We start from the raw sequence: 57,671 nt of genomic DNA, 5'->3' as shown, positions 1-57,671 counted from the left end.
GAATCAATTATAATCCTGGAAATCTTGCGATAAAAGCCAATTTAGGTTCGAGTTTCAGAATGCCGATTGCCAAAGAACTGGCTTCAAACGGCGTAAATTATCATTATTTCAGATTCGAAAAAGGAAATCCGAATTTGGATGCAGAACGTTCGTATCAATTGGATTTGGGAATAGAATGGAATCAGCAAAACTGGTCTTTTCAGCTGACGCCGTTTGTGAACTATTTTCCAAATTTCATTTATCTGAATCCAACCTCAGCTCATGATATTTATTATGGAGCAGGAAATCAGGTTTTTGAATACGAGCAAAGTAAAGTCTTTCGCTATGGTGCGGAATTCCAGACGCGCTATTATTTCCTAAAATCTTTAAGTGCAGAAATTAGTGCCGAATATCTTTATTCAGAACAAAAATCAGGAAGCAAAAAAGGCTATACGCTTCCATTCTCGCCTCCGCCTTCTGTTTTGTTGGGATTGAATTATGAACCGCAAATTAGCTTTTTAAAAGAACCTTATTTCTCTGTTGATTATCGTTTTACGGCACAGCAAAACAATATTGTTCCGCCTGAGAAAAAAACGGCTGAAAGTCATGTTTTTAATGTGGCTTTTGGCTCAAAAGTAAAATCAGGAAACCAAGACATCTCCATCAATATTCAGATCCAGAATTTATTCAATACAAAATATTTAAATCACACCAGCTTTTACCGTCTTATCGAGCTTCCGGAAGCGGGAAGAAACATCATTGTTTCTATGAAAATTCCGTTTTCCTTTTCGCGATAAGCAAACCATTCAAAACTCAATTATTTACAAATTTTAAATCCTTTATTACAATGAAAAACAAGTTTTACAAACTACTATTTTTATTCGCTGTATCGCTTTTTGCGGTTTCGTGCAGCAACGACGATGACAACCACGACGATCACGATCATGACCATGACACTTCAGAAGAACATACTTTTGTTCGAGTTTTACTTTCTGACGAAAAAACTACGGAACTAACGCTTTTTGATCCGCATGAAGATAAAATCAGTTCTTTTACGGCAAAGTTTGCTAAAGCTTCTTTGTACACAACAGAATCTGGACGTTATGCAGGAATTGTTCACAGAGACAATAATTTCGTAGAAACTTTTGACAGCGGATTGGAATTACACGGCGATCATATTGATGTTGATGATGTTCCTAAATTTGGAATTTTAGCAACAAGCGCTTTAAAACCAACGCATTTTAAAAGTAAAATTGGTGAAATTCTAACTTTTAACGACGGAGACGGAACGCTTTCTGTTGGTAAAGAAGCTGATGTAAACAAAGCTGGTGTAACATTCAAAACGATAAATTCAGGTTTATTGGCACATCACGGTGCAATGGCGACTTTTACAAACGGAACTTATGCCATTACGGTAAAAGATAATTCGGTGACAGGAACGCTTCCTGAAAAAGTAAAAATCATCGACAACACCGGAAAAACCCTTTTTGATGCTAAAATTCAAACAAAAGGAATTCACGGAAATGCTTCAGACGGCGTGTATGCTGTTTTTGGTTCGTCAAGCGGCATTTTGGTTGTAGAAAGCAACGGAAATCAAAAATTGATCAATCATCCAGCAGATTTTGGAACGGCTTGGTTCGGAACTATTTTAGAAACGGCTTCTGCTGGAAAATTCATTGGGTATACAGCCGCAAAAGGCGCATTTTTAATTGATGTTGTGGCTAATACTGTAAAACCAATTATTCAGAACACAACCATTATGCAATGTAAAACAAGTTACGATCGTAAAAAACTGGCTGTTTTATTGCATTCTGGAGAATTTAAACTGTATGATATCAGCAGTTTGCAAGCGGTAAAAGAAACTAAAGCAACTGCAGAAACAGCTACAGATGCTATATTAAAACCTCAAATGGCAGTTACAGATCGTTTTGCTTACATTACTTCGCCAACCACTGGAGAATTAGTGCAAGTAAACCTTACTACATTGGAAATCAAAAAGACTAAGGTTTCTAGTACACCTTATATGATTACGGTTTTGGGTTATGAAAACAGCGAAACTCACAGCCACTAATTAATTTTCGAACAACTATTGCAATTATTTTAACACATAGAAACATAGCTTATCTTTGAGTATAGAGACGTTTCACTTATTTAAAACCACATAGCTATGTGTAAAAACTAGTTTTCTCTAAACTCTTTTATGAGCATAAAATCTATGTTTCTATGTGTTTAAAAAATTCAACACATAAAAAAGGTCCAACTTTCGTCGGACCTTTTTTATATTAATCGCAATCTAAGATTACAATAAAGCGTCTAAACTATCTGCGTAGGCCTGTTTCGGAGCTACTCCTACTTGTTTTCCTACTACTTCACCATTTTGAAACACCAAAACGGTTGGTATGTTACGCACACCATATTTTGCAGCAAATTCTTGGTTAGCATCTACATCTACTTTACCAACAACTACTTTACCAGCGTACTCTTCGCTTAATTGGTCAATGATTGGACCAACCATTCTACAAGGACCACACCATGCTGCCCAAAAATCCACCATTACTGGTTTATCTGATTTTAAAACTACTTCATCAAAAGTAGCATCTGTTATTGCTAATGCCATAATATATTAAGATTAAAATTAGGTCTGAAATATTAACTTTCAAACTACAGTACAAATTTAAAAATTTAAAATAAATCAAACACCATTACTAAATTAGTTTTCATTATAAATGTATTGTCAATAATTATAAACTGTATAACGCTAAATTTACAATTTATTTACCTGAAAATCAAACCAATAAACTTTTTAGCATTTTTTTAGTATCTTTAGTATATCCAAAAACGCGATTAACATGAAAGAAACTTTATCCAAAACAAAATCCTTTCTGCAATCTGATTCTTTTAAAAAATATGCCAAACGCTTTGGATATTTTATTCTTGGACTAATCGCGATTCTTCTACTTGCCTGCGGAGGTTTGTCGATATATTTCAACCGAAATAAAGCCGAAATTATTGCCAAAGTCAATACCAAAATCAACGAGAATATAAATGGCAAATTTCATATTGGCGATTTTCATTATAAGTTTCTAACGGGTTTCCCGAACTTCACATTGGCGCTGAATGATGTCGAAATAAAAGACAATCAATGGCAAAGCCACAAACATACTTTGTTGAGAGCAAAAGAAATCGAAGCACGTTTGAACATTTTGAGTTTATTGAAACACGAAATCAATATTCATAAAATCTTGATCAACGACGCTGATATTTATATCTACAAAGCTGAAAATGGTTATTCTAATGCCAATATTTTTAAACCCAAAAAGAAAAAGCCTCAAACCGATAAAGAAAAGCCCGAAACTACAATTGATGAAGTAAACCTCAACAAAGTGCATGTAATTATTGACAATCATTTAGGTCATAAATTGTTTGATTTTGATGTGGCGAGTTTAGAATCTAAAGTAAATTATGGCGACGACAGCTGGCAGACCAATTTGTTTTTGAAAACTAAAATTAACAGTCTAGCTTTTAATACCATTCATGGAAGTTTTGCTAAAGAAAAAGTTCTCGAAGGCAATTTTGATATTTCGTATGCTGAAGCCAATCAGAAAATAGATATTAAAACCAAAGGACTTAAAATTGGTTCTGATGTTTTTGATATTGTCGCTTTTTTTAATATCGGAAAAAACAATTCGCTATTTGGAATCAATATCGGAACGGATATTTTATGGCGAAATGCTTCCAATTTATTATCGGCAAACATTAGTTCGAAACTTAACCAATTTGATATCAAAAAACCGATTAAGGTAAACTGCGACATCAAAGGCGATTTGAATGTTGAAGGCGATCCGAAAATTGTAGTGCAGGCAGATGTTCGCGATAACGAATTAACGATTCCTGACGGTTTGTTTACCAATTGCAGTTTTAAAGGAATTTTTACGAATACTTTTAGACCCGAAAAGGAATCCAGCGATCCAAACTCCGCTATTATTCTCACCCATTTTAAAGCCGAATACGAAAGCATTCCGTTAAAAATTGCGCAAGCTGTAATTAATAATCTCGAAAAACCCATTGCGACAGGAGTTGTAAATTCCGATTTTGATATTTCGAAATTGAACGGAATGATGAATGAAAAAATGCTTCATTTTGAAAGCGGTCACGCACAAGCCAATTTGAAATTTCAGTTTGATATTGTCGATTTGTATATCAATAAACCCAAATTTACAGGCGATGTTGATATAACTGATGCCACATTCGATTATCTTCCGAAAAAGATTCATGCCGAAAAAACTGCGGTGCAATTGTCCTTTACGCAAGAAGCGCTTTATATTAAAAAAATTGCCTACAAACACAAAAAGAACATTATCCGCATTGACGGAAAAATTGATAATTTCTTGAATCTCTATTACGACGCACCCGAAAAAATGGTCGTAAACTGGAACATTTACTGTCCAAATATTGACGTAAAACAGTTTATAGGCGTTTTAGAAAATTCGCCCAAACAAAAAGTCGCAGTAAAAAAACCAGTTAAACAAAATGTCAATTTTACGAATCAATTAAGATCGGTTATCGAAAAATGTACCGCTGTGATTAATCTTAAAGCCGATAAAATCACATATGGAGCGCTGACGGCAACCCATACACAAGCAACGCTGCAAATGCTAAATTCTAAGATTCTGCTTAAAAACGGAACATTAAATACTTCTGGCGGAAGCATAAACTTTAGCGGTTCTGTTGAGCCAAGCGGCAATCGTTATGTTTTTACCTCAAACGCACAGGTAAACCGAGTTGATATTGCGAGTTTTTTAAGGTCTTTCAATAACTTCGGAATCAAATCTTTCAGTCCGAAAAACATCCGAGGGCGATTAACTAGCAATGCCAATGTTGCTGGTTTAATGAGCAGCACAGGTGATTTGATTATGAATTCTATGAAAGGAAAACTCGATTTTAATGTCAACCAAGGCGCCTTAATCAATTTTGAACCGATTATGAAAGTCGGCAAATTTGCTTTTCCGTTTCGTGATGTCGAGAATATTACTTTCAGCGATTTATCAGGCTCGCTCAATCTTCGCGGAGAGCAAATCGATGTCAATAAACTCACCATAAGTTCCAGCGTTCTTAACATGGATGCAGAAGGTGTTTATTCTTTCGGCAGAGGCACCAATCTCGCGCTTACCGTTCCGCTAAGAAATTCTAAAAACGACGCCAAACTCGCCACCAAAGAAGAACGAAAAGCCGTTCGCGAAAAGGGCATTGTCCTGCATTTGATTGCTTATGATAATGAGGGAAAAATGAAGGTTAAGTGGGGGAAGAAGGATAAGGGGTAGAAAAAGTTTCATGTTTTTTGTCATTCCAACGAATCTTCATTGATTATTCTTTACAATAAATCTCAAATCTCATGGTTAATATCCAGTTGAAAACTAAATATTTTTGAGGCCAATTGTGCGCGCAAAACTTGAAAACCAAAAAAACACTAAATCAAATATTTAGCTAATATTTTTAATTACCCAAGAATCATAAATTTATCAATTATAACTTAATATTTGCATATATGATAAATATTATATAATATTGCAAATCTATAAATTCATGAAAATGACAGATTGGAATACAAAAGTTAAAAGATTACTTAAATCCGAATTAATAAAAAGAGGTATTTCTAATTATGATTTATCTTTAATGTTAGCGGAAATTGGTATAAAAGAAACCAAAGCGAGTATCGATAGTAAAATTAGTCGAGGTAGTTTTAGTGCATCTTTTTTTCTCCAATGCCTTTCTGTTATTGGTTGCAATAAAATAGAGATTGAAGAATATGAAGCAAGTTTAATGAGCGTAGCTGAGCCTAATGTTGAATATAATAAATTGATTAATGGAAAATAGAACTGTAAAATTTATTGACTTATTTGCTGGGCTTGGGGGAATCCGAATAGGCTTTGAGAATGCTTTTAGAAATCTAGGGTATCAAACCGAATGTGTTATGACTTCAGAGATAAAACCTCATGCAATTGCTACTTTAAAAAAGAATTTCAATCATGATTTCTTTGTTGGTGATATATTTGAAGTTAAAAACGATTCCATTCCTGATTTTGATTTTTTATTAGGAGGTTTTCCCTGCCAGCCTTTTAGCGCTGGTGGTAAAAGACAAGGTTTTGTTGATACTAGAGGAACTTTGTTTTTTGAAATTGAAAGAATCTTAAAGGAAAAAAAACCTTATGGATTTATTTTAGAAAATGTAGAAGGATTGGTCAAACATGACTTAGAAAATAAGGGGGATGTTATTGGGAGAACCTTATCAACTATCATTGATAAATTGGAAAATGATTTAGATTATGATGTAACTTGGAAAGTTTTTGATTCACTTGAATTTGGTTTAGCTCAATCAAGGAAAAGAATTTTTATTGTTGGTTCAAGAAAAGGAAAAATAGACTTGGAAGGTAACGAGCCTAGATATAGTAAATTGAACGATATTTTGGAAAATGGATTAAAGCCTATTCAGTCACAGTTTGTAGATAAAATACTCTCTAAATTCGACTTAAAAGATTTATATGGAAAATCGATTAAAGACAAACGAGGGGGAGATAATAATATACACAGTTGGGATATCGGCATTAAAGGAGAAGTTACAGATAAACAATCTTTACTACTTAATAAATTATTTAAAGAGAGAAGGAAGAAACATTGGGCTTTAGAAATCGGCATTGATTGGATGGATGGAATGGCTTTAACTCTACAGCAGATAAATACTTTTATAGACTATCCAGAAAATGAATTGGAAGAAATGTTAGAAGATTTAACCAAAAAAGGATATCTTAAATTTGAATATCCTAAGAAATTAGTAAAAGAAGAATCTGAAAATGGCATTAAGTCATATAGAATCTATGATATGACCAAGCCTAAAGGTTACAATATCGTTACAGGTAAACTAAGTTTTGAAATTAATAAAATTTTAGACCCTAATGATATTGCTCCAACCTTAGTTGCTACTGATGTTTCCCGCCTAGCTGTTCCTGACGGGAATGGTTTAAGAAGACTAACTATTCGGGAAGGATTACGATTGTTTGGCTATCCTGAATGGTACGAAATTCCAACAAAAGAATATGACGCATTTGATTTATTAGGAAATACAGTTGCTGTTCCAGTTGTCGAATTTGTCGCATCACAACTTGCAAATAACTACCTCATAAATGAACCTGTTTATTTTACATCTAATAAAATGCCTGTATGTTCTTGATAGTTTTTAATTACATTTTGAAGCCAATGCCCATTAGTGTGTCTTGTTTGTGGGTATTGGTATCTTGTTTCGTTTAAGGCTGCTAAAAATTCTTCCTTAGATGCAAATGGTTTAAAAGTTGATTTTGTAGAATACCAAATTGTAGGTCTAATGTTGTAAATCACACTTTTTTTCTCTTGTACTTTTAGCGGATAGGTTCCACTCGAACCCGCTAATTCCCATATTTTTTTAAGCCAAACATTTTTGATAGTAATTGTACTTCCATGCATTTCGTAAGCAAAAATTAAATAATCAGAATCAATCCTGTAAGCATTCACTAATAGAGAATTACAATAAGAATCAAAATTAGCCAAATCAAATCCAGGTCCTCTTTTTAAATCAAAAGTTTTTACTTCTAATAAATCTGTTTTTTGGTTATGTTTATCCAGATAAAAATCTGGAAAAACTTGTGAATTATTGTTTTCTTCAAATTCAACTTTTTCTTTCATCATCCAAGCCTTCAGCCATTCTTGGAGCAAATTACCAACTGTGTCTTTGGTTTCGACAGAAATTGTCAAATCTCTCAACTTAAAGTTTATTATTGCTGTTTCTCCAATTATTTTATACTCATCAACAAGTTTCACGTAGAGTTCTGGTGCTGTTAGCTTCATTAAATTTTTGTTTTAGTTAGTGAAGCCAAATATAAAAATTTATTCTTATTCAAATTTTTGAAAGTAATATCTTAAATTAAACAATTTATATCTAATTTCAAAAGTTTTATTTTTTTAAAGAAGTAAATACAAAAAATCTCAATACCGTTATTGACAAATTCAGATACATTAAGTGAAAGACAAAAATAAAAAAGCCACTTTCTCAAGTGGCTTTTTCTCATTTCTTACTCAATCCCCAAATAAGGATCAAGAATTTCTGCTAATTCATTTAGCCAAAAGAAACCATCTTCAATATTTACGGTTTCAGTTTTCATAAATCCGTCTTCTCGTATGGCATTTAACGCAATTAGGAAATTTACTTGCCTAATGGTTTTTGCCATACTTTTGGAATCAATTGAATTGTTGAAGAATTCGGTTAACCTCAATTCGGTTTCTTTGGAAAGGATGTTGGTACTCATAATTTTGAAGTTTAGGGAAAATAAAACCCGCACGGGTTAGCTGTCCTACGCCTTCAAATACGCGTTGCAGTTGTTTCCAATACCGCCAGCATGCCGTACGGGCAAAAATTTTTTTTGTATTCATAATTTGAAGTTTAGGATTTCAAATATATGAAAAAGAAAAACAAATTGTAAGTTTTTTCTTTATTTATAAATTAAAATACTATAAGTATATTTTCTGCCAATCGAAATTACAAAATTGAAAAAATAAATCTTCAGATAATTCATAATATTTCCTTAACTCACTTGCCTTTTTCCGCCAAAATGGATAAGTTTGAGAATGAATCATTAAATTTTATTTGTTATGAAAGTACAAATCAACACCGACAAAAACATTGAAGGAAGTGCAAGATTAGAAAGCTATTTTTCTGGAGAAATAGAGAAAAGCTTAGATCGTTTTCAAGATAAAATTACTCGTGTAGAAGTTCACTTTGGAGACGAAAACGGGGAAAAGTTTAGCTTGCATGACAAAAAATGTGTGATTGAAGTTCGTCCTGTAAAACTACAGCCAATTACGGTTACAGAACATGCCGAAACACTCGAAAAAGCTTTCAGCGGTGCATTGGCCAAAGTGAAAAAATCGTTGACTACGACTTTCGAAAAAATAAAAGCACATTAATATTTTAAACCATATAAGTGATATAAGTTCATTTTAAGTTTACTGGAAAACTTTATATCACAAAAAAAGCGAAGCACTTTTAGTACTTCGCTTTTTTTGTGTGAAAATCTCAAATTCTATTATATCACTTAAAGAGTGACAAAGGTGCAAAGTGACAAAGTGACAAAGGAAAAAACTTAGAACCTTTGCTACTTTGAACCTTTGTCACTTTTCTATTATTTTGGCAACGGTGCGCCTACTGCAATATCGCAACGGTGACCTGGTTTTCCATGTGGCGGATTCATTCCTTCTGCAACTGTCGCCTCATTTCCTTCTGTGCTTAACAACGCTGGAACTGGGTTTGATGCTGGCGGAGAAACCGTAAAATTTTGAGTAACTGTTCCGCTTTGAGCCGTATTTGTGGTTGTCGGAGTTGTTGTCGCTTTAGGCGAGTTTAGAGGCGCGCCAACAGGAATATCGCATCTATGTCCTGGTTGTCCGTGTGGCGGATTCATTCCTTTTGCCACTTTAACTGGCGCGGCAGTTGTAGTCGTAACCATTTTCTGCTGAGTTGGATTCACCTGTACGGTTTGTCCCTGAGTTGCCTGCACTTGCTGTGTCGGCGCAGAATTTAAAGGCGCTCCAACTGCAATATCGCAACGGTGGCCCGGCTGTCCGTGAGCAGGATTAATTCCTTTTGTATCGCTTAAAACTGTATTTGGGTTTGCAGCAGGGTTTTGCACCACTGGCGCAGCAGGTTTAGTTGTATCTTTTGCAAGTCCTAATCTTACTAATTCGGAAGCTGCTGTACTTTCTTGCGGTTCTAATTCCTTTTTACAGGAAACGAACAATAGAGAAGTTACAGCGAGTGAACTTATAAGTAATTTTGCCTTCATGACTGGGGTATTTGTATTGATGAATCAAATATAGTGGTTTTTTGAGAGATTAAATGACATGAATATTGTTAATGATAATTTAATGAGGTACAAAGGTACATAGTCATTAGGCATCCTAAAATAAACTTTGCGCTTTGGTGCCTTTGTGGCAATAATTGGGTTTTCTTTAGTTTTCTTATATCACTTATATGGTTCAAAAAAAATTATACCTTTAAAGTCAAATAACATATCTCATGAAAAAAATACTTTTACTTCTTTTATTCGCTGCAACTTTTGCAAATGCACAAACCGACAAAAACAAAATCAATCAAATCTTAGACGCGTGGCATAAAGCTGCGGGCGAGGTAAAATATGATGCTTACTTTAATGTATTGGCAGACGACGCCATTTACATCGGAACTGATGCAACTGAAAATTGGACTAAAAAAGAATTTGCTATCTGGGCAAAACCATTTTTCGATAAAGGAACAACTTGGAATTTTAAAGCCTTAGAACGTCATATCTTTTTTGATAAAAGCGGAAAAATTGCTTGGTTTGATGAATTGCTAGATACACAAATGAAAATTTGTCGCGGTTCTGGAGTTTTAGTTAAAGTGGGGAACGAATGGAAAATTCAGCATTATGTTTTATCCATGACGATTCCGAATGACGAAGTTGATGCTGTAACTAAGATAAAAGCGCCAATTGAAGACGCTTTGATTGCAAAACTTCAGAAAAAATAAAACATTTTACGGTTTTCTTATTATAAACGTAACTTTTTGAGCATATTAGAAGCGCTGTTAGCAGATTAATTTTAATTAATTCGGCAAAAACAGCGCTTTTTTGTAACTTTAGAATAAGATACTGTCAAAAAAACGAGCCGTATTTTACAAAATTGATCAAAATAAAACCCATACCTCTATTTTAACAGCCTTTAAAACAAGAATCTTTATTTTTTTCTAACTTTGACCCCAAAAAAAATAGGGTTAAACAAAGTATTTTAAAAATGAAAATAGAAAAACGCTGGATTATCTCCTTTATCATGATAAGCGTCGTATGTACGATAGGGGCATTTTGGCCAACAGTTACAGAAAATAATTATGTTTTATCAGAATTCGGAACTATAGATCATATCGTTCCTGCTGATGTTGCTTGGATGCTTACTTCGAGCTGTTTAGTTTTAATCATGACGCCAGGATTGTCTTTCTTTTATGGCGGAATGGTTGGCAAGAAAAACGTTATTTCGACCATGCTTCAAAGTTTTATCTGCTTAGGCGTCGTTACTCTTTTATGGGTTGTAGTGGCATTTAGTTTGGCTTTTGGAGAACCGGTTGGTTTTGGTTCTGGAGATCATTTTTATAGCTTTTTCGGAAATCCGACGACTTTTGCTTTTATGGATTATGTTGGCGTTCTGCCTCATAAACAATTGGCCAATACGATTCCGTTTATGCTTTTTGCTTTGTTTCAGATGAAATTTGCCATCATTTGTCCTGCCATTATTACGGGTTCGTTTGCTGAACGTGTTCGTTTTATTTCTTATTTAGTTTTCATTAGTTTATTCACGATATTCATTTATGCTCCTTTATGCCACGCGGTTTGGTACCCAACAGGTGTTTTAGGAAGCTATTTTGGCGTTAAAGATTTTGCAGGAGGAACTGTGGTGCACATGAGTTCTGGATTTGCAGCTTTGGCAGGAGTTCTAGTTTTAGGAAAAAGAAAAAACAGCCAGCATATTCCAACCAATATTCCGTTTGTATTATTAGGAACGGGAATGCTTTGGTTCGGCTGGTTCGGATTCAATGCTGGGTCTGCGCTTGCTGCCAACGGAACTGCTGCAATGGCTTTCGCTACAACCACAACTTCATCTGCCGCAGCCATGTTAACTTGGATTTTCTTTGATAGAATGAACGGAAGAAAAGTTTCTGCTCTTGGAGCTTGTATTGGAGCTGTTGTTGGTCTTGTTGCCATTACACCTGCTGCTGGATTTGTTTCGGTACCAGAAAGTATGTTCTTCGGTTTTATTACGGCTTTGGTTTCTAATACAGCTGTAAACTGTAAATATTCTAAAAAATTCGACGATACGCTTGATGTTTTTGCTTGTCACGGTGTTGGCGGAATTATGGGAATGATTCTAACTGCCATTTTCGCTCACGGCGAAGACGCAAGTTTACTTCACGGCGGATGGAATGTTTTCGGACACCACATGATGGCGTTGGTTTTAGTTTCGATCTTTACTTTCTTCGGAGCTTATTTCTTGTTCAAAGTAACCAATTTCATTATTCCGCTGAGGGTTTCAGAAGAATCAGAACATATCGGATTGGATTTATCGCAACACGATGAATCTCTTGATCCAAAAGCACAGCCTATTACTGAGCCACATTACGGTTAATATTATTTTTTCCGCCACGAATTCACAAATTATTTTTAAAATAAAATTCGTGAATTCGTGGCGGAAAACTTTTTAAACCTAATTACGCTATTTTCATTCGTTTATATTCCTTAATTTTGCCGAAAATTTTTGTAAAAGTGGGAAGTAAAAATAAACTAAAAAGATTCAGAGAAAACGAAACATTTCAAAACGTTTTTCAACCAACCAGAGAAGAAGTTGTGGGCGATTTAATGCCTTTAAAAGGAAAATGGAATTCTGATTTCTTTAAAAATGATAATCCATTAGTTTTAGAATTAGGATGTGGAAAGGGAGAATATTCTGTTGGATTAGCAGAAAGATATCCTGACAAAAATTTTATCGGAATTGACATTAAAGGTGCTCGTTTCTGGCGTGGTGCTAAAACTGCTGTAGAAAACGGTCTTCATAATGTAGCTTTCGTTCGTACGCAAATCGAATTGATCAATCATATTTTTGCTGAAGGCGAAGTTGACGAAATCTGGATTACTTTCCCAGATCCGCAAATCAAATACAAAAGAACCAAACATAGAATGACGAATTCTGAGTTTTTGAAATTGTACAAAAAAATCTTGAAAAAAGACGGTGTCGTAAACCTAAAAACCGATAGCGAATTTATGCACGGTTATACACTTGGATTGCTTCATGGCGAAGGTCACGAGGTTTTGTATGCCAACCATAACGTATATAAAAACGAAGGAAGCCCTGAAGTTGTGACTTCTATCCAGACTTTTTACGAAAAACAATATTTAGAAATTAATAAGGCAATTACGTATATTCGTTTCAAAATTAAAGACTAACTTTAATTTTGAAACCTTTATCTAACCCATTTTAATAGCTAAATGACCTACCTTACTCCTTTACTTTCGGGCTTTATTGCCGCTGCCATTGGAACTATTCCGCCAGGATTGCTCAATATGACGGCTGCCAAAATAAAAATGAAAGAAGGAAAAAAGAATGCTTTGTCGTTTGTAATTGGTGCGGTTTTAATTATTTTTTTTCAGGCTTACATTGCGGTATTGTTTGCTCGTGTGATAGACAATCGCCCAGATGTTGTAATATTATTGCGTGAAGCTGGTTTTATCATTTTTTCGATCTTAACCATTTATTTTTTCTTTTTTGCAAAAGATCCAATAGCAAAGAAAAAAACGAAACTAAAGAAAACCAGCAAAAAAAGCAGTTTCTTTCTCGGAATGCTGCTTTCGGGATTAAACTTCTTTCCTATTCCGTATTATGTTGTAATAAGTGTAACGCTTGCTTCATATCATCTTTTCGTATTCGAAAATACAATTATTCTAACCTTTGTATTGGGCTCGGTTCTTGGAGCTTTTGCAATTTTATATAGTTATATTGCTTTCTTTGGAAAAATAGAAAAGAAAACCGATTATTTCATGCGAAACATGAATACCATTATCGGAACTATCACAGGATTGGTTGCACTTGCAACACTTTTTAATATCTTGAATTACTATTTCGGATAAATAAAACTAACGATTAAGAGATTAAGAAAAATTAAGTTTTTATTTTTATTAACTTCATATCGGAATGGTAAAAATATTTTAAAATGGCTGAAGAAAATTTTTTCGAAAGAGTGTATGTAATCGTCAGACAAATCCCATTTGGAAAAGTTACTTCTTATGGCGCTATTGCAAAAGCTTTAGGTGCTGCCCGCTCGGCAAGAATGGTGGGCTGGGCAATGAATGCATGCCATAATATGGATGATGTTCCTGCGCACCGAGTTGTAAACCAAAAAGGACTACTAACAGGAAAGCATCATTTTGACGGAACCAATTTAATGCAGCAGCTTTTAGAAAACGAAGGAATCAAGGTAGTCAACAATCAGATTGTAGATTTTGAAAAGCATTTCTGGAAACCGGAAGTCGAATCGTAAAAATCATTTATACCATATAAGTGATATAAGTTCATTTTAGAAGAAAGAATTTATATTTTTATTTTTCTCTCGCAGATTTTGCAGATCTAGCCGATTCTCTTTTTAAAATTCAAAATCTGCCGAATCTGCAAAATCTGCTGGAACAAAAAAAATCTTTGCGTCTTAGCGCCTTTGTGGCTAAACCACTTTAGATTAAACAAATCACAAAACTTGTTTTATCTTCATCCGTTTGATAGCTTAGATAACCTCCATGTGCTTCTATAATATTTTTAGAAAGCGTTAATCCAATTCCCGCCCCATCTTTTCTAGTCGTAAAAAACGGAAGAAAAACTTTATCTCGAATCTCAGCATCAACCCCTTTTCCATTATCGGCAATCACAATAAAAAAGCGATTGTTTTCAGTATAGCTGGAAATTAGCAGTTTCTTTTCTGTTTTTTCTTTTAATGCATGAATACTATTGGTAATCAAATTGATAATCACTTGTTCCATTTGATTTTTATCAATCATAATAGAACGTGAACTGTGTATTTCATTTATCAATTCGATTCCTTCGTCTTTCAAGATGGGACTCATAATTCGTAAACAATCTTCAAATAAAGCATTAATTGGCGTCATTTGCTTGTTTGGCGTTGGCAGCATTGCCAGCTTACGATAATTCTCCACGAAAAACTGCAAATGATCACTTCTATTGATAATGGTTGAAATACTGCTTTTGATGTCTTCAAAATCATCTTCTTCTAATTCTTCCTGATCTACAATATGAAGCAAATTCTGCGAAAGCGCACGAATCGGCGTTAAAGAATTCATTAATTCATGCGAAATAATCTTCATTAAATTAATCCATGCTTCTTTTTCTTTTTTCTCGATCACTCGCTGAATGCTATCTAGCAAAATGATAAAATACTCTTTATTATACGTTTGAGTATGCGAAGTCTGAAGCATAAAAGTCTGAAGGTCTTGATCTTCAATTTTGATAGAAATAGCAGTCTTAAGTTCTGTAAAACCAACCTTTTCAATCTCACTGCACAAACTCGGAATATAGTTTTTAAGATATTGCCAATGGCTTACTTTTGGCACTTTGAAGAGATTTGAAAAACAGTCATTCATTATAAAAACAGACCAAGAATCGTTTTCTTTCTCTAAAATTAAGGCTGCAGTATCTATACTGTTCAAAATCGAACGGTAGATTAATTCTTTGGAAGTCTGTTCTTGTCTCTGTGTCTTTAATGTATCATACAATTGGTAGAGACTGTTGAAATTATCTCTTTTATGCTCTTCCGGAAAATGGGCAGAAAAGTCATCATGCAAAATTGAGTGTATGGTTTTATCATAAAACAGCAACTGATTTTTGACGAAAAAATACATTTCGAAAAGGAAAATCAAAACGAAAACTCCAGCCAAAATACCATTGAATCGAAATCCTTTATAAAACAATAAAGCACTGCAAAGAAAGAGTGCCATGACAAACACTACTCTTACGAACAACGCGTTATAAAATTTCCAGTTTTTCATTTAGTTTTTTTGTTTGCCACTCCCGATAGCTATCGGGATAAAAAGATTAAAGTTTTTTTTTATCTGCTAAATTTGCAAAATCTGCGTGAAACTAAAATTTAAGATAAAGTAAAAATCTTGACTCTTGCTTCTTTTTCTCTAATTCTTCAAATCGTATTTTTCTATTCTTCTGTATAATGCAGCGCGCGACAAACCAAGTTCTTCAGCCGTTTTACTGATGTTCCCGTTGTGTTTGAACAATGCTTTTTCAATGGCGCCTTTTTCCATTTCCGATAATGGATTTTCATCATTTTCTTGAATTTCCTCAAAATCCAAAATATCTAAATCCATTACCGAAATGGTATTGTTTTCAGCCAAAATCAAAGCGCGTTCGATTTTGTTTTCCATTTCGCGGACATTTCCTTTCCACGGATATTTTTCCAGATATGGTGCCGCATTTTCCTCAAAATGCCAGTTTTCCTGATTGTATTTTTCAGCAATCTGTTCCAGAATAAAGTTTGCCATTGGTACAATGTCATCTTTTCTTTCGCGAAGAGACGGAAGATTTATTTCCATTGTATTTATTCTGTACAATAAATCTTCACGGAACGTTTTATTCTTTACCTCAGTTTTTATATCACTGTTTGTAGCTGCGATTACACGAACATTCAACGGTCTTGGCTTGCTTTCGCCTAAACGTGTTACGGTTTTAGTTTGCAAAACATGAAGCAGTTTAGCTTGAAGATGCAGCGGAATATTCCCGATTTCGTCTAAAAAAATAGTTCCGTTTGAAGCATTCTCGAAACGGCCTGGAGTATCGATTTTAGCATCTGTAAAAGCACCTTTTGCGTAACCGAAAAGTTCGCTTTCAAACAAATTATCACTTAACGAACCCAAATCTACATGCACAAAAGGCTGGTTTCTTCTTTCAGAATGCTGATGAATATATTCTGCAAAAACATACTTTCCTGTTCCGTTTTCGCCCAAAATCAAAACGTTTGCATCTGTTCGGGCTACTTTTTCAGCAATAGAATACGCTTGCTTTATTTTTACCGAAGTTCCGACAAAGTATTTCTTTTCAGTTTTTTCTACCTTTTCAGCTGTTTTTTTACTGTTTTTTCTGCTTTCAGTAACCGCTTTATCAATAACTTCTAGCAGTTTTTCGTTGTTCCAAGGTTTTAGAACATAGTCAAAAGCGCCAATTTTAATGCCTTCTACAGCAGTTTCTATTTTGCCAAAAGCGGTCATTAAAATCACAATAGTTTGTGGAGAAAGCTCTTTAATTTCTTTCAGCCAATGAATTCCTTCGCGCCCGTCTTCAAAACCAATTCGGTAATTCATATCCAGCAAAACCACATTTATGTCATTTTCGCTTAAAATTGAAATGATTTTTTTGGGACTATTGGTTGTAAAGGTTTCGAAATGCTTTTTAAGAATCATTTTTGCAGAAAAAAGAATTTCTTCCTGATCATCGACAACTAATATTTGGGCTAGTTTTTTTCTCATGTGGTCTTTTTTCTGTCCGCTTACGAACGGTCAACTGTTCATTATCGGACACTGCTTTTTTGAAGCGCTTTTTAAAGTTTCTTTAAAATCAACACTTTACAAATAATAAATTTTATGGCACAGTATTTACCTATTGATTATCAGTAAAATATTTAAAAAATGGACACGATAATTCCTCGTAAAAATAAAAAATTTAGATATCTCGCAATAGCAATTGCTGTTTTTTTAGTTTTGCTTACCATCTCGGTTTTCGCTTTTAACACCAAAAGAACTTTAAATGTAAAAGCAGACGAATTGGTAATTCAAAAAGCGGAAAAAGCTTTTTTTGAAGATTTTGTCGTTTTTCAGGCAAAAGTAGAACCTTTGAATGTGATGCTGGTAAACGTTACCGAAGGCGGTTCTGTAAAAGAGATTTTTGTAGAAAATGGCGCAATGGTCACCAAAGGGCAATCTCTGGCTCGTTTGTATAATCCGAACACAGAATTGAATTATCTGACTCAGGAAACTGCTATTATTGAACAAATCAACAATTTGAATACGGGGAAATTAAACATCCGAAATCAGGAATTAAACTTAAATAAAGATTTAGTTTTAATTGAACATGATTACAACGATGCCAAAAGATTGTACGACATGAATGCAAAGCTGTACGAGAAGGATGTAATTTCTAAAAATGACTGGAACACCTTTAAAGAAAGCCTTCGTTTTCAAGAAGAACGCAAAAAAACAATTCAGCAGAGCATTCAAAAAGAAAAACAAAGCAATCAGGTTCAGATTTCTCAAATAAACCGTTCGATCCAGACTATGGAAAAGAGTTTGGATATTCTTAGAAATAACAAAAAGAACTTTTTGATTACAGCGCCAGAAACGGGTCGACTGACTTCTTTTGAACCTGTTTTAGGAAAAACTTTTCAGGCAGGCGCAAGCATCGGAAAAATAGACTCTAATAAAGGATACAAATTGACTGCAGAAGTTGACGAATTTTATTTGGAAAAACTTAGAGAAGGATTAAAAGGACAAGTAGAATTTAAAGGCAAAAATCTTGAAGTTATCGTAACTAAAGTGATTCCCGAAGTTAAAGGCGGAAGGTTTACCGTAGAATTGGCTTTTGCATCGAAAGAAAATATTGTGCTTCAGGACGGACTTAGCTTTGGCGTAAAATTGATTTTATCTGAAAAGAACAAAACTTTAGTTATTCCGAGAGGCGCTTTTAATCAGGAAGCAGCCGGAAAATGGATTTTTGTAGTAACCGGAAACAAAGCAGTAAGAAGAAATATCAAATTAGGACGCGAAAATCCTTCTTCTTATGAAGTTTTAGAAGGCTTAAAAGAGGGCGAATCTGTAGTTACTTCTTCTTATACCGATTATAAAGATATTGAAGAGCTTTCTCTTGAGTCGCAGTCACAGTAGGCAGTCACAGTTTTACAATTCACAATTCACAATTATAAAGACATCAATCATCAATCAAAAAACGTATTTAATAACATTTCAAAACCTTAAAAAATTATGATCACAATTCAGAATTTAACCAAAGTTTTTAGAACAGAAGAAATAGAAACTGCTGCTTTGAGCGGTATCAATTTAGAAATAAAAAAAGGCGATTTTTTAACTATCATGGGACCTTCTGGCTGCGGAAAATCGACTTTATTAAACATAATTGGTCTTCTTGACGGCGCTAGTGGCGGAAGCTACAAATTACTAGATCAAGAAATGATCGGTCTGAAAGAAAAAGGAAGAGCACAGGTGAGAAAAGAAAACATTGGCTTCATTTTTCAAAACTTCAACCTAATCGATGAGCTTTCTGTTTACGATAATATCGAACTGCCTTTGCTTTATAACAATGTAAAAGCTTCTGAAAGAAAACAGAAAATTGAAGCTATTGCTGAGAAACTTAATATCTCTCATCGTTTGAAGCATTTCCCGCAACAGCTTTCTGGAGGTCAGCAGCAGAGAGTGGCCGTTGCAAGAGCTTTGGTAAATGATCCGAAAATTATTTTGGCCGATGAGCCGACCGGAAACTTAGACAGTAAAAACGGTAATGAGGTAATGGAACTTTTAACCGATCTACATGCTAAAGGCGCTACTATTTTGATGGTTACCCACTCTGATTATGATGCTTCTTTTTCGCAGAGAACCATTCATATGAAAGACGGAGTTATATTTTCTGAGAAATTAAATCAACGAAATGTTGATGTTTTTATGGACGCTAAATAACAAAACGATGATTAAAATTATTGTTACTGCACTCGTAGTTCTGGTAGAATTAGTGTGCAAAATATTTACCATGATTTAAGACCGAAAGGTTTCAAAAAAACTGCCATATCAACTATAAAAAATATACATCAAAATGATTTTTAACTGGTTTAAAATATTTATATATCATTTAAAACAAAGCAAACTGTTTTCGTTTTTAAATGTTTTTGGATTAAGTATTGGGATTGCTGCTGTAATTTTCGCCATTCTGTACTGGAATAACGAGCACTCTTACGATCAATGGAATCCAGAAAAAGAAAACTCTTATTTGGTTCTTAACAAAATTGGCTCGGGAGACATCTGGGCTTCCAATTCGATTCCTTTTGCAGAAACTTCAAAAGCCAGCATACCAGAAATTGAGGAAATATGCATAATGAACAACTGGTATGACGAAGAAATTATCAAATATAAAGATCAAAAACTGTTGGCTAAAAACATCATGGTTTCTGATGAAAATTTCTTTGACTTTTTCCCTTTCGAAATTGTAAAAGGCGCTAAAAAGAATATTCTCAAAGAAAAAAACAGTGTAGCCGTTTCTACTGGACAAGCCGAATTGCTTTTTAAGAATGAAGATCCTATTGGAAAATCTATTTCATACAACAATAACATTTATACGGTTAAGTCGGTTTATCGCTTGATCAAACCTTCATCTATTGAGCCAACTTACGTTTTTAGCGGTGTAAAAAGAGAAGGAGATTTGAACAGCTGGGGAAATTTTAATTATGGCTTAATGGTCAAAATTAAAGATGGAGTTGATCCTGCTCTTGTTTTAAAGAAAATGCAGAATGTAGTTTATGTAAACAGAACGGTAAAAGATGCCAAAGAAAGCGGGCAAACTGTTGAACAATATATTAAAGAAAATGGCGAGGTTAAAGTGATTTTAGATCAGCTAAAAACATCTCGTTTGCATGGAACAAAAAGTTCTGGAGGAAAAAATTTCCCTGAGGGTTATGGCAATTTAAAATTGCTTTACATTATGTTAGGTTTATCTGTTTTGATTTTAGTTCTTTCATTGGTAAACTATATCAATTTAGCAACAGCATCGGCAATAAAACGTGCCAAAGAAGTGGGAGTACGCAAGATTGTGGGTGCTTCTAAAAACCAGATTATTGCTCAGTTTATTTTTGAAACCGCTATAATCGTAACATTGGCCATTTTATTTGCTTTGGCTATTGTAGAAATATCATTGCCTTATTACAACAACTTCCTAAATAAAACACTGACTATAAATGGCAGTGAATTCTACCTGCAGCTTATTTTAATATTTGGATTAGTAATCATTTTTGCGGGTATTTTCCCTGCCATTTATATTTCAAACTTTGAGACTCTAAAAGTTTTGAAAGGGAATTTTTCTAGAAGCAAAAGCGGTATCTGGATTCGAAATTCAATGCTTATTTTTCAATTTGGCATTGCGGCATTCTTTATTATTGGTGCATTAATTGTCAATTCTCAGGTTAATTATATGATGGCTAAAGATTTAGGCTTCAGCGGAGATCAGGTAATTTCTATTCCATTTAACAATCTTGATAGATCTAAACGAACAGATCAATATTTAACCACCAAACAAGAAATCAAAAAAATACCTGGCGTTTTAGATGTTTCTGTTTTTGCAGGATCTTTTGGAGGAAGCACCAATTCTAGTTCTGGCTTTAAGCACAACGGCATTTTTGTACAGCCAAGAAATGTGGAAATGGATTTTGGTTTCCTTGACATGATGAAAATCAAGATTGTAAAAGGGCGTGATTTATCTCCTCAATATGCTTCAGATACTATAAGCAGCATGCTTATGAATGAAACCTTAGTAAAGACCCTAAATATTAAAGATCCTATAAATACTATTATAACATCTGGATGGGGAAATGATAAAGGCAATTTAAAATTTAAAATTGTAGGAGTTGTTAAAGATTTTAATATCACTGGCCTTCAGGACAAAGTCCCTCCAATGGTATTCATAAACTTAAAAACTTTAAAATGGAACAATTTTAATCATGTCCTTGTAAAAGTTTCTCCAAATAATTTAACAGAAACGTTAGAAAAATTGAAATCATATTGGGAGAAGAATGTCAATCCAGACTATCCATTTGATTACGAATTTGTTAACAAAGGATTTGCGAAGACTTACGCGGAGCAAGTAAAGCAGAAAAATCTGTTTTTCATCCTAAATTTGGTCGTAATTGTAATTGCTATATTTGGATTGTTTGCTTTGGCATCATTTTCGATGGAGAGAAGATTGAAAGAAATTGCCATTCGAAAAACATTAGGAGCCGAAACAGATATACTCTTAAAAGAATTATCGAAACAATATATTGTTTTCTGTTTAATAGGATTTGGAATAGGAATTGTTCCTGCTTATATATTATTACAGAAATGGCTTGAAGATTTCGCTTTTAGAATTGGAATTTCGACAGTGCCTTTTGCAATTGCCTTGATTTCTCTTTTGATTTTGACTTTAGTAATTGTTTTGACAAAAGCGTTTCAGGTAACCAAAATAGATGTCTTAAAATATTTAAAATACGAATAAGCTTGTAGACCATTTTTTTTAAGAAGCCCGACAGATTTCAGTAAAATCCGTCGGGCTTTTATGTTTAATCCCTCATGGTTACAGCATCATTATAAATCAGCTTGTCTAAACTTTGATCGCGATCGTAAACATCCGGAAAAAAATTAACTTCTCCATTGTCCTGAACCCAGCAGGTAAAATAACCAATGTAAACCGGTATTTTACGTTTTAGCATACAGGTTGTTTCTTTTTCTCCGCTCATAGCGCTTTCAATTTTGTCGACCGGCCAGTCTGGATCGTCTTTTAGAATATGCAGTGCGAGCTGTTTGGCTTCTTTAACATTTATACAGCCATGGCTAAAAGTGCGTTTTTCAAATTCGAACAAACTTTTTGCAGGCGTGTCATGCATGTAAATATCGTTCGGATTGGGGAACATAAATTTTACTAATCCAAGAGAATTCTTTGGTCCTGGTTTTTGTCGCACTTTCCCTCCATTCCATTCCATATTATGTTCCGCCAAATAATTTTTATCGTTTGCAATCTGAAGTTTTAATTCATTTTGAATAATACTCGTAGGCACGTACCAATACGGACTAAAAACGATTCGATCCATATTGCCGCTAAAAATCACCGTCTCACTTAATCTATTACCAACAAAAATATCAGAAACCAGATCATACTTTCCGTCCTTAACATAGAACAGTCTGAATGATGGAATATTCACCATAACATACTCTTCAGCTTTGGCCAATTTGGTCGGAATCCATCGGCATCTTTCCATATTCAGCATAATGGTTCTGATTCTTTTGCTAATAGGCTCATTCATCTGATTGATAATATCTCTCGTTAGGGCATAATTTATTTTTAGATTGTATCTCTTTTTATAATTTAAAACTCCCGCCATCAATTCTTCATCATAAATATCACTTCCAGAATCTTGTTTTAAATCTCCTACTACAAATAAGCGATTTCTAATTTGTTTTATGGCAATAGCGGTATCATCTGGCCTTAAATTCTTAAAAGTGGCACTATCAATCGTAATTTTCTGCCATAGATTATCGGTTTCTATTTTACGGTATTTTTTTAGCGCATCTTTCAATCTGTAGTATTGGCTAAATAAAAGATTATCATCTTTGTCCAATCGATCGGAATCTACCATTAATGAATCTAGAATGTGAGTATACGAAATAGATTTTGCAGGCAGATACCAGCCTATTTTTTTCAACGTAGCAGGATCAACTCCAGAATACACATTGCTGGCATAAAATACATACATACTGGTCAGCAGTAATTCGGTATCAAGCTGCGATGGCTTATTGGAAGAACTTTCATTAAAAGCTTCATCAATTTCTTCTTTATAGGGCATTTTATTTTCAATTCCCTGATCTTTCAGAACATTTACTTTCTGATATAATAATGAGCCAAATTCCGTTATACTTTTATCATCATACCAAATAGATTTATAATCTTTGGCTTTGTAAATACCCTCAACATCTTTCTGATATTTTTTCAGTTTAGGATATTTTTTAAAAAAGGCATTAATCGAAGCTGCGTCGAGAGTAATGACAGAAACAGCTCTTGGATTTGTTAAATCAGCCTTGCTTTTGGCATTGGAAAATGAATTGAATGAAAATGCAAAAAAACTGACTGTAACAATAATTAAAGAAAAAGTAAAATTTCGCATATTTTTAAAGTTTTAAATTGGTAGAAACAACTTTAAAAAAAATACCGAAAACCCAATAAACTAATCAAAAACCTTAGTTTTCACATATTTTTTTCATATCTGATAATCATCGATTTGGGCTATCAAATATAACGAAGTTTTGTGAGAATTTTATTTAATTGGAAGAAAAACTTATATAAAAATATTCATTTAAATCGAAAAAGTTTTCCTCAAATGCTTCAAATCAGTTTTATCATTTTTTATAAAAATTACTTTTGAATAATTTTGAATAATCTCAATATCAATAATTACAATTCAAAAACACTTAATTTCCGAACTTAATCTGTTATCTTTGCACCCTGAAATCAGTTTAAATAAATATAATCTTATAGATTGATTTTGGAGAATAAAAAAATAGCCCATTACAATGAAACTAGATAGAAAAGAAATTCTAAAAGCTTTAGAGACCATCACTATTGCTGGAGAAGGAAAAAATATGGTTGAAAGCGGTGCCGTAACCAATGTAATTACATTTGGAGACGAAGCTGTTGTAGACCTTGTATTGCATACACCTGCTATGCACATCAAAAAAAGAGCTGAAGATGATATTAGAAAAACAATTCATGATTTAATATCTCCTGATGCAAAAGTAAAAGTAAACATTAAAGTAGAGGCTCCAGAGAAACCGGAAATTAAAGGCCGTGCTATCCCTGGAATCAAAAATATTATTGCAGTGGCTTCTGGAAAAGGAGGAGTAGGAAAATCTACCGTAACTGCAAATTTGGCTGTTACGCTTGCAAAAATGGGTTTTAAAGTTGGTGTTTTGGATGCCGATATCTACGGACCATCAATGCCAATTATGTTTGACGTTGAGAATGAAAAACCAATTTCTGTAACAGTTGACGGAAAGTCTAAAATGAAACCAATTGAAAGCTACGAAATCAAAATGCTTTCTATCGGATTTTTTACTGCGCCAAGCCAAGCCGTAATCTGGAGAGGGCCAATGGCTGCAAAGGCATTAAACCAAATGATTTTTGATGCAGATTGGGGAGAGTTAGATTTCATGCTTCTTGATTTGCCTCCTGGAACTGGAGATATCCACCTTTCTATCATGCAATCGCTTCCAATTACTGGAGCTGTTGTAGTAAGTACTCCGCAAGCGGTGGCACTTGCAGATGCTAAAAAAGGGGTGGCGATGTTTATGCAAGACAATATCAATGTTCCTGTTTTAGGAATTATTGAAAACATGGCATATTTTACACCAGAAGAATTGCCAGAAAACAAATACTACATTTTTGGACAAGAAGGCGCTAAAAACCTTGCTGAAGATTTAGGGGTTCCATTTTTAGGAGAAGTTCCAATTGTACAATCTATTCGTGAAGCAGGAGATTACGGTCGTCCAGCAGCATTGCAAACAGCATCTCCAATAGAAAAAGTTTTTGAAGGAATTACTAGAAATGTTGTGCAAGAAACAGTAAACAGAAACGAAAGTTTGCCTGCAACAGAAGCAATCAAAATTACAACAATGGCAGGCTGTTCGGCAGTTAAAAAATAATTAGATAATTGAGATAATGTGATAATTAGAAAATTCTTTAAAATTATAATTATCACATTATCTAATTGACACATTAGTATTATGACAACAGAAGAAATAACAAGCAATGTTTTATTGGCCTTAGATGAGATAAGACCATTCTTAAAATCTGACGGTGGAGATATTTCATTAATCTCTATCGAAGATGACAAACATGTAAAAGTTCGTTTGGAAGGAGCTTGCATTAGCTGCAGCGTTAATCAAATGACACTGAAAGCAGGTGTTGAAACTACTATAAAAAAATATGCTCCGCAGATCGAAACTGTGGTAAATGTAATGTAACAAAAGTATTGTCTTTTTTGAGAATTGAACCCTTAAAGTTTAACAAGAATAATAAGTGATTTATTATTTGATTAATAAAATGATAATATATCACTAAAAAAGAGACATTTTTTGCCACATTCATAAAAAACAACGCAAAGATTTAAGAGTTTCAGTTAAGGAATTGTTACATTTTTAACTTAAATTTGTCAACATTAACCCTTTAAATCTTAAACTATGAGAAACTTTTACGCTCTTTTTTTATTATTTTTTATAAGCGCAGTAAATGCACAACAGGGCCAAACACTTTTTGCTGATAAAGCTTGGGTAAATGAATCTGAAGAATGGTCAGATTTCCAATATTCGGGACAAATTATTTTTTCTACGAATGGAAAGACTGAAGAAGGCGCTTTAAGAATTGGCAATTATGATTTCTTATATGATCTTTGTGGGGGAAAAGCAAAATTTACAAATAAAGCAACCTATAGTTCTGCTGATTTTTCGCATCCGCGAAAAATTAGTGCGCAAACAGACAAACAAGGAATTTTGAACTCTACTTATGAAGGAGCCCTAATTTTCCAGTCTGACAAGGATTATTATTCAGTTATCTCTTTAGTGACAATATTGGAAAAAGGAGGTAATATTATTGGTGTAAAAATGCGCCTTAAAGACGGTAATCAAAAGGAATATGCTTTTAGCTTAAAAGAGAAAAGTTAAAATTAATAAAGAATTTGGACACGTTTTCAAGTTCTCCAGTAAAATTCCAATAACAAAAATGGATGTATTAATAAAGATTAAAGATCGAGAAGGAGTTGTGCATGAGCTACAAGCTCCAACCGATATGGCAATGAATATAATGGAGTTATGCAAAGCATACGAACTTCCTGTTGAAGGAACCTGCGGAGGAATGGCCATGTGCGCTTCTTGCCAGTGTTATGTTCTAAATGACGTTGCATTACCAGAAATGGGTGACGATGAAGAAGCCATGCTTTCAGAAGCATTTTATGTGAAGTCTAATAGCCGTTTAGGCTGTCAGATTCCAATTACTGAAGATTTAGAGGGATTGGAGTTAGAATTGGCACCGGAATACTAAAAAAACAAATTTACAATACTATAAATTCCAAATTCCAAAAGCATCTTCTGCTTGGAATTTGGATTTTTTTTTAATTGGAATTTAAAAAACCGCTTGGATCAAAAGGCTCAAATTCTCTTTCAGAAAAAGCTTCTGTTAAGATTCCAGAGGAACAAAGCCAAGAAATTGTTTCTTCAAGTGTATTTCCTGCTTTATAAATCATTTCGCTATATCTAGGCAGAATATAATACTGATTATTTAAAAGAATAATTTCGTCTCCATCAAAAGTATCTCCAATTCTGATTGATTTTAAAACTTCTTCTTTTGTCAAAATCTCTTTTCCTTCATCCCAAAACCAATATTCTGTTATGCGGTTTTTCCATTCTTCCAAAGTTAAAATAATCGTTTCCGGAAGATAAATTCGTACGTAAGTGCCTCCAAGAATTCCGCTTCCATAAGTCTGAACATATTCTTTATAGTCTTCATCAAAAGTTATGTTGAGTGTCTTTTCGCAAGCCAATATATCTTCTTCATCAGCGGTAAAAAGATCTGTTTTATTGGTGTTATAATTGGGAATTATTTTGTAGTTATCGAAATTCATAAAGTTTAAATTTTTAATGGCTAAGTTACTATTTATTGAAAATATTTCTCACAAAAAAACCGTAACTACATTACTGTAATTACGGCTTTTTCTCTTTATAACAATTTTATTTAATCTCTCGGCTTATACCAAACCTGCTTTAATTAAATATTCAGCGATTTGGATAGTGTTTGTTGCAGCTCCTTTTCTTAAGTTATCAGCAACAATCCACATGTTTAATGTATTTGGCTGGCTTTCGTCACGACGGATTCTTCCAACAAATACTTCATTTTTACCTTCAGCGTATAATGGCATTGGATAAGTAAAAGTATCTAAATTATCCTGAACCACTACTCCATCAGTATGGTGCAAAATTTCACGAACTTCATTTACATCAAAATCATTTGTAAACTCAACATTTACTGCTTCACTGTGTCCTCCAACAACCGGCACACGAACTGCAGTAGCTGTAACTCTGATCGTATTATCGCCTAAGATTTTTTGAGTTTCGCGAACTAATTTCATTTCTTCTTTAGTATACCCGTTTTCTTCAAAACTATCGCAATGTGGAATTGCATTTCTATGGATTGGATATTTGTAAGCCATCTCGCCTTGAACTCCAGCGTACTCGTTTTCTAATTGTCTAACTGCTTTTACACCAGTTCCTGTGATAGATTGGTAAGTAGAAACAATAATTCTTTTAATGTTGTATTTTTTGTGCAAAGGAGCCAAAGTCATTACCATTTGAATAGTAGAACAGTTTGGGTTTGCAATAATTTTATCTTCTTTTGTTAATACATCTGCATTGATTTCTGGAACTACCAATTTTTTAGTAGGATCCATTCTCCATGCAGAAGAGTTGTCGATAACAGTTGTTCCGGCAGCAGCAAATTTAGGAGCCCATTCTAATGAAGTATCTCCTCCAGCAGAGAAAACAGCGATATCCGCTTTCATATCAACAGCCGTTTGTAATCCTACTACTTTATATTTGGTTCCTTTGTATTCGATTTCTTTTCCTACTGATCTTTCTGATGCAACAGGAATTAATTGTGTAACAGGAAAATTTCTTTCTGCTAAAACTTTAAGCATTACTTCGCCTACCATTCCAGTAGCGCCTACAACTGCAATTCTCATTTTTATATTTTTAAATAATCAATTAATCTAATTTGTAACGCAAAAGTAAGTATAATAAAAGTCATGACAAGGCGATTCACAAAAAATAACAAAATGTTTAATTTATAACATTTTGTAAAAAAAACCGCCTCTTTAGAAGGCGGTTAAGTTAGACTTAGTGTAGCGGTATTATATTTTTATTTATTTTTCAATAAATCTCTAATTTCTGTAAGCAATTCTTCTTGGGTTGGTGCAGCAGGCTGATTAGGCGCTGGCTCCTCTTTCTTTTTAAGACTGTTTAGTGCTTTAATAATCAAGAACAAAACAAAAGCAACAATGATAAAGTTAATTACTGCTGAAAGAAACATACCATATTTAACTCCTCCAAAAGCGGTTAAATCTTCAATTTTTGACAAATGAGCTGCATCTAAAGCAGGTTTTAATACCAGCGGCGTAATTACATCCTCAATAAATGAGCTTACAATTTTACCAAAAGCCGCTCCAATAATTACTGCAACAGCAAGATCAACTACGTTGCCTTTCATTGCAAATGCCTTAAATTCTGAAAAAAATCCCATATCTGATTTGTTTAGTTTTTAATAATGAATATCGAAAATACGCTTTTTTATTGAAAATTCTTAAATATTATCTGAAAAATACCCTCTTAACGCGTTGCGAAATACTCGTCATGATCTCATATGGAATTGTTTTCAATGCCACAGCCATCTCTACCACAGTCGGGTTTTCGCCAAAAATAATTACCGAATCGCCTTCTTTGCAATCGATATGGCTTACATTTACCATCAGCATATCCATGCAGACGCTGCCTACAATTTTGGCTTTTTGATTTTTAATGGTTACATACCCAACTTCATTTCCCCATAATCTCGAAATTCCATCTGCGTAACCAATCGGGATTGTCGCAATTTTGGTTTCTCGGTCCGCCATAAAACGACGTCCATAACCTACGCTGTCGCCTGCTGGAATAGTTCGAATTTGAGAAATGATAGATTTTAAAGTTCCAACATTTTCTAAATATTTCTGTTCTGCAGGATCATTTGAAACGCCGTATAAACCAATTCCTAACCTCACCATGCTGTATTGCGCATCAGGAAAATTGCTAATCCCAGAAGTATTTAAGATATGTCGGATTGGACTAATATTTAATTCTGACATCAATTTTGAAGAAAGCTTTTCGAATAATGCAATCTGCTGTCTTACAAAATCAAAATGTTTTGATTCGTCACTTGTCGCCAAATGCGATAAAATACTCTGAACACGAACTGTCGAATTGCCTTTTAAAGTCGCAATCAGCTCGTCGATGGTATTATTTTCAAAACCTAAACGATGCATTCCCGTATCCACTTTGATATGAATTGGATAATCTTTTAAATTCTTTTCACGAGCAATTTTTAAAAAGGCATTCAGTCCTTTCAAGCTATAAATTTCAGGTTCTAGCTGATACTGAATCATAGATGGAAAACTCGTCGATTCTGGATTCAAAACCATAATTGGCACTTTTATGCCGCCATTTTTTAGTGATATTCCCTCATCGGCGAAAGCCACACCCAAATAATCCACTTTATGATGCTCTAAAAGTTTAGCAATTTCTAAACCGCCATTTCCGTAGCCAAATGCTTTTACCATAACCATCATTTTGACATTTGGTGCCAATTTCGATTTATAGTAATTAAAATTATGGCTGATAGCATCTAGATTTATCTCTAGAATGGTTTCATGCGTTTTTTCTTCAAGCAACGAAACGATTTCTTCAAACTCAAAAGATCTTGCTCCTTTTATTAAGATCGTTTCATTGTTAAAATTAAAATTATCGATTGCAGCAATAAAATTGCTTGTATTTTCAAACATCGTACTGTTCGGAAACTTAGCTGCAAAAGAAGATATTGTTGGCCCAATACCAATTACACGATTAATTTTATTGTCTGAAATTAACTGGGCAACTTTAGAATATAATTCTTCATTTGTAAATCCGCTCTGAAAAATATCTGATAGAATGACTGTTTTTGATGCTCCTTTTTTCTTCTGGCTTTCCAAGAAATCCAAAGCAATTTTAAGCGACTGAAAATCGGAACTGTAACTATCGTCAATAATACTGCAATTATTGATTCCATTTTTCACTTCCAAACGCATTCGAATTGGGTATAGCATCTGGATTCGACTTTGGATTGTCTCCTGATCGTAATTAAGATGCAGTAAAACCAATAAACATGAAATCGTATTCTCTATAGAAGCTGAATCGTTAAACGGAACTTCTAAATTGAAAGTTTCATTTTGATAATGATATTGAATAAAAGTATGGTCGCTTTTATATTCTCTTTTTTCGATAAAAACATCCGCTTTTTTATCTGTAAAACTCCATGAAAAAAGCTTTCGCGGATGAATCATATATTCTGCAGCAAACTGAGTCAGACATGATTCTACAACCTCTGTTTTTTGATAAATAATGATCGGACAGTCTTTAAACAAAAGTAATTTTTCATCAATCTTCTGTACTAGATTTAAAAATCCTTCATCATGTGCACTTCCAATATTGGTAAGTACTCCTATTGTAGGTTTAATGATTTTCTCCAACTTAATCATTTCGTTCACCGTCGAAATTCCAGCTTCAAAAATGCCTAAATTATGTTTTTCATTAATTCCAATTACCGAAAGCGGAACTCCAACTTGAGAGTTATAACTTTTTGGACTTCTAATAACATTATAGTCAGGACTTAATAAAAAATTAAGCCATTCTTTTACAATAGTTTTACCGTTGCTGCCCGTTAATCCTATAACCGGAAAATGAAAAAGATTTCTATAATAGACCGCAAATTCCTGAAGTGCTGCAAGAGTATTTTCGACTACTAAAAAGTTAGCTTTATCTGCGTAGCCTTTTGGAATATACTGGACAACAAAATTCCGAACATTGTTTTCTATTAAATCAGGAATAAAAGAATGAGCATCGTTATTGACACCAACCAGAGCAAAAAATAAGGTTTGCGATCCGTTTTGAAGCGAACGGCTGTCAATTGAAATATGGTCGATTAAAATAGCAGCATTTGAGCCAGTCCATTTGGCATTTAACACTGAAATCAGGCTTTTTATATTTATGCTCATTTAGAAATTTCTTTTTTTCAAATTTAAAAAAGGTTTGCCACTAATTTCCCAAATTTTCACTAATTATTCTATTTGCATCTTTCTTAAAACTATGGCCACAGATTAAAGGATTTTGTAAATGAATTACTAAAATTCGTGTAATTCGTGGCAGAAAACATTTATTGAGTATATTTGTTTTTACACCACAAATTTCCATGTTTTGAAAAAAGTACTTCCCATATTCTCCTATATATTACATCCGATTTTTATATCGCTATACGCTACTTTGTTTTACTTATTTTATAAAGACGATGTTTTTAGTGCACAGGAAAAATATTTCGTTTTAATACAGATTTTGGTCATTAATGTAATTGTCCCTGTCTTATTTTATTTACTGTTAAAATCGACTGGCCATGTAAAATCAATAATGCTGAGTCAGACTTCAGAACGAACCATTCCGCTCATTTTGCAGTGTTTTTTATATATTTTGCTCGTAAAAAGAAGTATCGTAATAACTCGTTATCCTGAGCTTCACTTCTTTTTTCTAGCTGCTTTATTCAGCACTATTTTGGCATTGGTGTGTGTGCTTTTTAAGACAAAAGCAAGTTTGCACATGGTGGCTATCTCGGGATTAACGATTTTTATTATCGGATTAAACATTCATCTTCAGCTGCATAATCCGTATTGGCCAGCTTTGCTTATTTTATTGTCAGGGATTGTGGCTTCATCACGTTTAGAAATGAATGCGCATACTTCAAGAGAAATACTAATCGGATTGTTTATTGGAATAATGCCTCAGCTTTTATTTTTATATCTGTGGTTATAAAATATAAAAAATTAGTCCCGCGTTTAAGGTTTTCATATTGATTTTTTCGCCATTCAAAGTTGTTGCTGACTTAAATAATGGACTTAAACCATAATACACATACACATTCCAAGTATTGTATCCTGCGGCAAGATATGGTCCGTATTGAAATTTATTAATATTAGGATTATTGTTGATTTTATATGTTTTTTCACCATCATCAAGAGTAGATGCACTCGAAAAAATATAACTCAGTTTTACGCCACCATAAATACGCCAGAACTTAGTGCTTTCATAAGTAGAATTACGCCATCTAAACTCAATTGGAAGATCTACAGAATATTGTCTATATCGATTGGAAACAAATTCGCCATAATCGTTAACTCCATATATTATAGATCCCGAACCGTCTTCAGAAATGGTCAGATTCTGGTAATAATTTTGATAACTCAAACCTAAACCCGCAGCAATAGCAACGGTTCTGGATTTATTAACGGGCATGTCACGCAAGAAACCTCCTGAAAGTCCAAGAGAAAATTTATTCTGTTTGAAATCGATTGGAATATCGGTAAACATATTATAGGTAACCGAAAAATAAAATTGGTCTTCTCGATATAGAGAGTCTATTTTTATAACTGGTTTTATCTCAGGCTTAACGTCTTCTTGTGCAAAAGAGTCAAAAAAAGTGAGTAAAAATAAGCAGCTAAAAATTATTCGCATATCGTGGTTTGGGTTTTTAAAGAGATAATTATAAACAAACGTTTTTACACGCCCATTTATTTCACATACAAATATAACATAATGCTCTCTGCAGTAAAGATACAAAGTAAAAATATTCTCATTTTGACTGCGAATAAAATTAATTGCTGCATTATTTTCAATAAATCCATTCGTTGAAATAAAAAATTAATCAATTTTGTTTTTATCTTTTATACCTTTGCAGAGCATGAAGAAAAAGCAGCTCATATTAAGCCTATCATTTGCTGTAACAATATTGTTCTCGATATTGTTTCAGTCGATACACAGTTATGAGCATATCGTAAAACAGCTTTCAGAAAAACAATGTCATCATAATTACAATGATCCGAGCGGAGAAATAACGCACCAGCATCATGATTATGACGTTTGTTTTGTTTGTCATTTTGCTTTTGAATCTTTTATTCTTCCGCAAAATTTCTCTTTTGAATTTCATTCATTTGATAAAGAAACGCCTTATTTCTTCCCGTTTTCAGAGAAGATTTTTTCAATCTCAAACACTTCGTATTTCTTACGAGGACCTCCTGCAGCTATAGTTTCTTAAGTTTCGATTATTCGAAAAAAAATACATTTCTTTCAATTCAAATTCAAAAAACATTGAGTTTCCTAATCCTATTTTCATCAATTAGGATCAGAATGCTTTATTGTACTTTTTTGGTTTTCATTCGAAGAAAAAATTCCATTTAACTATAGCATCATTTTCAAATGAAAAAATTTATAATTGCCCTTATTTTAGGGTTTTCGGGCGTACTTAGTGCTCAAAATTCGGTTTCAGGAACTGTAACCGACAATCAAAATCAGCCATTGCCTGGAGTTTCTGTTTATGCTCCAGAATTACATAAAGGAACAACTACAGACGCAAATGGAAAATACGAATTGAATAATCTTCCAAACGGAAGTCTTCGCATTGCTTTTACTTATGTTGGATATGCCAATCAAAACAAAACTATCGTAAAACTGCTAAAACAAAATACGCTCGATATTATTCTTGAGGAATCTATTTTAGAAATGGATGAAGTAGTGGTTTCGACTCCTTTTAACAAACTGCAATCGCAGAATGTCATGAAAATTGAGCACGAAAGCATTAAAACATTACAGCAAAAAGGAACGTCAACTTTAATTGAAGGCTTGGCTACAATTCCTGGAGTTTCTCAGATTTCAACGGGAACTTCTATAGGGAAACCTGTAATTCGCGGATTAAGCGGCAATCGTGTTTTGGTTTATTCTCAAGGCGTTCGTATCGAAAATCAGCAGTTTGGAGACGAGCATGGTTTAGGTTTAAATGATGCGGGAATTGAGAGCGTTGAAGTTATCAAAGGTCCTGCATCTTTATTATACGGTTCTGATGCTTTGGGAGGTGTTTTATATTTTAATCCTGAAAAGTTTGCTGATGCGGGCGATTTTAAAGCTAATTTCAGTCAGAAATATTTTACCAATACACAGGGAAGCAATTCTTCTATTGGATTAAAAACGTCTACAGAAAACTGGAAGTTCTTAGCTAGAGGAAGCTACAATACACATTCTGATTACAAAATTTCGGGCGGAGATCGAGTAACGAACTCTCGTTATAATGAAACAGATTTTAAAACTGGAATCGGTTACAGTAATTCAAGTTTTTCAAGTGTTTTAAGATACAACTATAACAAACTGGATATTGGAATTCCAGAAGATGGAATTGCAGAACAATCTTCAAGTAAAGACACTCAATTTCCTAGACAGGGAATTTTCAATCATTTATTGAGTTTAAACAATGTTATCTTTTTTGAAAACTCAAAACTAGATGTTGATTTAGGATACATTGCTAACGATAGAAGTGAATTTGAAGACAGCAATGAAGCATCTCTTCATATGAAATTGAATACTTTCAACTATAACGCAAAATACCATTTCCCAAAATTCGGAAAAATAGAAACAATTTTAGGAGTTCAAGGAATGCACCAAACCAATAAAAATTCTGGCGAAGAATATTTAATTCCAGATGCCACAACCAATGATTTTGGAGTTTTTGGAACTGCAAATTACGAATGGGATAATAGCGTTATTCAAGCCGGATTGCGTTTTGACAACCGAAACATTACTTCGATCGCTCACGGAACTGAAGGCGAAGAAGGTTATTTTCAAGCTTTAGACCGATCTTTTGACAGTTTTAATGCTTCTTTGGGATACAAGACCAAATTTGCTGAACCTTTAACTTTCCGTTTGAATGTTGCAACAGGATTTAGAGCTCCAAACTTAGCAGAATTAACTTCAAATGGTGTTCATGAAGGAACAAATCGCTACGAAATTGGAAATGCAAATCTAAAAACAGAACAAAACGTTCAGACCGATTTAAACTTAGAATACAAAAACTCACACTTTGAATTTTTCGTAAACGGATTTTACAATCACGTAAACAACTACATCTATACTTCGCCAACTGGAGAAGTTCTAGATGACAATGACGTTTTTGCATACGTTCAAGATAATGCTCAATTGTATGGTGGTGAAGTAGGTCTGCATTTTCACCCGCATCCGTTAGATTGGCTGCATTTTGAAACTAGTTTTGAAACCGTTACTGGTAAAAAAGAAAACAAAGATTATCTGCCTCTAATTCCTGCAAACAATTGGAATAATACTTTGAGAACTGAATTTAACATCAAAAACTGGCTAAGCGAAGGTTTTGCTTCGTTAAATGTTTCTTCAACTTTTAGCCAAGATAATGTAAGTGGTTTCGAAACGGCTTCTAAAGGGTATACTTTGGTAAATTTAGGTTTTGGCGGAACTGTCAAACTAGGAAAAACGGCTTTCGATATTACCCTAAACGGAAACAATTTATTTGATAAAAAATATATTGCGCACCTTTCTAGATTAAAAACAGATGGTATTCCAAACATTGGAAGAAATATCGTTTTGGGCGTAAATTTCAATTTATAAGATTTGTTTAACCGCAAAGAACGCAAGGAAAAACGGAGAGAGCGCAAAAGCTTTTATAAACTCTGCGAACTTTGCGAAAAACTCTTTGTGTTCTTTGCGGTTAATAACACAACAATCTCACAGAAAGTGCTATTTTTGTTACAACAGATAAAAACTAACTATGAAAAAAACATTCTTATTAATGGCAATTACAACCGCTGGAATTTCGTTTGGACAAGGCAAAATGCAATATCCGCAAACTAAAAAAGGAGAAACTGTTGATGTTTATTTTGACACCAAAGTAAGCGATCCGTACCGTTGGTTAGAAGATGATAAATCTGCCGAAACCGGTGCTTGGGTAAAAGCTCAAAATGAAGTTACTTATGCTTATTTAGATAAAATTCCGTTTCGTGAAGAACTTAAAAAACGAATGGAAAAACTTTGGAACTACGAAAAAATTGGAGCTCCATTCAAAGAAGGAAAATTTACTTATTACTCTAAAAACAACGGACTTCAAAATCAATCTGTTGTTTATAGAAAAGATGAAAGCGGAAAAGAAGAGATTTTCTTAGATCCGAATACTTTCTCTAAAGATGGAACCACTTCTCTTGGCGGACTTGATTTTTCTCAAGATGGAAGCAAAGCTGCTTATGCAATCTCTGAAGGAGGAAGCGACTGGAGAAAAGTTATCATCATTGATGCACTTTCTAAGAAAGTTTTAGAAGATACTTTGGTTGATATAAAATTCAGCGGTATCTCTTGGCACGGAAATGAAGGTTTTTACTATTCTAGTTATGACAAACCAAAAGGAAGTGAATTATCTGCTAAAACAGATCAGCACAAATTATATTTCCACAAACTAGGAACTTCTCAAAAAGACGACAAAGTAATTTTTGGAGCTGACAAAAAAAGAAGATATGTTGGCGGATATGTTACTGAAGATAATCGTTATTTAGTGATTACAGCTGCCAATTCTACGTACGGAAATGAATTGTACATTAAAGACTTAACTAAGGCCAACAGTCCAATCGTTACAATCGTTGACAACTTTGATAGTGACAGTGGTATCATTGACAACCAAGGAAGCAAATTGTTTATTGAAACAGATTTTAATGCTCCTAACAAACGTGTTGTAACGGTAGATGCTGCAAATCCAAAACCTGAAAACTGGAAAGATTTTATTAAAGAAACCAAAGATATTCTATCTCCATCAACTGGTGCTGGATATTTCTTTGCAAACTATACTAAAGATGCTGTTTCATTTGTACAGCAATATGATTACAATGGAAAACTAGTTCGTGAAATCAAACTTCCAGCTGTCGGAACTGCAGGTGGTTTTAGCGGAAAAAAGAACGAAAAGATTTTGTATTACAGCTTTACGAATTACACTACACCTGGAAGTATTTACTCTTTTGAACCAAAATCTGGCAAGTCTGAAATCTACCAAAAACCAAAAGTAGATTTCAAAAGCGAAGATTATGAGTCAAAACAAGTTTTCTATACTTCAAAAGACGGGACAAAAGTTCCGATGATTATTACATATAAAAAAGGAACAAAATTAGACGGTAAAAACCCAACAATCCTTTACGGTTATGGTGGATTCAATATTAGTTTGACGCCAAGTTTCAGTATTGCTAATGCGGTTTGGATGGAAAACGGCGGAGTTTATGCAGTTGCCAACTTAAGAGGTGGCGGTGAATACGGAAAAAAATGGCACGATGCGGGTACAAAACTTCAAAAGCAAAATGTATTTGATGATTTTATCGCTGCCGCAGAGTATTTAATTGCACAAAAATATACTTCTTCTGATTATTTAGCTATTCGCGGAGGATCTAACGGAGGTTTATTAGTAGGTGCCACAATGACTCAGCGTCCCGATTTAATGAAAGTAGCATTGCCAGCAGTTGGAGTTATGGACATGCTTCGTTATAATGCGTTTACAGCAGGTGCAGGATGGGCTTTTGATTACGGAACTGCTCAAGACAGCAAAGAAATGTTCGAATATTTAAAAGGATATTCCCCAGTTCACAACGTAAAACAAGGAACACATTATCCTGCGACTATGGTAACTACAGGAGATCATGACGATCGCGTGGTTCCAGCTCACAGTTTTAAATTTGCATCTGAATTGCAGGAAAAACAGATAGGAGAAAATCCGGTTTTAATTAGAATTGATGTAAAAGCAGGACACGGCGCTGGAAAATCTGTTGCGGCTACGATTCAAGAGAATGTAGATATCCAAGCTTTCACACTTTACAATATGGGTTTTAAAGCTTTGCCTTCGAAATAAGACTTTAAACTAAAAATTTATAGCCACGAATTCACGAATTTCTTTGTGAGTTTGTGGCTTTACTTTTTTGTTTCACGCAGATTAAAAATGATTTAAGCGGATGTACACAGATTTTTATTAATTAAATCACCTTAAATCTGCCTAAATCTTTTTAAATCTGCGTGAAATAATTCGTGAATTCGTGGCTAACTTTTTTAAATAAACCTTTTTACACTAAATTTGAGAAACCTAAAACTTACACAATGGAAATTATAAAATGGGGAATTATTGGCTGCGGAAACGTAACTGAAGTAAAAAGTGGACCTGCTTTTCAGAAAGCTCCAAACTCAGCTTTAGTTGCGGTTATGCGAAGAGATGCGGCTCTTGCTGAAGATTATGCTAAACGCCATAATGTTCCGAAATGGTATTCAAATGCTGAAGATTTAATAAATGATCCAGAAGTTGATGCCGTTTATATTGCCACTCCTCCTTCTTCTCATAAAGAATATACCCTTTTATGTGCCAAAGCAGGAAAACCTGTTTACGTTGAAAAACCAATGGCTTTGACTTTTGAGGAATGTAACGAAATGATCAGCGCTTGTAAAGAACACAATGTCCCTTTATTTGTTGCTTATTACAGAAGAGCTTTACCGCGATTTTTAAAAATAAAAGAAATTATCGATCAGGGAAAATTAGGAACTATCAGACACGTCAATTGTGTTTTATACCATCCTTTTGAAGCACGTTATGATGACGAAATCAATCTTCCTTGGACCGTTTTACCGCATATTTCTGGTGGCGGAATCTTTGTTGATTTGGCTTGTCATACTTTAGATTTTCTTGATTTTGTTTTAGGTCCGATAAAATCAGTTCGCGGACATGCGACTTCTCAGTTACTGGCTTATCCTGCCGAAGATGCGGTTTCGATGTCATTTTTATTTGAAAATGGAATTCACGGATCTGGCATTTGGAATTTCGCGAGTTTTGAACGTTACGACAATACTGAAATTGTGGGTGACAAAGGGAAAATTTCATTCTCTACTTTCGGAAACGATCCGCTTCATATTCAATATGCAAATGGAGAAAAAGAAAGTATCACTATAGAAAACCCACTTCACATTCAGCAGCCATTTATTGAAACTGTTATTGCTGAATTATTAGGGAATGAAGGCGCTTCTCCATCTAAAGGAACTTCTGGCGCAAGAACCACTTGGGTTATTGATCAGGTTTTGAAGGAGTTTAGAGAGAATTCGAAATAGTTCGCACTGCTTGTCATAGAAATCGAAATGACAAAAAATGAGCATAAAAAAGAGGATATTCTTTCGAATATCCTCTTTTTGTAAACTATAAACTATAAAAAAATTGGAAAAATTATAGGCTGTATTTTACTCCTAATGTTAATCCTAAACCAGAAATACCAACATATGAACTTAATTCGTCCATTTTATCATTTGGTCTAGTTGTATCTGATGCATCTGATGTAGCAGTGTTTGGATTAAATAATGGATTGTTAGAATTTACATCCAATTTCTTGTGATAGTTTGTATATCTCTGTGATGTATTTCTAGTTGCTAATGCATCTTGTCCATTTACTGTATATTCTGTAGTTTCTTTAGTCTTTCCGTGTACAGTAAAGTTACGGTATTCTAATTCCGCAAACGCAGAAATATGTTTTCCTAACTTATAAGATGTACCTAAAGCAGCCATAAATCCAATTGTTGGATTTGGTTTCACTACGTCTTTAGAATAGATATTGTTTTTAGCTACTTGATTAGCACCAACATAAGTTAAAAGCTCTCTATCTGTTTTAATATCTAATGTCCCATGAATTGGCACAATAACTCCAACTTTAGTATATGGTTCAAAACCATGCGCATCACCTAAAAACATTACAATAGAAGGCGCTAAATCAAATGCTTTGATTTGTCCCTCAGCTGTAAAACTTATGTATGTAGCAGCAGTAGTAGCTGGATCGTATCCATAAAGTCTATCTGTTGTTTGTGCCATAGTCTTACTATTACTAATATAATAGTTTGCAGACATTTCGACTCCTAAACGAGTAGAAAAACGGTAACCTGCAGTAATACCACTTCTGAAACCTTGTCCAAAAGAACCTGTTATACTTTCTCTTGAAACTAATTTATTGTTAGTTAAAGTACCTGAATAAATATCTCTGTTTGGTGCCTGTCCTCCTACTTCTGGAAACTCAGTTGAAGCAGTTTGGTTGAAATATGATCCTCCTAATTTAAAATACCAGCTTTCTGGTTTTTCTGCTTTTTCTGTCTGCGCCACTGTCGCCATTGAGCAAACTAATAATCCTAATAAAAATAGGTTCTTTTTCATAATTTTGATTTATTGATTAGTACAAACATAGAATATTTTAACACATTCGTACAGTTTGTAAAGTTAGACTTGGAACGAAAACGTTGTAATTTGGCGCAATATTACTAAAAAAGTATTATGCGTGCATATTTTTAACACAAAAAACTAACATCTGTTTAAATTTTAACTGTTAATTTTTTAGTTCAATTTAAAATTAATCTGCATTTTCTCCAGTTCCTGCAATAATTCAGTTGAAATTCTAACCTTCACACGGCGGCTCGGCATCGTTAATTTGGTTACTACTTTTATTTCTTCAACTTCATTTACCTCTTGCACTTTTGTAATTTCGAGTGCCGCATCTTCATTTTCATTCTCATCTTCAAAAACGGCATCATCGGCTTCAAAATCGGTCGGCGTTTCTACCTCAACTAGACGCTTTATTTTTTCTAATTCCATAATTTCAAAAGTCACTGAATTCTCTCCTTTATTTTCAGCAAACAAATGACTTAATTTATGAATAAACTCCGGATGCAGATCTTTGATATTCAATAGTACAATTAGTTTTTTAGCGAAAGCTTCCAAAATATCCTGCAATTGGCGAATCTCCACAAACTGCATTCTAGGATCCGATTTTTTACCAGTATCGTGATTTACCCATCCATCTTTAATCAATATTTTTATAAAAGCAAAATTGTTCTGAATTAAGAAATGGCGGAATTTCAAATATTCTTCTCCAAAAATCTTAAACTCATAACTCTCATCATAACCTTCTAAGTTGAAAGCCGCCCAACCTTTTCCGTTTTTAGCCACACGATGTTGGACGTTATTAATAATTCCAGCAAACATTAGATTTTTCCCCACATACTCGTTCATGCTTTTTAATGCTTCTAAACGGGCATTACAGAAATATTTCATTTCGAATCTAAAATCATCAAGCGGATGTCCAGAAATATAGATTCCGACAACTTCTTTTTCTTTAGCCAATTTTTCCATTGTACTCCAGTCTTCGCAAGGTGGCACAACAGGCTCTGCGATTTGCACTTCGCTGGTTTCTCCAAACAAACTTACCTGAGATGAATTTTCGTTTTCCTGAAACTTAGATCCGTAGCGCATTGCTTTTTCGTAGAAAGTTATTCCGTCACCATCATCATGGAAATACTGCGCTCTGGTAGTTCCTTCAAATGAATCAAAACCACCTGCTAAAGCTAAATTCTCAATCGCTTTTTTGTTGGCTGCACGCAGATCAATTCGCTTCGCTAAATCAAAAATCGATTTATATCTCCCATCTTTTCTGTTTTCTACGATCGTTTCTACAGCTCCTGCTCCCACGCCTTTAATAGCCCCCATTCCGAAACGAACAGCATAGTCATCATTTACCGTAAATTTATAGTACGATTCATTTACGCAAGGTCCCAAAACCTGTAATCCCATACGCTTGCATTCTTCCATAAAGAACGAAACCTGTTTGATATCATTCATGTTATTGGAAAGCACCGCTGCCATATATTCTGCCGGATAATGTGCTTTCAAATAAGCCGTTTGATACGCAATCCAAGCATAACAAGTCGAGTGCGATTTGTTGAAGGCGTAACTCGCAAAGGCTTCCCAGTCTTTCCAGATTTTCTCCAGAATTTTGGCATCGTGACCTTTTGCTGCCGCTTGTTCAACGAATTTTGGCTTCATTTTGTCTAGTACGTCTTTTTGTTTCTTACCCATCGCTTTACGCAAGACGTCGGCTTCACCCTTTGTAAATCCTGCCAAAGACTGAGACAAAAGCATTACCTGCTCTTGGTAAACGGTAATTCCGTACGTTTCAGATAAATATTCCGCACAGGCATCTAAATCGTATTTGATTTCTTCATCGCCATTTTTTCTTCGAACGAAAGACGGGATATACTCCAAAGGTCCTGGACGATATAAGGCGTTCATAGCAATTAAATCTCCAAAAACCGTTGGCTTCAGGTCTTTCATGTATTTCTGCATCCCTGGCGACTCGTATTGGAAGATTCCAACAGTTTCACCTCTTTGGAAAAGCGCATACGTTTCTTCATCATCGATTGGGAAAGTATCTGGATTCAGCTCAATTCCTGTTCTATATTTTACCAGTTTTACGGTATCTTTTATCAAGGTAAGGGTCTTCAGACCCAAGAAGTCCATTTTCAGCAGTCCGGCACTTTCTGCCACCGAGTTGTCAAACTGCGTTACATATAAATCCGAGTCTTTCGCAGTCGTTACAGGAACATAATTCGTAATATCCGAGGGCGTAATGATTACCCCACAGGCGTGAATACCTGTATTACGCATCGAACCTTCCAGAATTTTTGCCTGCTGAATGGTTTCTCCTGCCAAATCATCTTCATTGGCAATGGCGATTAATTCTTTTACATTGTCAAATTCGTCAGAACGAAGTGCTTTTTTTACTTCCTCTTCACTTTCCGAAATAAAACGCGCCAAATTCCATTTTGACGGCATCATTCCAGGAATCAGTTTCGCAATTCTATCAGCTTCGAATAATGGCAAATCCAATACACGAGCCGTATCACGAATTGCCGATTTGGTCGCCATTTTACCATACGTGATAATCTGCGCCACCTGTTTTTGACCGTATTTGTTGATTACGTATTCCATTACACGTCCACGACCCTCGTCATCAAAGTCGATATCAATATCGGGCATCGATACACGGTCAGGATTTAGGAAACGCTCAAAAAGCAAATCGTATTTAATTGGGTCGATATTGGTAATTCCGAGACAGTAAGCAACCGCAGATCCCGCTGCAGAACCACGTCCAGGCCCTACCGAAACGTCCATTTTTCTTGCCTCAGCGATGAAATCCTGTACAATCAAGAAATACCCAGGATAACCAGAGTTCGAAATTGTCATCAACTCAAAATCCAAACGTTCCTGAATCGATTCGGTAATTTCACCATATCTTCTTTTGGCACCTTCCATGGTAAGATGACGCAAATAAGCATTTTCCCCACGTACGCCATTGTCCTTTTCATCTTCAGGATCAACAAATTCCAGTGGAATTTCGAATTTAGGAAGCAAGACATCTCGATAAAGCGAATACCCTTCTACTTTATCTACAATTTCCTGAATATTAATAATGGCTTCTGGCAAATCGGCAAAGAGCTTTTTCATCTCGTCTTGCGACTTGAAATAATATTCCTGATTTGGAAGTCCGTAGCGATAACCACGGCCACGTCCAATAGGTGTTGCCTGTTTTTCACCGTCTTTTACGCAAAGTAAAATGTCGTGAGCATTGGCATCTTCTTTATTTAAATAATACGTATTATTTGTCGCAATTAATTTGACATTGTGTTTTTTCGAAAACTCAATTAGGGTCTTATTGACACGATTTTCATCTTCCTGATTGTGTCGCATCACTTCTAAATAGAAATCTTCGCCAAATTGTTCTTTCCACCAAATCAAAGCTTCTTCGGCTTGGTTTTCACCAATGTTCAAGATTTTACTCGGAATTTCTCCATACAAATTCCCGGACAAAACCATGATATCGCCTTTATATTGCTCCACAATTGTGCGGTCAATTCTTGGAACATAATAAAAACCGTCTGTATAGGCAATCGAAGCCATTTTTGCCAAATTGTGATATCCGGCTTTATTTTTAGCCAATAAAACAACTTGGTAACCATTGTCTTTTTTGCTTTTATCTAAATGGTTGTCGCAAATATTAAATTCGCAGCCAACGATTGGTTTAATTTCGGTTTCCGTTGGTTCTTCTCCCGCTTCAACCAAAGCTTTGTTTTTTGCAGAAGCACCTTTGTTATGGTTCATAACAGCACTCACAAAATGGAAAGCTCCCATCATGTTTCCAGTATCTGTCATTGCCACGGCTGGCATTCCGTTTTTGGCTGTCGCAGCCACAATATTTCCAATTCCGATAGTCGATTGAAGTACCGAAAACTGTGTATGATTATGTAAATGCGCAAATTTTGCCGCTTTAAAATCGGCTTTGTCTTCTTCTGAAACAACATTTTGCTGCCCTTCTCCAGCTAAAGCTTTAAGCTGTTCTCTGATTTTATCAGAGGCAGCTTTTAAATTGATGTGTTTTAAACCAATAAGCTTAAACGGCTCTGGATTTCTTTCCTGAAAATCTTTGAAGTATTCTTTCGGAACGTCAAGCTCTTCTTTTGTAAACACTTCTCTTCTAACCAATTCCAGGAAACAACGTGTAGTTGCCTCAACGTCGGCAGTTGCGTTGTGCGCTTCCGCGAAAGGAACATTGAATAAATATTCATGCAATTCGGTCAAAGTTGGAAGTTTGAATTTTCCTCCACGACCTCCTGGAAGCTGTAACAATGAAGCGGTAACTTCGGTACAAGTATCCAAAACAGGGATCGAAGCCATAGTAGAATCTACTCCCATTCTATGGAATTCTGCACCCATAATATTCACGTCGAAACCTAAATTCTGCCCAACGATGAATTTGGTTTTACTTAAAGCAATATTGAATTTCTCTAAAACTTCGGCCAAAGTGATTCCGTCGGCTTCAGCCAATTCAGTCGAGATTCCGTGGATACGTTCAGCATCATACGGAATGTTAAATCCTTCGGGTTTTACCAAATAATCCTGATGTTCGACAAGCTGTCCCATTTCATCATGAAGCTGCCACGCGATTTGTATACAGCGAGGCCAGTTGTCAGAATCGGTAATCGGGGCGTCCCAGCGTTTTGGTAATCCGGTCGTTTCGGTATCGAATATTAAATACATAGAATTATAAAAAGTCAAGTTTTAAAGCTCCAAATTTCATATCTTTCACATTGTAAAACATTGACAACATGAAACATATCGAAATGCGAAATGAAAAATAGGAGGAATTCAAATTTACGCTTTTTTTACAGAAATAAAGAAGCGAAAGTTGTTAACAAAAACGTTAATTAAAACTCGCAGATTGCCATTCTTAAAAAATTAAACACATAAACATAGATTTTAGTTTTGTAAAAAGAGATTTTAGAAAATCTAGATTTTCACACATATTCCCGATAGCTATCGGGATGTATTTAAAATGAGTGAAACGCCTTTGTCGACAAAGAAAACTATGTTTCTATGTGTTTAAAACAATTACACTCAAAGTTTTTTAATCCAAAAAACTTCAATATTCATTTTGGATACTCATTGCACCAAAATGAACACTTTTAAATTGCAGTGTATCCTGAACTTTGCTTCATCAAATTACAACAATTAAAAAATAAAAATCATGAAAACAATTTTTATCACAGGAGCATCATCAGGTTTAGGAAAAGCGACAGCAAAATTATTCCACGAAAAAGGATGGAACGTAATCGCAACCATGAGAACTCCTGAAAAAGAAACCGAACTTTCTCAATTACCAAACGTAACGCTTTTACCTTTAGATGTTACGAATTTTGATCAAATTCAAAACACAGTTCAAAAAGCTCTAGAAATTAGCGATATCGATATTGTTTTTAACAATGCTGGTTATGGATTAATAGGCCCTTTGGAAAGCCTTACGGATGATCAAATTACAAAACAGCTAAACACTAATTTGTTGGGAGTAATTCGCGTTACAAATGCTTTTATTCCGTACTTCAGAGAAAGAAAAAGCGGTTTGTTTATCTCTACAACTTCTATTGGTGGATTAATCGCTTTTCCTTTAAGCTCAATCTATCATGCTACAAAATGGGGATTAGAAGGCTGGAGCGAAAGTATGGCTTATGAATTGAATCCGTTTGGAATACATATTAAAACGGTTTCTCCTGGCGGTATCAAAACTGAATTTCTTCATGGTTCATTAGATACTGGTGCCAAACCTGAATATCAGACAATGGTAGATAAAATGTTTGCTAGTGTTGACACCATGTTTGAAATGGCATCAACTCCAGAACAAATTGCCGATGTTGTTTACGAAGCTGCCACTGACGGAAAAAATCAATTAAGATATATTGCCGGTGAAGATGCAAAAGCATTTTACAAACACAGACTAGAAGTAGGCGACGAAGTTTTTCGTTCTGAATTTGGCAAACAATTCTTTGGAGAATAATTTATTTCAGACTGATACCGCTCTAGTTATTAGAAACAGAGCGGTTTTTTAGTCTTTCAAATTTTCTTACTTTTATATCATGGAAAAGAAAACTCATAATCCGGCAAAAATCTCTTCTATATCGCAGTTTCATGACTTGCTTAGACTGCCAAAACCCCTTCATCCGATGGTCAGTTTGGTCGATAATACACAATTGGTCATCAATGAAGATTTAGCGAATCACGCCTTTTTGCTCGATTTTTATAAGATATCCTACAAGTTTTCTACCAAAGGAAAAATGGGCTACGGCCAAGGCTATTATGATTTCAACGAAGGCGGACTCATGTTTGCTTCTCCAACTCAGCTGATTTTTACTGAAAATGAAGAAGGCGTTGAATATGGCGGTTATACGCTTTTATTTCATCCCGATTTTATTCGAAATTATCCTTTGGGAAAAAGCATCAAAAAATATGGCTTCTTTTCTTATGACACCAATGAAGCGCTGCATCTTTCTGATAGTGAAAAAACAATAATTATCGGATTATTGCAAAGTATCGACAACGAACTCAATACCGCAATTGACGAAATAAGTCAGGATGTAATTGTCTCTTATATTGATGTTTTGCTGAATTACAGTAATCGTTTTTACAAACGCCAGTTTATTACTCGAAAAACTGTCAGTCACGATTTATTATTAAAAGTCGAAGAAACGCTGGACAACTACATCAGCAATGCTGAAACCTTAAAAAGGGGACTGCCTACTGTCGAATTTCTGGCTTCGCAGATTAATGTTTCAAGCCACTATTTAAGCGACATGCTTCGCAATTTGACTGGGTTAAACGCACAACAACATATTCATTCGAAATTAATTGAAAAATCAAAAGATTTTCTGATTACGACAAATCTTTCTGTAGCAGAAATTGCCTATCAATTAGGTTTTGAATATCCGCAATCGTTCAGCAAATTATTCAAAAAGAAAACCAGTCTTACTCCATTAGAATTTAAAAATTCACTGAATTAACTTTCAGAAATACTACTTTAAAAAAATCAGTTTTTGCTTCAAAAAAACATAAAATTTCATAAAAATACACTTCTTGGATGTCGTAGTTTTTGATGTTTTATTGAATCTAAATAATGTCCAAAAAACGCCTTTCAAAGCTTTAAAAAACTCAAAAAGCGCTCTTTAAGTAAAGTTTTTAAAACTAACAATTATTACTATTTTTATGTAATTTGTTAGATTTTTTCAATCAAATTCTTATATTTTATATTGATTTTGAGATAAATTTGCAAACTATTAAAACATAAAACAAACAAGAAAAATTAAAGCCGAAAAAGAAAATCTAAATCAGTTTCTTTATCATTTTTCTGTCAAATTTTAGTTGCAAAAGCCATTTGGCAATTTGTAAATTAGTTTGGGTATCGTATATAATGAAATATCGAAATTGACGCTTTTTTATCTTTTTTTACTTTTGTTTTGCTATTATAATGAACAGGAAATTGCTGTGGTTATAGAAATTACAATTTAAAAAAATAAAAAATGAGTAAGACATTATTTGACAAAGTATGGGATTCACATGTTGTGCGTAAAATTGAAGATGGGCCAGATGTGTTTTTTATTGACCGCCATTTCATTCATGAAGTTACGAGTCCTGTTGCTTTTTTAGGATTAAAATCAAGAGGCGTTAACGTTTTATACCCAGAACGTACTTTTGCAACTGCTGACCACAATACACCAACCATAAACCAACATTTACCAGTTCAAGATCCGCTTTCTGCAAACCAATTGAAAGCTCTTGAAGACAATGCCGCTGAATACGGAATTTCTCACTGGGGATTAGGCCACCAAAAAAATGGAATTGTACACGTAGTTGGTCCTGAAAATGGAATTACTTTGCCAGGTGCTACTATTGTATGTGGAGATTCGCATACGTCTACTCACGGTGCTTTTGGAGCTATCGCTTTCGGTATCGGAACATCTGAGGTTGAAATGGTGCTTTCTACTCAATGTATTATGCAGCCTAAACCAAAGAAAATGCGTATCAACGTAAACGGACAACTTAGTAAAGGTGTTGGACCAAAAGACGTTGCGCTTTATATAATCTCTAAATTAACTACTTCTGGAGGAACAGGTTATTTTGTGGAGTACGCTGGTGATGTTTTCGAAAACATGACCATGGAAGGCCGTATGACAGTTTGTAACTTAAGTATCGAAATGGGTGCTCGTGGAGGAATGATTGCTCCTGACCAAACAACTTTCGATTTCCTTGAAGGAAGATTATACGCTCCAAAAGGTGAAGCTTGGACAAAAGCTGTTGAATACTGGAAAACTTTAAAAACAGATCCAGATGCTGTATTTGATGCCGAATTAAATATCAAAGCGGAAGACATCGAACCAATGATTACTTATGGTACAAACCCTGGAATGGGAATTGGTATCACAAAACATATCCCAAGCGCAAAAGAAGTTGAAGGCGGCGAGGAAACTTACAAAAAATCTTTAGCTTACATGGGCTTCAATGAAGATGATGTAATGATTGGAAAACAAATCGATTATGTTTTCTTAGGAAGCTGTACAAACGGACGTATTGAAGATTTTAGAGCTTTTGCTGAAATTGTGAAAGGAAGAAAAAAAGCAGATAATGTTACGGCTTGGTTAGTTCCGGGTTCTCACGTTGTGGAAGCGCAAATTAAAGAAGAAGGAATTTTAGATATTTTGACTGAAGCTGGTTTCGTATTACGTCAACCTGGATGTTCTGCCTGTTTAGCAATGAACGATGATAAAGTTCCTGCTGGAAAATATGCAGTAAGTACTTCAAACAGAAACTTTGAAGGTCGTCAAGGTCCTGGTTCAAGAACACTTCTTGCTAGTCCAATTATGGCTGCTGCAGCTGCTGTTACAGGAAAATTGACAGATCCGAGAGAACTGTTCTAGTCAATGACAATTGCAATAACAATTTCAAAAATTCAATAAAATTGCTTTTAGATTTATTATAGATTCTCATTTTAAGAAATCTAAAATCTAAAATCCAAAATCTAAAATTAAAATGGCATACGATAAATTTAATATACTTACAAGCAGCGGAGTTCCGTTGCCAATTGAGAACGTAGATACTGATCAAATCATTCCAGCTCGTTTCTTAAAAGCTACAAAACGTGAAGGCTTTGGAGACAATCTTTTTAGAGACTGGAGATACAACGGAGATGATACTCCAAAAGCAGATTTCGTTTTAAACAATCCAACTTACAGCGGGAAAATTCTTGTTGGAGGAAAAAACTTCGGTTCTGGATCTTCTAGAGAACATGCTGCTTGGGCAGTTTACGATTACGGATTCCGTGCTGTCGTTTCATCTTTCTTTGCAGATATCTTCAAAGGAAACTGTTTGAATATTGGTGTACTGCCAGTTCAAATTAGCCCTGAGTTTTTGGAAAACATTTTCAAAGCTATCGAAGCTGATCCAAAAACAGAATTAGAAATCAACCTTCCAAACCAAACGATTACTTTATTGTCAACTGGTGAGCAAGAGTCTTTTGCTATTAATGGTTACAAAAAGAACAATCTTATTAATGGTTTCGACGATATTGATTATTTACAAAACATGAAGGAAGATATTAAAGCTTTCGCTGATAAACTTCCGTACTAATAGAAATATCATTCAATCTATTAGACCCGACAGGCTTCAAAACCTCTCGGGTCTTTCTAGAATATAGAACGCGGATGAAACTGATTCGCTTTGCGAAGACGCGGAAAAAAACGGATTTTATTTTTTTTTTGTTAAAGTAAAAATCCGCGTAAATCTGCGTCTTTGCGATAGCAAATCCGTAAAATCTGCGTCAAATCACATCAGAATTATAGAATATCAATATGGAAAAAAGAAAAATTGAAATAATGGATACGACACTTCGTGATGGTGAGCAAACCTCAGGAGTATCATTTTCTGCTGCAGAAAAACTGACCATTGCGCAATTGTTGTTGGAGGAATTAAATATTGATAGAATAGAAATTGCTTCTGCACGCGTGAGCGAAGGAGAATTTCAGGCTGTAAAAGGCATTACTTCATGGGCTGAAGAAAAAGGATACATCAACAGAATTGAAGTTTTAACGTTTGTTGACGGAGGCGTTTCAATTGATTGGATGAAAAAAGCAGGCGCTAAAGTGCAGAATTTGTTGACCAAAGGCTCAATGAATCACTTAACGCATCAATTGAAAAAGACACCAGAACAACATTTTTCAGAAATCGCCCAAATCATTGCTTTAGCGAAAGAAAACAACATTGAAACCAATGTTTATCTGGAAGACTGGAGCAACGGAATGCGAAATTCGCCAGACTATGTTTTTCAATTCTTGGATTTCTTAGCAACTCAGCCAATTAAAAGAGTTCTGCTTCCTGATACTTTAGGCGTTTTAATTCCTTCTCTAACTTTTGAATTTATTTCAAAAATCAGAGCGAAATATCCAAACATTAATTTTGATTTTCACGCTCATAACGATTACGATTTAAGCGTTGCCAATGTTATGGAAGCGATAAAAGCAGGAATCAACGGACTTCACGTAACGGTAAACGGAATGGGAGAACGCGCCGGAAACGCACCTCTTGAAAGTACAGTTGCGGTTATCAATGATTATATGCCAGAAGTAAATATTGGCATTAAGGAAACTTCGTTGTACTCTGTAAGTAAACTGGTTGAAACTTTTACAGGTTATAGAATTCCTGCCAACAAGCCAATTGTAGGCGATAATGTTTTTACGCAAACTGCTGGAATCCACGCCGATGGAGACAACAAAAACAATCTTTATTTCAATGATTTACTTCCAGAACGTTTTGGAAGAAAACGTAAATATGCTCTCGGAAAAACTTCAGGAAAAGCCAATATCGAAAAGAATCTTCAGGAGTTAGGTTTAAAACTTAACAACGAAGATTTGAAACTGGTTACCCAAAGAATTATTGAACTGGGCGACAAAAAAGAAACCGTAACAAAAGAAGATCTTCCCTACATTATTTCAGATGTTTTGGACAGTCACACTTACGAAGAAAAAATTACAATAAACTCTTATATGCTGGTTCATTCTAAAGGAATGCGCCCATCGACGACTTTATCTTTAAATTTAAACGGAGAAATAATCGAAGAAAACGCTCAGGGAGACGGTCAGTTTGATGCTTTTATGAATGCTTTATCGAAAATTTACAAAAGCAAAAAACTTACGCTTCCTAAATTGATTGATTATGCCGTGAGAATCCCACCAGGAAGTAGTTCTGATGCGTTGTGCGAAACCATTATCACATGGGTCAACAACGGAAAAGAATTCAAAACCCGCGGATTAGATTCAGATCAAACTGTTGCAGCGATTATTGCGACACAGAAAATGCTTAACATTATAACTTAATTACAGTTACAAAGGTTCAAAGTGACAAAGCGACAAAGGTCTATACCTGCTTTTAAAACTTTGAACCTTTGCAACTTTGCCACTTTGAACCTTAATAACACATATAGAATGAAATTAAACATAGCCCTTTTAGCCGGAGACGGAATCGGACCAGAAGTAATCAATGAAGCAGTAAAAGTATCTGATGCTGTTGCGAAAAAATTTGGACATGAAATTACTTGGAAACCAGCTTTAACTGGAGCTGCAGCTATTGATGCAGTAGGAGAACCTTACCCAGATGCAACTCACGAAGTTTGTAAAAATGCTGATGCCGTTCTTTTTGGAGCGATTGGCCACCCAAAATACGATAACGACCCTTCTGCGCCAGTACGTCCAGAGCAAGGTTTGCTAAAAATGCGTAAAGCATTAGGTTTGTTCGCAAACGTAAGACCAACTTTTACATTCCCATCATTATTAGATAAATCGCCGCTAAAAAGAGAAAGAATCGAAGGAACTGATTTGGTTTTCTTAAGAGAATTAACTGGCGGAATTTATTTCGGTGAAAAAGGAAGAAAAGATAACGGAGATACAGCTTATGACAACTGTGTTTACACTAGAGCCGAAGTACAGCGTTTAGCTAAAAAAGGTTTCGAATTGGCTATGACACGTTCTAAAAAATTATGCTGCGTTGACAAAGCAAACGTTTTGGAAACTTCACGTTTATGGAGAGAAACAGTTCAAGCGATGGAAAAAGACTATCCAGAGGTTGAAGTGAGCTACGAATTTGTTGATGCTGTCGCTATGCGTTTGGTTCAATGGCCAAATTCTTATGATGTATTGATTACTGAAAACTTATTTGGAGATATCTTAACAGATGAAGCTTCTGTAATTTCTGGCTCAATGGGATTAATGCCTTCTGCATCTATGGGAGCTGAAGTCTCTTTATTTGAACCTATTCACGGTTCTTACCCACAAGCGACAGGATTAAACATTGCAAACCCAATGGCTACTATTTTATCTGCTGCTATGATGTTCGAAAACTTCGGATTGATGGAAGAAGGAAAAGCAATCAGAGATGCTGTAAACAAAGCTTTAGAAGCTGGAGTAGTTACTGAAGATTTAGCTAACGGAGGTAAAGCATACGGCACTAAAGAAGTTGGTGACTGGTTAGCTGCGAATGTATAATTTTGTTTCAGCTTTTATTTGTTTCAAGTTTCAGGTTTTTCCAACTTGAAACTTGAAACAAAAGCAACAAAAAAGGGATAAACATAAGTTTATCCCTTTTATATTTTAGAAAAAAAACATTAATATTCTCTTCTGTTTCCGCGATCTCCACCACGGTTGTTTCCGTAACCACCACGATCGTTTCCTCCGCGGTTGTTATTAAAACTTCTTCTTTCGCCCTCTGGTTTTGGCTCAGACTTATTTACAACGATTGTACGGCCTGAAACAACAGCACCGTTCAATTCATCGATAGCTTTCTGTGCTTCACTATCATTTGGCATTTCAACAAAACCAAAGCCTTTACTTCTTCCAGTAAATTTATCAGTAATAATTTTAACAGAGTCAACTGTTCCATAAGCCTCAAAAGACTCTCTTAAATCTGCTTCCTCAATACTGAATGGAAGGCTCCCAACGAAAATATTCATAGATATTTATTTATAATAAGAAGCAAATGTAGTCTTATTTATATCTAATCTACTATGTTATGGATTTATTTAAGTTTTTATTCTGATTTGATCAGGCTCAAATTAGGAAATTAATTGTTGACTGGAACAAAGTTAGGCCCCTGTGTCACTGGAATTTTATAAAAAACACCTTCCGAAAAATGCATAGTTTGTTTTTCAGCATTTTGATCACTATTAACCGCTGTAAATTTAAACGTTCCTGAAATAGTATTATCAACGGTATTGTATTCTGTAACGGTAATCTCTCCTGTTCCTTTGCCTGTTCCAGTGCTAAATTCAGCTTCTTGTCCCTTATACGTATCCTTATAAATGGCTTTTACATCATCATTTATACCTAAAATATATGTTTTCTTATCTGGTTCAGGAAGTTGAAGTTTGATTTGCTCGTAGCCCAAAGCCCCTTCAATAACAAAAAAATCATTCGTTTCGATTCCAGCTTCATAAACTTGGGCTCTCCAAAAAGCATTATCTTTTAAGGTCTGAAAGGCTGGATTATTAAATCTTATATCCTCTGTACAAGATACAAGCAGAAGTAAAAGTGATAAAAAGTAAAAGTATTTTTTCATATTTAAAATGAATTTGATGCAAAAGTATCCCATTAAGAGCTAAATACTTAATTTAAAAAGTCAAAAAAATGCTAAAAAAACAACTCAGATAGATTTAATCTTTTTTAAAACGCATTTTTCATAAAAAAATTATATCTTTGCGCCCTTAATTAACAGAGGTCGAGTACCTCAAAATTTAATCACTAGATTATGTCAGTAAAAATTAGATTACAAAGACACGGTAAAAAAGGAAAACCTTTTTACTGGGTAGTAGCTGCAGATGCACGCTCAAAAAGAGATGGTAGATACTTAGAGAAAATCGGTACTTACAATCCAAATACAAACCCAGCAACTGTTGAGTTAAACCTTGACAGCGCAGTTAAATGGTTACACAATGGTGCTCAACCAACTGATACTGCTAGAGCTATCCTTTCTTACAAAGGTGCTTTATTGAAACACCACCTTGATGGAGGAGTTCGCAAAGGTGCTTTAACACAAGAGCAAGCAGATGCTAAATTAACTGCTTGGTTAGAAGCAAAAGCTGGTAAAGTTGATGCTAAAAAAGATGGTTTATCTAAAGCAAAAGCTGATGCTAAAGCAAAAGCTTTAAAAGCTGAGCAAGAAGTTAACGCTAAACGTGTTGCTGATGCTGCTGCTGCACAAGCTGAAGCTGCCGCTGCTGCACAAGCTGCTGAGGCTACAGAAGAAGTTGCTGAAACTACTGAAGAAGCTCCTGCTGCTGAAGAGAATAACGAAACAACTGAAGCATAATTTTACTTAGCGATAATGCGTAAAGAAGATTGTTTTTATTTAGGTAAAATCGCTAAAAAATTTAGTTTCAAGGGGGAAGTCTTAGTCTATTTAGACACAGATGAACCTGAGTTATACGAAAATCTGGAATCAGTGTTTGTTGAAAACAACAAACACTTGGTTCCTTTTTTTATTGAATCTAGCTCAATGCACAAAAACGACTTTCTGAGAGTTCGTTTTGAAGATGTAAATACTGAAGAAGATGCAGATGCCCTAGTCGGTAGTCCCATTTATCTTCCATTAACCATGTTGCCAAAACTTACTGGCAACAAATTTTACTTCCACGAAGTTATAGGTTTCGAAATCGAAGACAAACGTTTAGGCGTTTTCGGAAAAATAACCTCTATAAATGACTCAACTGCACAGCCTCTTTTTGAAGTCTTAAATGGCGAAGTCGAAATCTTAGTTCCTATGATTGATCAATTTCTTGTAAAAATCGATCGTGAGAACAAAAAAGTGATCATGGATCTTCCTGAAGGTCTTATTGAGATGTACCTTTAGGTTAAATTCCAATTTTTTAAAATCCCAAATTCCAAAACTGGAAATGGTAAATTCTAATTTTTAAAATTCCAAATTCCAAGCTTTAATGGAGTTGAATTTTCAATTTTTTAAATTTCAAATATGAATGTCTTATTTTTTTGAAAGAAAAAACTTATTATTTAATTGTTTCTTTATATATTCACACTTTAAAAAATTGGAATTTGGAATTTTTAATATTGGAATTTAACTAAATGAAACCATACAATTTAGAAGAAAGAACCTTTTTGTTTGCAAAAGAATGTAGAATCTATATTCGCAATTTACCAAAAAACACTTCAAACATTGAAGATGGGAAACAACTTATAAGATCCTCTGGTTCAATTGGCGCTAATTATATTGAAGCAAATGAAAAATTAGGCGACAAAGATTTAATTTTCAGACTTAAAATAGCTCGAAAAGAAGCTAAGGAATCTAAATTTTGGCTTCAACTATTAAATGATCTAAATCCTGATCAAAACTCACTTTCTGAATCTTTATTATTCGAAATTGAAGAGTTACGAAAAATTCTTTCTGCCATAATTACTAAAACTTCTAAGCAGTAAATTAATATTTAACCTTACTTTTGCCATTCAAATAAAATTATCCTCTTCAATTGGAATTTGGAATTTTCATTTTTGGAATTTCTTCTCTAAGATTGGAATTTGGAATTTAAAAAAATTGGAATTTTCTATCTATGTTTAAGTTTAAGCAATTTTCTGTAAAACAGGACAAAACCGCAATGAAAGTCGGCACCGATGGCGTTTTATTGGGTTCTTGGACTCCAATTCGCCATAATCCTTTTAGCATTTTGGATATAGGTGCTGGAACTGGAATTATTGCTTTGATGCTTGCGCAAAGATGCAATGCAGAACAAATTGATGCTCTTGAAATTGATGAAGACGCTTATGAACAGGCCGTAGAAAATTTTGAAGCTTCTCCTTGGGGCGATCGTTTATTTTGTTTTCATGCTGGTTTAGACGAATTTATTGATGAACCAGAAGATGAATATGATTTAATCGTTTCGAATCCTCCTTTTTATGCTGAGAACTATAAAACAGAAAGCGAACAACGTGATTTAGCTCGTTTTCAAGATGCGATGCCTTTTGAAGAATTAGTCGAAGCTGCAGATTTACTGCTATCAGAAAACGGAATATTTGCTTTAATTCTTCCTTTCAAAGAAGAAGAAAAATTTATTGCTCTGGCAAAAGAAGCTGAATTATATCCTCTAAAAATTACTCGAGTAAAAGGAAATCCAAAATCTGAAATTAAACGCAGCTTATTGGCTTTTAGCCGAAATGAAGTTTCTGAAATCGAAACAGACGAATTAGTGATTGAAATCGATCGTCATATTTACACTCCTGAATATATTGAACTGACTAAAGATTTTTATCTTAAATTTTAAACCTGTTCAAATATACTTTTGAACTGATACAGAATCCTTTCAATCAATCTCAAATCTTCGGTTACAATTTCTGCGCTTCCTTTCATTTCCTGCTGAAACGTAATTTGTTTATTATATGATGTTTTTAATCCGTTTGGAAGCGCAACGTCTATAAGAAGATTGCCGTCCTTGTCGGGTACCAATGAAATATTTTTGATTTGGCCTTTCAGAACGCCGAACTCCCTATCTGGGTAATTGGCCAGACGGATATTGACACGCTGCCCCACTTTGATTTTTCCTGAATTTAAAGCTGGCGCTTTTACCTTTCCTATGAAACTGTTCTTAGCATCCGGGATTATAGAAAACACATTATCTCCAACATTTATGGTCTGATTTTCATTCCATACCTGCAGAAAAGTCACTTTACCACTAATAGAAGATTTTAAAGCATAAGCCAACTCCCAGTCTCTTATCACTTTTTTCAGCTGATAAAACGACTGCGACACATTACGCCCAAGATTCACTTCTTCTCTAGTGCTGTTTATCTGCGAATTCTGACTTGATTTTGTATTATCAATCAAAGAAGACCTTAATTGGGAAATTGACGACAATAGGCTTCTATAATTCTTCTGCGCCTGAAGAAAACTTAGTTTTTTAGCTTCCATTTCCTGGGCAGAAATAATTCCTTTATTAAATAAAGTCTCAAAGCGTGCCACTTCATTTTTTTGAAGTTCCAGCTCATGTTCGTTAATTGTTTTCTGCTGCTGCAGAATTTCTATTCTTTGGGTTATCTGGATTTTCTCAGACTGCTGTGCCCTGCTTTCCACCTGATAAGGATGAAGGTCTTTATTTAGTTCCTGAGCCTGATAATCTTTCTGAAAAACCGCAAAAGCGCTTTCTATTTCGCCGAGCTGTTTTTTTTGCAGCAGTTCAAAAGGGAACTCTGTTTTTGAGCTGCTTATATCATAACTGTCCACAATCTTTTTCAGCAGAAAAACATCTTTATAATTTGCCGTATTTTCAATAATGGCCAACGTACTATTTTTATTTACCTCTGTTTTATCTTTTA

General features: G+C 34.6%; 50 protein-coding genes (2 of these 50 only partly in view). 33 read left to right on the top strand and 17 right to left on the bottom strand.

The features are described from left to right. On the top strand, window positions 1-776 hold the 3' portion of the coding sequence (locus tag GR162_RS01590; protein ID WP_237421268.1) for a TonB-dependent receptor. The gene continues 1,432 nt to the left of window position 1, outside the view; 776 of the gene's 2,208 nt are visible here — the last part of the coding sequence; its start codon lies beyond the left edge, outside the window; it ends in the stop codon at window positions 774-776. Window positions 777-826: 50 nt separating this feature from the next. Further along, window positions 827-2,050 carry a hypothetical protein gene (locus GR162_RS01585; RefSeq protein WP_160780738.1) on the top strand — a complete coding sequence of 408 codons (1,224 nt, stop codon included), beginning with the start codon at window positions 827-829 and terminating at the stop codon, window positions 2,048-2,050. A 228-nt stretch (window positions 2,051-2,278) separates the two neighbouring features. Here GR162_RS01585 and trxA read toward each other — a convergent pair whose 3' ends face one another. Continuing rightward, complete coding sequence (gene trxA, locus GR162_RS01580) at window positions 2,279-2,596, bottom strand: thioredoxin (RefSeq protein WP_008466289.1); 318 nt, start codon at window positions 2,594-2,596, stop codon at window positions 2,279-2,281. A gap of 232 nt (window positions 2,597-2,828) precedes the next feature. Between trxA and GR162_RS01575 the strand changes: the two genes are divergently transcribed. From GR162_RS01575 to dcm, 3 genes are all read left to right on the top strand, one after another. Further along, on the top strand, window positions 2,829-5,300 hold the full coding sequence (locus GR162_RS01575) for an AsmA family protein (protein WP_160780737.1): 2,472 nt from the start codon (window positions 2,829-2,831) through the stop codon (window positions 5,298-5,300). 262 nt (window positions 5,301-5,562) lie between these two features. Next, on the top strand, window positions 5,563-5,853 hold the full coding sequence (locus GR162_RS01570) for a DUF6471 domain-containing protein (RefSeq protein ID WP_160780736.1): 291 nt from the start codon (window positions 5,563-5,565) through the stop codon (window positions 5,851-5,853). Continuing rightward, the gene (dcm, locus tag GR162_RS01565) at window positions 5,843-7,204 is read left to right on the top strand and encodes a DNA (cytosine-5-)-methyltransferase (protein ID WP_160780735.1); all 1,362 of its coding nucleotides are present in this window, start codon (window positions 5,843-5,845) and stop codon (window positions 7,202-7,204) included. Before GR162_RS01570 ends, dcm begins: the two co-directional genes overlap by 11 nt. Here the strand turns inward: dcm and GR162_RS01560 are convergent. Beyond that, on the bottom strand, window positions 7,168-7,854 hold the full coding sequence (locus GR162_RS01560; protein WP_160780734.1) for an NgoBV family restriction endonuclease: 687 nt from the start codon (window positions 7,852-7,854) through the stop codon (window positions 7,168-7,170). The genes dcm and GR162_RS01560 overlap by 37 nt on opposite strands. 224 nt (window positions 7,855-8,078) lie before the next feature. Next, window positions 8,079-8,312, bottom strand: a complete 234-nt coding sequence (locus GR162_RS01555) for a hypothetical protein (protein ID WP_160780733.1) — start codon at window positions 8,310-8,312, stop codon at window positions 8,079-8,081. Window positions 8,313-8,655: 343 nt separating this feature from the next. On the opposite strand from GR162_RS01555, the gene GR162_RS01550 reads away from it, so the two are divergent. Further along, the gene (locus tag GR162_RS01550; RefSeq protein ID WP_008466283.1) at window positions 8,656-8,970 is read left to right on the top strand and encodes an HPF/RaiA family ribosome-associated protein; all 315 of its coding nucleotides are present in this window, start codon (window positions 8,656-8,658) and stop codon (window positions 8,968-8,970) included. A 215-nt stretch (window positions 8,971-9,185) separates the two neighbouring features. On the opposite strand, the gene GR162_RS01545 is transcribed toward GR162_RS01550, so the two are convergent. After that, window positions 9,186-9,845 (bottom strand): hypothetical protein, encoded by a 660-nt coding sequence (locus tag GR162_RS01545; RefSeq protein ID WP_160780732.1) that lies wholly within the window; start codon window positions 9,843-9,845, stop codon window positions 9,186-9,188. Window positions 9,846-10,078: 233 nt separating this feature from the next. Here GR162_RS01545 and GR162_RS01540 point away from each other — a divergent pair, with 233 nt between their 5' ends. The 5 genes from GR162_RS01540 (at window position 10,079) to GR162_RS01520 (ending at window position 14,119) form a co-directional block, all read left to right on the top strand. Beyond that, complete coding sequence (locus GR162_RS01540; RefSeq protein ID WP_160780731.1) at window positions 10,079-10,567, top strand: nuclear transport factor 2 family protein; 489 nt, start codon at window positions 10,079-10,081, stop codon at window positions 10,565-10,567. Window positions 10,568-10,830: 263 nt separating this feature from the next. Beyond that, entirely contained in the window at window positions 10,831-12,213 is a 1,383-nt protein-coding gene (locus GR162_RS01535; RefSeq protein WP_160780730.1) for an ammonium transporter, read from the top strand. Between the two features lie 137 nt (window positions 12,214-12,350). Further along, window positions 12,351-13,028, top strand: a complete 678-nt coding sequence (gene trmB, locus GR162_RS01530) for a tRNA (guanosine(46)-N7)-methyltransferase TrmB (protein WP_008466277.1) — start codon at window positions 12,351-12,353, stop codon at window positions 13,026-13,028. 42 nt (window positions 13,029-13,070) lie between these two features. Beyond that, complete coding sequence (locus tag GR162_RS01525; RefSeq protein ID WP_008466275.1) at window positions 13,071-13,709, top strand: lysine transporter LysE; 639 nt, start codon at window positions 13,071-13,073, stop codon at window positions 13,707-13,709. Window positions 13,710-13,792: 83 nt separating this feature from the next. Further along, window positions 13,793-14,119 carry an MGMT family protein gene (locus GR162_RS01520; RefSeq protein WP_008466273.1) on the top strand — a complete coding sequence of 109 codons (327 nt, stop codon included), beginning with the start codon at window positions 13,793-13,795 and terminating at the stop codon, window positions 14,117-14,119. Between the two features lie 187 nt (window positions 14,120-14,306). Here the strand turns inward: GR162_RS01520 and GR162_RS01515 are convergent, their stop codons facing one another. Further along, window positions 14,307-15,632, bottom strand: coding sequence for a PAS domain-containing sensor histidine kinase (locus GR162_RS01515; protein ID WP_119789032.1), 1,326 nt, complete (start codon window positions 15,630-15,632; stop codon window positions 14,307-14,309). A gap of 138 nt (window positions 15,633-15,770) precedes the next feature. After that, entirely contained in the window at window positions 15,771-17,117 is a 1,347-nt protein-coding gene (locus GR162_RS01510) for a sigma-54 dependent transcriptional regulator (RefSeq protein ID WP_160780729.1), read from the bottom strand. Window positions 17,118-17,276: 159 nt separating this feature from the next. Here GR162_RS01510 and GR162_RS01505 point away from each other — a divergent pair, with 159 nt between their 5' ends. The 3 genes from GR162_RS01505 to GR162_RS01495 all read left to right on the top strand — a co-directional run bounded on the left by GR162_RS01505 (window position 17,277) and on the right by GR162_RS01495 (window position 21,891). Beyond that, on the top strand, window positions 17,277-18,527 hold the full coding sequence (locus tag GR162_RS01505; protein WP_160780728.1) for an efflux RND transporter periplasmic adaptor subunit: 1,251 nt from the start codon (window positions 17,277-17,279) through the stop codon (window positions 18,525-18,527). A gap of 96 nt (window positions 18,528-18,623) precedes the next feature. Then, a complete protein-coding gene (locus GR162_RS01500; protein WP_008466269.1) occupies window positions 18,624-19,331 on the top strand; it encodes an ABC transporter ATP-binding protein in 708 nt (235 codons plus the stop codon). A gap of 133 nt (window positions 19,332-19,464) precedes the next feature. Beyond that, entirely contained in the window at window positions 19,465-21,891 is a 2,427-nt protein-coding gene (locus GR162_RS01495) for an ABC transporter permease (protein ID WP_160780727.1), read from the top strand. 64 nt (window positions 21,892-21,955) lie between these two features. On the opposite strand, the gene GR162_RS01490 is transcribed toward GR162_RS01495, so the two are convergent. Further along, window positions 21,956-23,554, bottom strand: a complete 1,599-nt coding sequence (locus GR162_RS01490) for a murein L,D-transpeptidase (protein WP_160780726.1) — start codon at window positions 23,552-23,554, stop codon at window positions 21,956-21,958. A 406-nt stretch (window positions 23,555-23,960) separates the two neighbouring features. Between GR162_RS01490 and GR162_RS01485 the strand changes: the two genes are divergently transcribed. From GR162_RS01485 to GR162_RS01470, 4 genes are all read left to right on the top strand, one after another. Then, a complete protein-coding gene (locus GR162_RS01485; RefSeq protein WP_111425962.1) occupies window positions 23,961-25,088 on the top strand; it encodes an Mrp/NBP35 family ATP-binding protein in 1,128 nt (375 codons plus the stop codon). A gap of 81 nt (window positions 25,089-25,169) precedes the next feature. Next, a complete protein-coding gene (locus GR162_RS01480; protein ID WP_008466263.1) occupies window positions 25,170-25,409 on the top strand; it encodes a NifU family protein in 240 nt (79 codons plus the stop codon). Between the two features lie 216 nt (window positions 25,410-25,625). Next, window positions 25,626-26,105, top strand: coding sequence for a hypothetical protein (locus tag GR162_RS01475; protein WP_160780725.1), 480 nt, complete (start codon window positions 25,626-25,628; stop codon window positions 26,103-26,105). Window positions 26,106-26,163: 58 nt separating this feature from the next. Continuing rightward, a complete protein-coding gene (locus tag GR162_RS01470) occupies window positions 26,164-26,481 on the top strand; it encodes a 2Fe-2S iron-sulfur cluster-binding protein (protein WP_008466258.1) in 318 nt (105 codons plus the stop codon). Between the two features lie 70 nt (window positions 26,482-26,551). Here the strand turns inward: GR162_RS01470 and GR162_RS01465 are convergent, their stop codons facing one another. The 4 genes from GR162_RS01465 to GR162_RS01450 form a co-directional block, all read right to left on the bottom strand. After that, window positions 26,552-27,061: an SMI1/KNR4 family protein gene (locus tag GR162_RS01465; protein ID WP_160780724.1), complete on the bottom strand. Its 510-nt coding sequence runs from the start codon at window positions 27,059-27,061 to the stop codon at window positions 26,552-26,554. A 123-nt stretch (window positions 27,062-27,184) separates the two neighbouring features. After that, entirely contained in the window at window positions 27,185-28,174 is a 990-nt protein-coding gene (locus GR162_RS01460; RefSeq protein ID WP_160780723.1) for an aspartate-semialdehyde dehydrogenase, read from the bottom strand. Window positions 28,175-28,350: 176 nt separating this feature from the next. After that, window positions 28,351-28,731: a large conductance mechanosensitive channel protein MscL gene (gene mscL / locus GR162_RS01455; RefSeq protein ID WP_008466253.1), complete on the bottom strand. Its 381-nt coding sequence runs from the start codon at window positions 28,729-28,731 to the stop codon at window positions 28,351-28,353. A 67-nt stretch (window positions 28,732-28,798) separates the two neighbouring features. Beyond that, window positions 28,799-31,270 (bottom strand): bifunctional UDP-N-acetylmuramoyl-tripeptide:D-alanyl-D-alanine ligase/alanine racemase, encoded by a 2,472-nt coding sequence (locus GR162_RS01450; protein ID WP_160780722.1) that lies wholly within the window; start codon window positions 31,268-31,270, stop codon window positions 28,799-28,801. Between the two features lie 199 nt (window positions 31,271-31,469). Here GR162_RS01450 and GR162_RS01445 point away from each other — a divergent pair, with 199 nt between their 5' ends. Next, a complete protein-coding gene (locus tag GR162_RS01445) occupies window positions 31,470-32,075 on the top strand; it encodes a hypothetical protein (protein ID WP_160780721.1) in 606 nt (201 codons plus the stop codon). Here the strand turns inward: GR162_RS01445 and GR162_RS01440 are convergent. Next, a complete protein-coding gene (locus GR162_RS01440) occupies window positions 32,070-32,774 on the bottom strand; it encodes a porin family protein (protein ID WP_160780720.1) in 705 nt (234 codons plus the stop codon). The two genes, GR162_RS01445 and GR162_RS01440, sit on opposite strands and share 6 nt — an antisense overlap. 226 nt (window positions 32,775-33,000) lie before the next feature. Here GR162_RS01440 and GR162_RS01435 point away from each other — a divergent pair, with 226 nt between their 5' ends. The 4 genes from GR162_RS01435 (at window position 33,001) to GR162_RS01420 (ending at window position 39,230) form a co-directional block, all read left to right on the top strand. Beyond that, entirely contained in the window at window positions 33,001-33,354 is a 354-nt protein-coding gene (locus tag GR162_RS01435; protein ID WP_202393886.1) for a hypothetical protein, read from the top strand. Window positions 33,355-33,515: 161 nt separating this feature from the next. After that, complete coding sequence (locus GR162_RS01430) at window positions 33,516-35,723, top strand: TonB-dependent receptor (RefSeq protein WP_160780719.1); 2,208 nt, start codon at window positions 33,516-33,518, stop codon at window positions 35,721-35,723. A 160-nt stretch (window positions 35,724-35,883) separates the two neighbouring features. Continuing rightward, on the top strand, window positions 35,884-37,992 hold the full coding sequence (locus GR162_RS01425) for a prolyl oligopeptidase family protein (RefSeq protein ID WP_160780718.1): 2,109 nt from the start codon (window positions 35,884-35,886) through the stop codon (window positions 37,990-37,992). Window positions 37,993-38,234: 242 nt separating this feature from the next. Next, window positions 38,235-39,230 carry a Gfo/Idh/MocA family protein gene (locus GR162_RS01420; protein WP_091128636.1) on the top strand — a complete coding sequence of 332 codons (996 nt, stop codon included), beginning with the start codon at window positions 38,235-38,237 and terminating at the stop codon, window positions 39,228-39,230. Window positions 39,231-39,342: 112 nt separating this feature from the next. Here the strand turns inward: GR162_RS01420 and GR162_RS01415 are convergent, their stop codons facing one another. Both GR162_RS01415 and dnaE read right to left on the bottom strand, forming a co-directional pair. After that, window positions 39,343-40,314 carry an outer membrane beta-barrel protein gene (locus GR162_RS01415; RefSeq protein ID WP_160780717.1) on the bottom strand — a complete coding sequence of 324 codons (972 nt, stop codon included), beginning with the start codon at window positions 40,312-40,314 and terminating at the stop codon, window positions 39,343-39,345. A 177-nt stretch (window positions 40,315-40,491) separates the two neighbouring features. Further along, on the bottom strand, window positions 40,492-45,027 hold the full coding sequence (dnaE, locus tag GR162_RS01410) for a DNA polymerase III subunit alpha (RefSeq protein ID WP_160780716.1): 4,536 nt from the start codon (window positions 45,025-45,027) through the stop codon (window positions 40,492-40,494). Between the two features lie 487 nt (window positions 45,028-45,514). Between dnaE and GR162_RS01405 the strand changes: the two genes are divergently transcribed. From GR162_RS01405 to leuB, 6 genes are all read left to right on the top strand, one after another. After that, window positions 45,515-46,318 carry an SDR family oxidoreductase gene (locus tag GR162_RS01405; protein WP_160780715.1) on the top strand — a complete coding sequence of 268 codons (804 nt, stop codon included), beginning with the start codon at window positions 45,515-45,517 and terminating at the stop codon, window positions 46,316-46,318. Window positions 46,319-46,397: 79 nt separating this feature from the next. After that, window positions 46,398-47,318, top strand: a complete 921-nt coding sequence (locus GR162_RS01400; protein WP_160780714.1) for an AraC family transcriptional regulator — start codon at window positions 46,398-46,400, stop codon at window positions 47,316-47,318. A gap of 516 nt (window positions 47,319-47,834) precedes the next feature. After that, entirely contained in the window at window positions 47,835-49,229 is a 1,395-nt protein-coding gene (leuC, locus tag GR162_RS01395) for a 3-isopropylmalate dehydratase large subunit (RefSeq protein WP_008466234.1), read from the top strand. Between the two features lie 112 nt (window positions 49,230-49,341). Beyond that, complete coding sequence (leuD, locus tag GR162_RS01390; RefSeq protein WP_160780713.1) at window positions 49,342-49,938, top strand: 3-isopropylmalate dehydratase small subunit; 597 nt, start codon at window positions 49,342-49,344, stop codon at window positions 49,936-49,938. Window positions 49,939-50,159: 221 nt separating this feature from the next. Then, complete coding sequence (locus tag GR162_RS01385; RefSeq protein ID WP_160780712.1) at window positions 50,160-51,680, top strand: alpha-isopropylmalate synthase regulatory domain-containing protein; 1,521 nt, start codon at window positions 50,160-50,162, stop codon at window positions 51,678-51,680. A 108-nt stretch (window positions 51,681-51,788) separates the two neighbouring features. After that, window positions 51,789-52,844 (top strand): 3-isopropylmalate dehydrogenase, encoded by a 1,056-nt coding sequence (leuB, locus tag GR162_RS01380; protein WP_119789004.1) that lies wholly within the window; start codon window positions 51,789-51,791, stop codon window positions 52,842-52,844. Window positions 52,845-52,963: 119 nt separating this feature from the next. Here leuB and GR162_RS01375 read toward each other — a convergent pair whose 3' ends face one another. Both GR162_RS01375 and GR162_RS01370 read right to left on the bottom strand, forming a co-directional pair. Then, window positions 52,964-53,308, bottom strand: coding sequence for an RNA-binding protein (locus tag GR162_RS01375; RefSeq protein WP_012023384.1), 345 nt, complete (start codon window positions 53,306-53,308; stop codon window positions 52,964-52,966). A gap of 110 nt (window positions 53,309-53,418) precedes the next feature. After that, window positions 53,419-53,913, bottom strand: a complete 495-nt coding sequence (locus GR162_RS01370) for a DUF6252 family protein (protein ID WP_160780711.1) — start codon at window positions 53,911-53,913, stop codon at window positions 53,419-53,421. Between the two features lie 189 nt (window positions 53,914-54,102). On the opposite strand from GR162_RS01370, the gene GR162_RS01365 reads away from it, so the two are divergent. The 4 genes from GR162_RS01365 to GR162_RS01350 all read left to right on the top strand — a co-directional run bounded on the left by GR162_RS01365 (window position 54,103) and on the right by GR162_RS01350 (window position 56,623). After that, window positions 54,103-54,663: a 30S ribosomal protein S16 gene (locus tag GR162_RS01365; protein ID WP_160780710.1), complete on the top strand. Its 561-nt coding sequence runs from the start codon at window positions 54,103-54,105 to the stop codon at window positions 54,661-54,663. Between the two features lie 15 nt (window positions 54,664-54,678). Continuing rightward, window positions 54,679-55,203 carry a ribosome maturation factor RimM gene (gene rimM, locus GR162_RS01360; protein WP_119789002.1) on the top strand — a complete coding sequence of 175 codons (525 nt, stop codon included), beginning with the start codon at window positions 54,679-54,681 and terminating at the stop codon, window positions 55,201-55,203. A 230-nt stretch (window positions 55,204-55,433) separates the two neighbouring features. After that, window positions 55,434-55,784 (top strand): four helix bundle protein, encoded by a 351-nt coding sequence (locus GR162_RS01355; RefSeq protein ID WP_160780709.1) that lies wholly within the window; start codon window positions 55,434-55,436, stop codon window positions 55,782-55,784. A 131-nt stretch (window positions 55,785-55,915) separates the two neighbouring features. Then, complete coding sequence (locus GR162_RS01350; protein ID WP_160780708.1) at window positions 55,916-56,623, top strand: tRNA1(Val) (adenine(37)-N6)-methyltransferase; 708 nt, start codon at window positions 55,916-55,918, stop codon at window positions 56,621-56,623. Here GR162_RS01350 and GR162_RS01345 read toward each other — a convergent pair. Further along, on the bottom strand, window positions 56,620-57,671 hold the 3' portion of the coding sequence (locus tag GR162_RS01345) for an HlyD family secretion protein (RefSeq protein ID WP_160780707.1). The gene runs 244 nt beyond the window's last position; the window shows 1,052 of its 1,296 coding nt (coding positions 245-1,296); its start codon lies off the right edge, out of view — the gene reads right to left on this strand; it ends in the stop codon at window positions 56,620-56,622. The genes GR162_RS01350 and GR162_RS01345 overlap by 4 nt on opposite strands.

This window comes from Flavobacterium sp. HBTb2-11-1 (genome assembly GCF_009826975.1).
Lineage (GTDB): Bacteria > Bacteroidota > Bacteroidia > Flavobacteriales > Flavobacteriaceae > Flavobacterium.
This window is presented reverse-complemented; position numbering and strand designations above follow the sequence as displayed.

Coding starts and splice junctions, on each gene's coding strand:
- GR162_RS01585 (WP_160780738.1), top strand. CDS start 827: ATGAAAAACAAGTTTTACAAACTACTATTTTTATTCGCTGTATCGCTT.
- trxA (WP_008466289.1), bottom strand. CDS start 2,596: ATGGCATTAGCAATAACAGATGCTACTTTTGATGAAGTAGTTTTAAAA.
- GR162_RS01575 (WP_160780737.1), top strand. CDS start 2,829: ATGAAAGAAACTTTATCCAAAACAAAATCCTTTCTGCAATCTGATTCT.
- GR162_RS01570 (WP_160780736.1), top strand. CDS start 5,563: ATGAAAATGACAGATTGGAATACAAAAGTTAAAAGATTACTTAAATCC.
- dcm (WP_160780735.1), top strand. CDS start 5,843: ATGGAAAATAGAACTGTAAAATTTATTGACTTATTTGCTGGGCTTGGG.
- GR162_RS01560 (WP_160780734.1), bottom strand. CDS start 7,854: ATGAAGCTAACAGCACCAGAACTCTACGTGAAACTTGTTGATGAGTAT.
- GR162_RS01555 (WP_160780733.1), bottom strand. CDS start 8,312: ATGAGTACCAACATCCTTTCCAAAGAAACCGAATTGAGGTTAACCGAA.
- GR162_RS01550 (WP_008466283.1), top strand. CDS start 8,656: ATGAAAGTACAAATCAACACCGACAAAAACATTGAAGGAAGTGCAAGA.
- GR162_RS01545 (WP_160780732.1), bottom strand. CDS start 9,845: ATGAAGGCAAAATTACTTATAAGTTCACTCGCTGTAACTTCTCTATTG.
- GR162_RS01540 (WP_160780731.1), top strand. CDS start 10,079: ATGAAAAAAATACTTTTACTTCTTTTATTCGCTGCAACTTTTGCAAAT.
- GR162_RS01535 (WP_160780730.1), top strand. CDS start 10,831: ATGAAAATAGAAAAACGCTGGATTATCTCCTTTATCATGATAAGCGTC.
- GR162_RS01525 (WP_008466275.1), top strand. CDS start 13,071: ATGACCTACCTTACTCCTTTACTTTCGGGCTTTATTGCCGCTGCCATT.
- GR162_RS01520 (WP_008466273.1), top strand. CDS start 13,793: ATGGCTGAAGAAAATTTTTTCGAAAGAGTGTATGTAATCGTCAGACAA.
- GR162_RS01515 (WP_119789032.1), bottom strand. CDS start 15,632: ATGAAAAACTGGAAATTTTATAACGCGTTGTTCGTAAGAGTAGTGTTT.
- GR162_RS01510 (WP_160780729.1), bottom strand. CDS start 17,117: ATGAGAAAAAAACTAGCCCAAATATTAGTTGTCGATGATCAGGAAGAA.
- GR162_RS01505 (WP_160780728.1), top strand. CDS start 17,277: ATGGACACGATAATTCCTCGTAAAAATAAAAAATTTAGATATCTCGCA.
- GR162_RS01500 (WP_008466269.1), top strand. CDS start 18,624: ATGATCACAATTCAGAATTTAACCAAAGTTTTTAGAACAGAAGAAATA.
- GR162_RS01495 (WP_160780727.1), top strand. CDS start 19,465: ATGATTTTTAACTGGTTTAAAATATTTATATATCATTTAAAACAAAGC.
- GR162_RS01490 (WP_160780726.1), bottom strand. CDS start 23,554: ATGCGAAATTTTACTTTTTCTTTAATTATTGTTACAGTCAGTTTTTTT.
- GR162_RS01485 (WP_111425962.1), top strand. CDS start 23,961: ATGAAACTAGATAGAAAAGAAATTCTAAAAGCTTTAGAGACCATCACT.
- GR162_RS01480 (WP_008466263.1), top strand. CDS start 25,170: ATGACAACAGAAGAAATAACAAGCAATGTTTTATTGGCCTTAGATGAG.
- GR162_RS01475 (WP_160780725.1), top strand. CDS start 25,626: ATGAGAAACTTTTACGCTCTTTTTTTATTATTTTTTATAAGCGCAGTA.
- GR162_RS01470 (WP_008466258.1), top strand. CDS start 26,164: ATGGATGTATTAATAAAGATTAAAGATCGAGAAGGAGTTGTGCATGAG.
- GR162_RS01465 (WP_160780724.1), bottom strand. CDS start 27,061: ATGAATTTCGATAACTACAAAATAATTCCCAATTATAACACCAATAAA.
- GR162_RS01460 (WP_160780723.1), bottom strand. CDS start 28,174: ATGAGAATTGCAGTTGTAGGCGCTACTGGAATGGTAGGCGAAGTAATG.
- mscL (WP_008466253.1), bottom strand. CDS start 28,731: ATGGGATTTTTTTCAGAATTTAAGGCATTTGCAATGAAAGGCAACGTA.
- GR162_RS01450 (WP_160780722.1), bottom strand. CDS start 31,270: ATGAGCATAAATATAAAAAGCCTGATTTCAGTGTTAAATGCCAAATGG.
- GR162_RS01440 (WP_160780720.1), bottom strand. CDS start 32,774: ATGCGAATAATTTTTAGCTGCTTATTTTTACTCACTTTTTTTGACTCT.
- GR162_RS01435 (WP_202393886.1), top strand. CDS start 33,001: ATGAAGAAAAAGCAGCTCATATTAAGCCTATCATTTGCTGTAACAATA.
- GR162_RS01430 (WP_160780719.1), top strand. CDS start 33,516: ATGAAAAAATTTATAATTGCCCTTATTTTAGGGTTTTCGGGCGTACTT.
- GR162_RS01425 (WP_160780718.1), top strand. CDS start 35,884: ATGAAAAAAACATTCTTATTAATGGCAATTACAACCGCTGGAATTTCG.
- GR162_RS01420 (WP_091128636.1), top strand. CDS start 38,235: ATGGAAATTATAAAATGGGGAATTATTGGCTGCGGAAACGTAACTGAA.
- GR162_RS01415 (WP_160780717.1), bottom strand. CDS start 40,314: ATGAAAAAGAACCTATTTTTATTAGGATTATTAGTTTGCTCAATGGCG.
- dnaE (WP_160780716.1), bottom strand. CDS start 45,027: ATGTATTTAATATTCGATACCGAAACGACCGGATTACCAAAACGCTGG.
- GR162_RS01405 (WP_160780715.1), top strand. CDS start 45,515: ATGAAAACAATTTTTATCACAGGAGCATCATCAGGTTTAGGAAAAGCG.
- GR162_RS01400 (WP_160780714.1), top strand. CDS start 46,398: ATGGAAAAGAAAACTCATAATCCGGCAAAAATCTCTTCTATATCGCAG.
- leuC (WP_008466234.1), top strand. CDS start 47,835: ATGAGTAAGACATTATTTGACAAAGTATGGGATTCACATGTTGTGCGT.
- leuD (WP_160780713.1), top strand. CDS start 49,342: ATGGCATACGATAAATTTAATATACTTACAAGCAGCGGAGTTCCGTTG.
- GR162_RS01385 (WP_160780712.1), top strand. CDS start 50,160: ATGGAAAAAAGAAAAATTGAAATAATGGATACGACACTTCGTGATGGT.
- leuB (WP_119789004.1), top strand. CDS start 51,789: ATGAAATTAAACATAGCCCTTTTAGCCGGAGACGGAATCGGACCAGAA.
- GR162_RS01375 (WP_012023384.1), bottom strand. CDS start 53,308: ATGAATATTTTCGTTGGGAGCCTTCCATTCAGTATTGAGGAAGCAGAT.
- GR162_RS01370 (WP_160780711.1), bottom strand. CDS start 53,913: ATGAAAAAATACTTTTACTTTTTATCACTTTTACTTCTGCTTGTATCT.
- GR162_RS01365 (WP_160780710.1), top strand. CDS start 54,103: ATGTCAGTAAAAATTAGATTACAAAGACACGGTAAAAAAGGAAAACCT.
- rimM (WP_119789002.1), top strand. CDS start 54,679: ATGCGTAAAGAAGATTGTTTTTATTTAGGTAAAATCGCTAAAAAATTT.
- GR162_RS01355 (WP_160780709.1), top strand. CDS start 55,434: ATGAAACCATACAATTTAGAAGAAAGAACCTTTTTGTTTGCAAAAGAA.
- GR162_RS01350 (WP_160780708.1), top strand. CDS start 55,916: ATGTTTAAGTTTAAGCAATTTTCTGTAAAACAGGACAAAACCGCAATG.